At 61.4% G+C, this 56,009-nt stretch carries 54 protein-coding genes, 1 tRNA gene and 1 other RNA gene; 21 read left to right on the forward strand and 35 right to left on the reverse strand.

The features are described 5' to 3' along the window. Positions 1 to 512 precede the first annotated feature (512 nt). From C6W91_RS09500 to C6W91_RS09535, 8 genes are all read right to left on the reverse strand, one after another. Positions 513 to 2,948, reverse strand: coding sequence for a DUF3772 domain-containing protein (locus C6W91_RS09500; protein WP_274836928.1), 2,436 nt, complete (start codon positions 2,946 to 2,948; stop codon positions 513 to 515). Continuing rightward, on the reverse strand, positions 2,945 to 3,979 hold the full coding sequence (locus C6W91_RS09505; RefSeq protein ID WP_274867548.1) for a cysteine synthase A: 1,035 nt from the start codon (positions 3,977 to 3,979) through the stop codon (positions 2,945 to 2,947). The genes C6W91_RS09500 and C6W91_RS09505 overlap by 4 nt, the downstream gene beginning before the upstream one ends. An 81-nt stretch (positions 3,980 to 4,060) precedes the next feature. Beyond that, complete coding sequence (locus C6W91_RS09510; protein WP_274867549.1) at positions 4,061 to 5,185, reverse strand: NUDIX domain-containing protein; 1,125 nt, start codon at positions 5,183 to 5,185, stop codon at positions 4,061 to 4,063. Positions 5,186 to 5,218: 33 nt separating this feature from the next. Then, complete coding sequence (locus tag C6W91_RS09515) at positions 5,219 to 5,659, reverse strand: TrgA family protein (protein WP_065273832.1); 441 nt, start codon at positions 5,657 to 5,659, stop codon at positions 5,219 to 5,221. Positions 5,660 to 5,821: 162 nt separating this feature from the next. Beyond that, a complete protein-coding gene (locus C6W91_RS09520) occupies positions 5,822 to 7,258 on the reverse strand; it encodes a deoxyribodipyrimidine photo-lyase (protein WP_274867550.1) in 1,437 nt (478 codons plus the stop codon). A gap of 30 nt (positions 7,259 to 7,288) precedes the next feature. Continuing rightward, positions 7,289 to 8,512 (reverse strand): aminotransferase class V-fold PLP-dependent enzyme, encoded by a 1,224-nt coding sequence (locus tag C6W91_RS09525; RefSeq protein ID WP_274867551.1) that lies wholly within the window; start codon positions 8,510 to 8,512, stop codon positions 7,289 to 7,291. A gap of 177 nt (positions 8,513 to 8,689) precedes the next feature. Continuing rightward, complete coding sequence (acuI, locus tag C6W91_RS09530) at positions 8,690 to 9,682, reverse strand: acryloyl-CoA reductase (RefSeq protein WP_274867639.1); 993 nt, start codon at positions 9,680 to 9,682, stop codon at positions 8,690 to 8,692. Positions 9,683 to 9,698: 16 nt separating this feature from the next. Further along, entirely contained in the window at positions 9,699 to 10,802 is a 1,104-nt protein-coding gene (locus C6W91_RS09535) for a dimethylsulfoniopropionate demethylase (protein WP_274867552.1), read from the reverse strand. Positions 10,803 to 11,010: 208 nt separating this feature from the next. Here C6W91_RS09535 and C6W91_RS09540 point away from each other — a divergent pair, with 208 nt between their 5' ends. From C6W91_RS09540 to C6W91_RS09565, 6 genes are all read left to right on the forward strand, one after another. After that, positions 11,011 to 11,748 (forward strand): FadR/GntR family transcriptional regulator, encoded by a 738-nt coding sequence (locus tag C6W91_RS09540; RefSeq protein WP_065273400.1) that lies wholly within the window; start codon positions 11,011 to 11,013, stop codon positions 11,746 to 11,748. A gap of 53 nt (positions 11,749 to 11,801) precedes the next feature. Beyond that, positions 11,802 to 12,154: a transfer-messenger RNA gene (ssrA, locus tag C6W91_RS09545) on the forward strand. A gap of 88 nt (positions 12,155 to 12,242) precedes the next feature. Then, positions 12,243 to 12,707 carry an ester cyclase gene (locus C6W91_RS09550; protein WP_274833901.1) on the forward strand — a complete coding sequence of 155 codons (465 nt, stop codon included), beginning with the start codon at positions 12,243 to 12,245 and terminating at the stop codon, positions 12,705 to 12,707. 158 nt (positions 12,708 to 12,865) lie between these two features. Continuing rightward, positions 12,866 to 13,312 (forward strand): ester cyclase, encoded by a 447-nt coding sequence (locus C6W91_RS09555; protein ID WP_065273398.1) that lies wholly within the window; start codon positions 12,866 to 12,868, stop codon positions 13,310 to 13,312. An 89-nt stretch (positions 13,313 to 13,401) separates the two neighbouring features. Further along, positions 13,402 to 14,697 (forward strand): chromate efflux transporter, encoded by a 1,296-nt coding sequence (gene chrA / locus C6W91_RS09560; RefSeq protein WP_370570784.1) that lies wholly within the window; start codon positions 13,402 to 13,404, stop codon positions 14,695 to 14,697. Positions 14,698 to 14,820: 123 nt separating this feature from the next. Further along, positions 14,821 to 15,294 carry an SspB family protein gene (locus C6W91_RS09565; protein ID WP_274832119.1) on the forward strand — a complete coding sequence of 158 codons (474 nt, stop codon included), beginning with the start codon at positions 14,821 to 14,823 and terminating at the stop codon, positions 15,292 to 15,294. 141 nt (positions 15,295 to 15,435) lie between these two features. Here the strand turns inward: C6W91_RS09565 and C6W91_RS09570 are convergent, their stop codons facing one another. Continuing rightward, a complete protein-coding gene (locus C6W91_RS09570) occupies positions 15,436 to 16,059 on the reverse strand; it encodes a hypothetical protein (protein WP_274867554.1) in 624 nt (207 codons plus the stop codon). Positions 16,060 to 16,257: 198 nt separating this feature from the next. On the opposite strand from C6W91_RS09570, the gene fumC reads away from it, so the two are divergent. From fumC to C6W91_RS09585, 3 genes are read left to right on the forward strand one after another with little or no spacing between them, the layout of a single operon-like run. After that, on the forward strand, positions 16,258 to 17,652 hold the full coding sequence (gene fumC, locus C6W91_RS09575) for a class II fumarate hydratase (RefSeq protein WP_274827975.1): 1,395 nt from the start codon (positions 16,258 to 16,260) through the stop codon (positions 17,650 to 17,652). Further along, positions 17,652 to 17,828 carry a DUF4169 family protein gene (locus tag C6W91_RS09580; protein WP_065273394.1) on the forward strand — a complete coding sequence of 59 codons (177 nt, stop codon included), beginning with the start codon at positions 17,652 to 17,654 and terminating at the stop codon, positions 17,826 to 17,828. The genes fumC and C6W91_RS09580 overlap by 1 nt, the downstream gene beginning before the upstream one ends. Then, a complete protein-coding gene (locus C6W91_RS09585) occupies positions 17,825 to 18,055 on the forward strand; it encodes a ribbon-helix-helix domain-containing protein (RefSeq protein WP_065273393.1) in 231 nt (76 codons plus the stop codon). The genes C6W91_RS09580 and C6W91_RS09585 overlap by 4 nt, the downstream gene beginning before the upstream one ends. Here the strand turns inward: C6W91_RS09585 and C6W91_RS09590 are convergent. The 3 genes from C6W91_RS09590 to C6W91_RS09600 form a co-directional block, all read right to left on the reverse strand. After that, the gene (locus tag C6W91_RS09590) at positions 18,040 to 19,407 is read right to left on the reverse strand and encodes a cytochrome P450 (RefSeq protein WP_274867555.1); all 1,368 of its coding nucleotides are present in this window, start codon (positions 19,405 to 19,407) and stop codon (positions 18,040 to 18,042) included. The genes C6W91_RS09585 and C6W91_RS09590 overlap by 16 nt on opposite strands. Beyond that, positions 19,404 to 20,696, reverse strand: coding sequence for a hypothetical protein (locus C6W91_RS09595; protein WP_370570775.1), 1,293 nt, complete (start codon positions 20,694 to 20,696; stop codon positions 19,404 to 19,406). Before C6W91_RS09595 ends, C6W91_RS09590 begins: the two co-directional genes overlap by 4 nt. Positions 20,697 to 20,766: 70 nt before the next feature. Then, positions 20,767 to 21,519 carry a cytochrome c biogenesis CcdA family protein gene (locus C6W91_RS09600; protein ID WP_065273390.1) on the reverse strand — a complete coding sequence of 251 codons (753 nt, stop codon included), beginning with the start codon at positions 21,517 to 21,519 and terminating at the stop codon, positions 20,767 to 20,769. Between the two features lie 93 nt (positions 21,520 to 21,612). Here C6W91_RS09600 and C6W91_RS09605 point away from each other — a divergent pair, with 93 nt between their 5' ends. Beyond that, the gene (locus C6W91_RS09605; protein ID WP_274832114.1) at positions 21,613 to 21,846 is read left to right on the forward strand and encodes a sulfurtransferase TusA family protein; all 234 of its coding nucleotides are present in this window, start codon (positions 21,613 to 21,615) and stop codon (positions 21,844 to 21,846) included. A 48-nt stretch (positions 21,847 to 21,894) separates the two neighbouring features. On the opposite strand, the gene C6W91_RS09610 is transcribed toward C6W91_RS09605, so the two are convergent. The 7 genes from C6W91_RS09610 to purC form a co-directional block, all read right to left on the reverse strand. Then, positions 21,895 to 22,302, reverse strand: coding sequence for a nuclear transport factor 2 family protein (locus tag C6W91_RS09610; protein WP_274867557.1), 408 nt, complete (start codon positions 22,300 to 22,302; stop codon positions 21,895 to 21,897). 62 nt (positions 22,303 to 22,364) lie between these two features. Continuing rightward, positions 22,365 to 25,421: an Rne/Rng family ribonuclease gene (locus C6W91_RS09615; RefSeq protein WP_370570776.1), complete on the reverse strand. Its 3,057-nt coding sequence runs from the start codon at positions 25,419 to 25,421 to the stop codon at positions 22,365 to 22,367. 608 nt (positions 25,422 to 26,029) lie between these two features. Next, positions 26,030 to 27,367: a sigma-54 dependent transcriptional regulator gene (locus C6W91_RS09620; RefSeq protein ID WP_065273386.1), complete on the reverse strand. Its 1,338-nt coding sequence runs from the start codon at positions 27,365 to 27,367 to the stop codon at positions 26,030 to 26,032. 27 nt (positions 27,368 to 27,394) lie between these two features. Then, the gene (locus C6W91_RS09625) at positions 27,395 to 29,179 is read right to left on the reverse strand and encodes an ATP-binding protein (RefSeq protein ID WP_065273385.1); all 1,785 of its coding nucleotides are present in this window, start codon (positions 29,177 to 29,179) and stop codon (positions 27,395 to 27,397) included. Between the two features lie 36 nt (positions 29,180 to 29,215). Then, entirely contained in the window at positions 29,216 to 29,884 is a 669-nt protein-coding gene (gene purQ / locus C6W91_RS09630) for a phosphoribosylformylglycinamidine synthase subunit PurQ (RefSeq protein ID WP_274867559.1), read from the reverse strand. Positions 29,885 to 30,086: 202 nt separating this feature from the next. Then, positions 30,087 to 30,317, reverse strand: a complete 231-nt coding sequence (gene purS, locus C6W91_RS09635; protein WP_065273382.1) for a phosphoribosylformylglycinamidine synthase subunit PurS — start codon at positions 30,315 to 30,317, stop codon at positions 30,087 to 30,089. A gap of 115 nt (positions 30,318 to 30,432) precedes the next feature. Then, a complete protein-coding gene (purC, locus tag C6W91_RS09640; RefSeq protein WP_065273381.1) occupies positions 30,433 to 31,194 on the reverse strand; it encodes a phosphoribosylaminoimidazolesuccinocarboxamide synthase in 762 nt (253 codons plus the stop codon). 210 nt (positions 31,195 to 31,404) lie between these two features. Here purC and C6W91_RS09645 point away from each other — a divergent pair, with 210 nt between their 5' ends. From C6W91_RS09645 to bmt, 3 genes are all read left to right on the forward strand, one after another. Then, positions 31,405 to 31,722, forward strand: coding sequence for a DUF1476 domain-containing protein (locus C6W91_RS09645; RefSeq protein ID WP_274832110.1), 318 nt, complete (start codon positions 31,405 to 31,407; stop codon positions 31,720 to 31,722). A gap of 130 nt (positions 31,723 to 31,852) precedes the next feature. Beyond that, a complete protein-coding gene (locus tag C6W91_RS09650; protein ID WP_274867560.1) occupies positions 31,853 to 33,832 on the forward strand; it encodes a phosphatidylglycerol lysyltransferase domain-containing protein in 1,980 nt (659 codons plus the stop codon). A gap of 70 nt (positions 33,833 to 33,902) precedes the next feature. Continuing rightward, a complete protein-coding gene (gene bmt, locus C6W91_RS09655) occupies positions 33,903 to 34,925 on the forward strand; it encodes a betaine--homocysteine S-methyltransferase (RefSeq protein WP_274867561.1) in 1,023 nt (340 codons plus the stop codon). A gap of 105 nt (positions 34,926 to 35,030) precedes the next feature. On the opposite strand, the gene C6W91_RS09660 is transcribed toward bmt, so the two are convergent. Next, positions 35,031 to 35,249: a DUF6500 family protein gene (locus C6W91_RS09660; protein WP_274867562.1), complete on the reverse strand. Its 219-nt coding sequence runs from the start codon at positions 35,247 to 35,249 to the stop codon at positions 35,031 to 35,033. 43 nt (positions 35,250 to 35,292) lie between these two features. Continuing rightward, positions 35,293 to 36,372 (reverse strand): PA0069 family radical SAM protein, encoded by a 1,080-nt coding sequence (locus C6W91_RS09665; protein ID WP_274867563.1) that lies wholly within the window; start codon positions 36,370 to 36,372, stop codon positions 35,293 to 35,295. Between the two features lie 221 nt (positions 36,373 to 36,593). Between C6W91_RS09665 and C6W91_RS09670 the strand changes: the two genes are divergently transcribed. After that, positions 36,594 to 37,295 (forward strand): B12-binding domain-containing protein, encoded by a 702-nt coding sequence (locus tag C6W91_RS09670; RefSeq protein WP_065273377.1) that lies wholly within the window; start codon positions 36,594 to 36,596, stop codon positions 37,293 to 37,295. Between the two features lies 1 nt (position 37,296). Continuing rightward, positions 37,297 to 38,022, forward strand: coding sequence for a DUF1638 domain-containing protein (locus C6W91_RS09675; protein ID WP_274867564.1), 726 nt, complete (start codon positions 37,297 to 37,299; stop codon positions 38,020 to 38,022). Positions 38,023 to 38,052: 30 nt separating this feature from the next. On the opposite strand, the gene C6W91_RS09680 is transcribed toward C6W91_RS09675, so the two are convergent. After that, complete coding sequence (locus C6W91_RS09680; RefSeq protein ID WP_274867565.1) at positions 38,053 to 38,682, reverse strand: glutathione S-transferase family protein; 630 nt, start codon at positions 38,680 to 38,682, stop codon at positions 38,053 to 38,055. A 96-nt stretch (positions 38,683 to 38,778) separates the two neighbouring features. Between C6W91_RS09680 and C6W91_RS09685 the strand changes: the two genes are divergently transcribed. Next, positions 38,779 to 39,492, forward strand: a complete 714-nt coding sequence (locus tag C6W91_RS09685) for a YafY family protein (protein ID WP_274867566.1) — start codon at positions 38,779 to 38,781, stop codon at positions 39,490 to 39,492. A gap of 18 nt (positions 39,493 to 39,510) precedes the next feature. Here C6W91_RS09685 and C6W91_RS09690 read toward each other — a convergent pair whose 3' ends face one another. Then, positions 39,511 to 39,921, reverse strand: a complete 411-nt coding sequence (locus C6W91_RS09690) for a SufE family protein (protein WP_274833874.1) — start codon at positions 39,919 to 39,921, stop codon at positions 39,511 to 39,513. Between the two features lie 135 nt (positions 39,922 to 40,056). Between C6W91_RS09690 and C6W91_RS09695 the strand changes: the two genes are divergently transcribed. Beyond that, positions 40,057 to 40,566, forward strand: coding sequence for a hypothetical protein (locus C6W91_RS09695; protein WP_274827958.1), 510 nt, complete (start codon positions 40,057 to 40,059; stop codon positions 40,564 to 40,566). A gap of 113 nt (positions 40,567 to 40,679) precedes the next feature. On the opposite strand, the gene rnd is transcribed toward C6W91_RS09695, so the two are convergent. The 4 genes from rnd to C6W91_RS09715 all read right to left on the reverse strand — a co-directional run bounded on the left by rnd (position 40,680) and on the right by C6W91_RS09715 (position 44,655). Continuing rightward, complete coding sequence (gene rnd, locus C6W91_RS09700; protein WP_274832259.1) at positions 40,680 to 41,837, reverse strand: ribonuclease D; 1,158 nt, start codon at positions 41,835 to 41,837, stop codon at positions 40,680 to 40,682. 83 nt (positions 41,838 to 41,920) lie between these two features. Further along, on the reverse strand, positions 41,921 to 42,517 hold the full coding sequence (purN, locus tag C6W91_RS09705) for a phosphoribosylglycinamide formyltransferase (protein WP_065273372.1): 597 nt from the start codon (positions 42,515 to 42,517) through the stop codon (positions 41,921 to 41,923). Beyond that, entirely contained in the window at positions 42,514 to 43,560 is a 1,047-nt protein-coding gene (purM, locus tag C6W91_RS09710; protein WP_274867567.1) for a phosphoribosylformylglycinamidine cyclo-ligase, read from the reverse strand. The genes purN and purM overlap by 4 nt, the downstream gene beginning before the upstream one ends. Before the next feature lie 126 nt (positions 43,561 to 43,686). Beyond that, on the reverse strand, positions 43,687 to 44,655 hold the full coding sequence (locus tag C6W91_RS09715; protein WP_274867568.1) for an MBL fold metallo-hydrolase: 969 nt from the start codon (positions 44,653 to 44,655) through the stop codon (positions 43,687 to 43,689). A 119-nt stretch (positions 44,656 to 44,774) separates the two neighbouring features. Here C6W91_RS09715 and C6W91_RS09720 point away from each other — a divergent pair, with 119 nt between their 5' ends. Then, positions 44,775 to 45,704 carry a LysR family transcriptional regulator gene (locus C6W91_RS09720; RefSeq protein ID WP_274867569.1) on the forward strand — a complete coding sequence of 310 codons (930 nt, stop codon included), beginning with the start codon at positions 44,775 to 44,777 and terminating at the stop codon, positions 45,702 to 45,704. 37 nt (positions 45,705 to 45,741) lie between these two features. Beyond that, positions 45,742 to 45,817, forward strand: a tRNA-Ile gene (locus C6W91_RS09725). 151 nt (positions 45,818 to 45,968) lie between these two features. Here C6W91_RS09725 and C6W91_RS09730 read toward each other — a convergent pair. The 8 genes from C6W91_RS09730 to C6W91_RS09765 are packed head-to-tail and all read right to left on the reverse strand — an operon-like array spanning position 45,969 to position 54,240. Beyond that, entirely contained in the window at positions 45,969 to 46,694 is a 726-nt protein-coding gene (locus C6W91_RS09730) for an SDR family NAD(P)-dependent oxidoreductase (RefSeq protein ID WP_274867570.1), read from the reverse strand. Continuing rightward, complete coding sequence (locus C6W91_RS09735) at positions 46,691 to 47,464, reverse strand: cyclase family protein (protein WP_082996133.1); 774 nt, start codon at positions 47,462 to 47,464, stop codon at positions 46,691 to 46,693. The genes C6W91_RS09730 and C6W91_RS09735 overlap by 4 nt, the downstream gene beginning before the upstream one ends. Beyond that, positions 47,461 to 48,711, reverse strand: coding sequence for an SDR family NAD(P)-dependent oxidoreductase (locus tag C6W91_RS09740; RefSeq protein WP_274867571.1), 1,251 nt, complete (start codon positions 48,709 to 48,711; stop codon positions 47,461 to 47,463). The genes C6W91_RS09735 and C6W91_RS09740 overlap by 4 nt, the downstream gene beginning before the upstream one ends. Further along, entirely contained in the window at positions 48,708 to 49,877 is a 1,170-nt protein-coding gene (locus tag C6W91_RS09745; RefSeq protein ID WP_274867572.1) for a thiolase family protein, read from the reverse strand. Before C6W91_RS09745 ends, C6W91_RS09740 begins: the two co-directional genes overlap by 4 nt. After that, positions 49,874 to 51,478, reverse strand: coding sequence for an AMP-binding protein (locus C6W91_RS09750; RefSeq protein WP_274867573.1), 1,605 nt, complete (start codon positions 51,476 to 51,478; stop codon positions 49,874 to 49,876). The genes C6W91_RS09745 and C6W91_RS09750 overlap by 4 nt, the downstream gene beginning before the upstream one ends. Beyond that, positions 51,475 to 51,948 carry an aromatic-ring-hydroxylating dioxygenase subunit beta gene (locus C6W91_RS09755; protein ID WP_065273363.1) on the reverse strand — a complete coding sequence of 158 codons (474 nt, stop codon included), beginning with the start codon at positions 51,946 to 51,948 and terminating at the stop codon, positions 51,475 to 51,477. The genes C6W91_RS09750 and C6W91_RS09755 overlap by 4 nt, the downstream gene beginning before the upstream one ends. Then, positions 51,945 to 53,285, reverse strand: a complete 1,341-nt coding sequence (locus tag C6W91_RS09760; RefSeq protein ID WP_065273362.1) for an aromatic ring-hydroxylating dioxygenase subunit alpha — start codon at positions 53,283 to 53,285, stop codon at positions 51,945 to 51,947. The genes C6W91_RS09755 and C6W91_RS09760 overlap by 4 nt, the downstream gene beginning before the upstream one ends. Before the next feature lie 10 nt (positions 53,286 to 53,295). Continuing rightward, positions 53,296 to 54,240 carry a PDR/VanB family oxidoreductase gene (locus C6W91_RS09765; protein WP_274867574.1) on the reverse strand — a complete coding sequence of 315 codons (945 nt, stop codon included), beginning with the start codon at positions 54,238 to 54,240 and terminating at the stop codon, positions 53,296 to 53,298. A 90-nt stretch (positions 54,241 to 54,330) separates the two neighbouring features. Here C6W91_RS09765 and C6W91_RS09770 point away from each other — a divergent pair, with 90 nt between their 5' ends. Together C6W91_RS09770 and C6W91_RS09775 are read left to right on the forward strand one after the other, a co-directional pair. Further along, positions 54,331 to 54,804 carry a MarR family winged helix-turn-helix transcriptional regulator gene (locus C6W91_RS09770; RefSeq protein WP_274867575.1) on the forward strand — a complete coding sequence of 158 codons (474 nt, stop codon included), beginning with the start codon at positions 54,331 to 54,333 and terminating at the stop codon, positions 54,802 to 54,804. 117 nt (positions 54,805 to 54,921) lie between these two features. Continuing rightward, positions 54,922 to 55,944 (forward strand): TRAP transporter substrate-binding protein, encoded by a 1,023-nt coding sequence (locus C6W91_RS09775; RefSeq protein ID WP_274867576.1) that lies wholly within the window; start codon positions 54,922 to 54,924, stop codon positions 55,942 to 55,944. The last annotated feature ends 65 nt before the right edge of the window (positions 55,945 to 56,009 follow it).

The raw sequence follows: 56,009 nt of genomic DNA on the forward strand, positions 1-56,009 counted from the left end.
AAGGTGTTTCTCTCTGCCATCGCGCTCGCGGCTCTCGTCATCTTTTGGTTATGAATCCTGACCCTAGGCCCTGAAACCAACAAAGGAAAAAATCGAAAGAAAATTTAAACGATTTGTAGAAACTCAAAGAAACGCGCCGTCTTTGAGTTTGTAACGTTGAAAAACTGTTTCCAAGCTGGAGTATATCAACGACGGCAAGGGCTTAACTTGCAACGAGCATTCGAAACAATCCGGCACCTAACGCCCTTATTGTGTGCAAAATCCACTCAATACCCGGCCTTCTGTTTCTCTGCTCATTGCAATTTCTGCCTGTTTGAAGCGCCAAACATCCGAGCAGCCGTGCCGGGCAAATTTCTCGGATAATCACCCAGTTTGAGGCAATCACAAGAAACAAGCACCAATGTTGCTGCGTACGAAACAAACAGCCGCGGCAATCTTAACGAATCAACTATTCGCCGCGGCCCGCGACGCCGCATCGCGCAAGGTTTTACGGGCACGTCAGGCGCGCCCGCTCAATCCTCTCCGTCGGCTTGATCGGGGTCGAGATCCTGAAGATCGGGTTTAACCGGATCGTCGACCGCCGAACGAGGGGCAGCCGGACCGGAAGGCTGCGATGTCGCGAGAGCCTCGGGATTGCGGATCCAGATATCGCGCTGCGAGAACGGGATCTCGATGCCTTCCTCGTGGAACCGGCGAGCGATCTCGTAGTTCATCTCGGATTTAACTGAGAGCACCCAATTCACATCCCGCAGAATGGCGCGGATTTCAAAATCGAGACTGTCAGCACCAAAGCCCTGGAAAATCACACTGGGTGCCGGGTTCATCAGAACCAGCGGATTGGCCTTGGCAATCTCCATCAGGATACTCTCAACCTTGCGCAGGTCCGTGCCATAGGCCACCCCGACCGGCACGATCACGCGACCTACCGTGTTGCCGCGCGTATAGTTGGTCACAGTCCCGGTGATAAGATCAGAGTTCGGGATGATCACATCAGAGCGGTCAAAGGTCTCAATCCGGGTGGAGCGCACCGAGATATCCCGCACGTAGCCCATCAACCCGCCAACCTCGATCCAGTCGCCTTTGGAGATCGGGCGTTCGATCAGCAGGATGATGCCCGATACGAAATTCGACACGATGGTCTGAAGGCCGAAACCGATCCCGACAGACAGGGCACCGGCAACAATCGCCAGCGAAGACAGGTCCAGTCCGGCCAGGGAAATCGCCACCACAGCGGAAATGAATATCCCCGCATAGCCAAGCCCCGAAACAATGGCATTCTGGCCGCCCGGATCGATCTTGGTCTTTGGCAGCAGAGAATTGCGCAGGCTACCCTGCACCAGCCGGGTCAGCGCATACCCGGCGGCGAATACGATTGCAAAGCTAAGGAAAGCGGTCGGAGAAATCCGCGTATCGCCAATCGAAAAGCCCGCAAGGAACCGCGACCACAGCTCCGTCAGGTCGGCAACGCGGGCCCCCCAGACAATGGCCAAAATCGGCAGCGACAGCGTCACCAGCAGGAAGCCAGAGATCACCGTGAACAGCGAATCCTGCGCGGTCTGCCCCTTGCCGCTAAGCCAGCCGTAAACATCGCCAATGAAGCGTTGCAGCACCAGCATTGCCGCGAGGATCGCAAGCGTGGAGATTGCCGGATAAATCAGCGCCTCGGCCGCACTGGTATAGCCGACTGCAGCCACCAGCGGCGACACGATCCCCAAGGTATAGGCGCCACGTCGCACGACGGACCGTATCCGCCCGACATTTGAAACAGCTGGCGCTCCTGTGTCGTCGTCCTCGCTCTGCTGGGTCTCGGACGTCTCGGAGATGGCCGTTAGCCGCTGTACCCGCAACATCACAAGCGCGGCAAACACGATCAGCGGGAAGCCCAGCACCGCATGGGCCTCGACCGAGATCCTTTCGATCTGCTCAAGACGGATCAGCGCATCCTTCAGCACCAGCAACACCGCCAGAAGATCCAGCATCAACCGGGCCTGCTGGTGCCGGTTGTCTGCAACCGGGATCAGACTGCTGCCGTCGCGCGGCTTGAAGACCTGTTCGCCTAACCAATGGAAGGACAACAGCAAGAAGGCCCAAACCGGCACGTAATCCATCAGCAGCGAACCGCGCAGCCCGAGAAGACCGGACAGATCGATTGCAGCGGTCAGTAACAGGATGCCACCGAACGGCAGCAGAACTTCCAGCAAGGAGACCACGAAACTCCAAACGCCGGTGCCACCGCCGCCATATTGGCGCAAATGGCTGCCCGCAGCCCGTGCCCAGGGGCGTCCCCGCAAGAGCAGCAGCCCGGACAACAGCAGCAGCAGTAAAATCGCCGGCAGGTTGTTGCTGATCCGCTCCCGCGTGGTGTCATTGCCCAATTGGAAAGCGGTTTCATGCCACACCGCCATTCCGGCATCGGACAGATCGGCCGCTGCCTCGGGCCAGTATTGCGGGTTCAGAGGCGATGGCCCCCGTTCCAGCAACCGCTTGGTGCGCCGTTCACGAATGATTTTGTCGATCTCTGCAATCAAGCCGTCGGCGCGGCTGTAAGCCTCTTCAGAAACCACCCGTGGGACCCGCAAGGCATTCAGCTGATCTCGGAGGCTTGCCCGCAACTGGGCGATATCCTCAGCCTCGGTTTCGCCCTCTGCCGGGGGCGGGCCAAGCGCCTCCAGCTGCCCTTCCAGCGTGCGAATCCGGTCAGCGTTGTCGGTGCCTGAAGACAGAAAGGTCTGCCGGAATCTGGCCAATTCGCTTCGCAGCTGTTCCAGCGCGGCGTTGGAAGCCCGGTTGGCATCAATAACCTGTTCCGCACGCGTCGCGGTTTTCTGCCATTCGGCAGACATGGCCCGGATCTCTTCCGTGCTCTGTGCAGACAGCGGAAGGGCCAGGCCGATCAACAGGATCAGCCCAGCCCCCCAAATGCGCAGCAAGTCAGCTATGCGTTTCATACGTCCTCGAATACACCCGGGATGGAGGCAGGAGCGTGAGTCATCCAGTCCGGCACCGGCAGGCTTTTCTCACGCAGGAAATCGGGGTTGAACAGTTTCGACTGATAGCGCGTGCCATAATCACACAGCACCGTCACGATGGTTTTGCCCGGTCCCATTTCCTTGGCCATGCGTACGGCGCCCGCGATGTTGATCGCCGACGAACCGCCAAGCACCAGACCTTCGTTATGCAGAAGATCAAAGACAAACGGCAGCGCTTCTTCGTCCGGGACCTGATAGTTGAAATCCGGTGTGAAGCCTTCAAGGTTCTTGGTGATGCGTACCTGACCGATGCCTTCGGCAATGGAGGAGCCCTCCATCGCGATTTCACCGGTGGTGTAATAGCTGTAAAGCCCGGCGCCCATCGGATCGGCAAGACCGATCTTCACGCCCTTGGGCTGCAGCGCCTCGGCGACACCGGCCAGCGTACCACCCGAGCCGACAGCGCAGATGAAACCATCGACCTTGCCGTCGGTTTGCTGCCAGATTTCGGGGCCGGTGGTTTCCACATGGGCCTGACGGTTGGCAACATTGTCGAACTGATTGGCCCAGATCGCGCCATTGGGTTCGGTCTTGGCCAGTTCCTTGGCCAGACGCTCGGAATAGCGCACGAAGTTGTTCGGGTTGCGATAGGGCGCCGCCGGAACCTGCACCAGTTGCGCACCGGCAAGGCGCAACATGTCCTTTTTCTCTTCGGACTGGGTTTCGGGAATCACGATGACGGTCTTGAACCCCATCGAGGCCCCCACCAGCGCCAGACCGATCCCGGTGTTGCCCGCGGTGCCTTCAACAATGGTGCCGCCCGGCTTCAGCTCGCCGCGTGCGATGGCGTCGCGGATAATATAGAGCGCCGCACGGTCCTTGACCGACTGGCCGGGGTTCATGAACTCCGCCTTGCCCAGAATTTCACAGCCGGTTTCGTCGCTGATGCGGTTCAGCCGGATCAGTGGCGTATGGCCGATTGCATCGGCCAGATCACGTGCAATGCGCATAGTATCCCTTTCGATCTTTCCCTACAGACTTAGCCAACCGCCCCTCCGATCACAAGGCGCGAAGCCACAACTGTGCCCTGCTCAACCGATGTGCGCGCGAAGCCTGTCCCGGTGCCGGGCCAGCCACAGCGCTGCCGTCACCAAAGGCATGTCCTGATAGGTATTCCTGTCCACCGCATCGATAAATTCAGAGAACGAAATGACTTTACTGCGGATGTCCTCGTGTTCACTGGCCAGCCCGCCGCCACCTTCGACCGCATCAAGATCGGCAAGCCCCACAAAAATGTGAATGAATTCACCTGAAGCGCCGCTTGAGGGATAGACCTCGGCCACGCGCTCCAGCTGGGTGACGGCTACGCCCGCCTCTTCCTGTGCTTCGCGCCGAGCGGTTTCTTCCGGCGTTTCACCGGGGTCGATCAGACCCGCCACCGGCTCCCACATCCAGGGGCGTTTTTCCCCGGCAATATAGGTCGCGGCGCGGAACTGCTCGATCAGCAGCACCTGATCGCGGACCGGATCATAGGGCAGAACCACCGCCGCCCGTCCAACCAGCGCCACGCCCCGGTTCACCACCGGGCTGAAGCTGCCATCGTAGCGGCGGAACTGCAGATCCATTTCTTCCATGGCGAAAAAATTCACATAGGCACGTTTGTGGCCATGCACCCGCACATCCCGCGCCAGATCGTGGGCCGGATCCTCTGGCCGGGCCTGCGCCGCCAACCAGGACGCGGCGCGGCGTCGGATCGAGGGGAAGATCCGGGCGATCTCCTCCGCCGATTTGCAACCGCGCAGGTCCATGACCTCCTCGGCAGCGCGCAGTGACAGCGCGCCCCAGTCTGCAATCCAGCCGTCCAGATCCCAATGCTCAGTGGTATCCCACATACCGGGCGCGGGGAAATACACCTCTGCATGCGCAGGCTCTCCCCCCTCCAGGCGCACCTCCACCTGTTTCAGCGCATAATCGAAACCGCCTTCATAGAAATTGAGCGCGTCGAGATCCTGCTGCGTCACACCGCGCAGCAGCAGCCCCGGCGCAGAGGCGCCTTCGCAGGCCTCGATGGCGGGAAAGGGCTGGTCCCTGACCTGCCGCACTGCGTGATCGGCAAGCTGCGCCTGCCGCGCATCAAGACTTTCGGCGCTGCGTCCCAGAACGCATTCCAGCAGCGGCACATAGCGCAGCGTGCCGTATAAAAAGAGATCAGCCACAAGGCGCTCCCGTTATGAAGTGAAAATTGACAGTCAGCGCCAGCGGTTGTGAGCGTTCTCGGTGGCGAGGCCCGCCAGAACCCCGCCGATCACCAGCGCCAGCAGGACATGCGGCACCGCCATAACGAAGAAATAGTCCAGCGAAATGGTGAAGATCGCAGTCAGCGCCTCGAACGGCCCGTCAAACCGGTGCCGCATGGCCAGCCGGAACATCTCCCAGACGCCCTGCACGAACAGCCCCCAGAACACCATCACCGCCATGCCGGTGATACCGTTGTTGATGGCGGGCACCAGACCATGACCAGCCCGCCGCCCCATCAGGATCCAGCCACAGACAACCCCGATGGCCATGTTCACATAGGTGAAATAGCCAAAATCGGTACCCTCGGGCATCAGGGGCATGATCATGCCCGAAACAACAAAGGCAAGCAGCGCCATCGACAGGGCTGCTATCAGTCGTGCTCCGTTTGGCATCCCGGCGGGTTCCGTTCCTGTTGTGGCGGTCGCCCCCAAACAGCCACCGCATCCTGCATTGATCAGCAATTTCGCCGGTTCCCGCCTCGCAGACAAGGGTGCCGGGAACAAGTTCTGCCACCATGCGCAACTGGGCAACAAAGCTACCCTGCCCGGCGTCACTCAGCCTGCTTCCTGTCCGGCGCTACGGTGCTGCCCATAGGCCTCCAAAGCCCGCTCCCGCCCCGCTTTCAGATCGATCAGGGGCCGGGCGCGCATCTGGTCCGGGGACAGGCCCCAGCTGAGCGGCGCCGCATCAAAAAAGCTGCTGGCGCTTTGCGGCGGTGTGCGCTGACCTTCGGCGATCCATCGGCGGATATAACGGCGATCTGCATCGAACTTGTCGATCTGGCCTTCCGGATTGTAGATGCGGAAGAACGGCGCCGCATCCGGGCCAGAGCCCGCGGTCCATTGCCAGCCCATCGCATTGGCGGCCGGATCCCAGTCCACCAGACAATCCGCAAACCAGTCCATCCCGACCTTCCAATGCACCATCAGATGTTTGGTCAGGAAACTTGCCACGATCATGCGCGATCTGTTGTGCATCCTGCCGGTGACATACATTTCCCGCATGGCGGCATCGACAAAGTCATAACCGGTCTGCCCCCGTTGCCAGGCCTCCACATCCGGGGTGATCTCGCTGGACCAGCCAAAACCATCCCATTCTGGCCGCCAGTTTTCCGTCAGGATCTGCGGGCTGTGATACATCAGGTGGTAGGCAAACTCGCGCCAGACCACCTCTTTCAGGAAATGTTCCGCGCCTTTCCCGCTGCCTGCCATCGCGCGCTGGCCCAGATGCCACATCCGGTGCGGGCTGATCTCACCCCATGCGAGGTTTTCCGACAGGTTCGAGGTTGCATCCTCGGCTGGGTAATCACGGCGATCCTTGTAGCGGGCGATGGCCTCTTCGAGGAACCCGTCCAGACGGTCCAGTGCCGCTTGCTCTCCCACATTACAATGCGCCCGCACGATATCGGCGCCGCGCCGCATCGCCGCGCCCATCTGCCAATCCGCCACCGCATCGCTGTCCGGCCAGCTCTCCGGCGCGGACAGCTTGCACGGCTCGGGCAGCAAATCGGCGGGCTGGCGATCGCGAACGGCTTTCCAGAACGGGGTGTAGACCTTGAACATGCCCCCTGCCTTAGTCTCGACCGTCCAGGGTTCAAACAGCAGCCGCCCGCCTTGGGATTGTACAGCGATCCCGGAGGCCTTCAGATCTTCCTTGATCGCTGTATCCCGCGCGATGGCCTCGGGATCATAAAGCCGCGACCAGACGACGCTCCCTGCCCCGGTCTCATCAATCACTTGCCGCAGAACCTCTTGCGCATCGCCGCGACGGAAAATCAGCCGACTGCCGCGCGCGGACAGCGTTTCGGCGAGTTTCTCCAGCCCAAGGCCAAGACGGAATTTCGGAGCCGCGCCCAGCGCCTTGTCCTGCGCATCCAGAATATAAAGCGGGATGACAGGCGCGCCGCTGTTCACGGCCGCCGTCAGGGCCGGGTTATCCGCAAGGCGCAGATCGCGCCGGATCCACCAGATCACCGGGGCATTGCTGGTCATATGTCTGAAAGTCCTGTGCTGCCATTCTCGTTACAGCACGCGATCTAGGGCCTCGATCAGCTGCGTCACCTCATTTTCGTTGGTGTAATGGGTAAAACTCATCCGAAGGACGCCCTGTTCCGGGTCCACCCCCATCGCCGAGAGCGCGCGCACCGCGTAGAAATCCCCGCCGCCCGCCATGATACCATGCCCGGCCAGTTCCTCTGCCAGCCCAGCGCCAGACCGGTTGACGGCAACAGCCACGGTCGGCGCGCGCACGGCGGCGTCGCTTGGGCCGATGAGGCGCAGATCGTTGCGGTCCTTCAGCGCATCCAACAGCTGTTGCAGCAGTTTGACCTCGTGGTCACGCATCAGATCGTGCACGAACCCGGCGCGCGCTGCCGCGTCTTCGGTAGGGCCGCCGTGATGATCGCACAGGGCGTCGATATAATCCGCCATACCGGCGCTGGCCGCGACCTGTGCGTGATCTGGTCCCGCAGGGGTGAAGCGCTTGTAGAGAACGTCGCCGTTGAAATAATGCGCCTGGTTCGGAAGGATTTCGCCCAGCGCACGGCGGATGACCATGATCCCCTGATGCGGACCATAGGTCTTATAGGCCGAGAACAGGTAAATGTCCGGTCCCAGCTCCCCGACGTTGGGCAGCCCATGCGGCGCGTAGGACACCCCGTCGACGCAGACAAAGGCCCCCGCTGCATGGCAAAGCGCGGTTATCTCGGTCACCGGGTTGATCTCTCCCACCACGTTCGAGCAATGGGGAAAGCAGACAAGGCGCACGTTTTCATCCAGCAGCGTCTCCAGATCCGCCGGATCCAGATGACCAGTGGCAGGATCGATCTTCCACTCACGGACCTCGATGCCCTCTTCGGCCAGCCGCCGCCAGGGACCGGTATTGGCCTCGTGATCCTGGTTGGTGACGATGATCGCCTCCCCCGGGGACAGGAACTGCCGGAAGGCCTGCGCCAGAACATAGGTGTTCTGCGTGGTCGAGGGGCCAAAGCTGACCTCATCGGTATCCACTCCCAGGATTGCCGCAAGCCGTTGCCGGGCCTCATCCATCTCTGCCCCGGCCAGGGTCGAGGCCTCGTAAGGCGCATAGGGCTGCACCTTGCGCTGGGTGTAATAGCGCATCAGACGATCAATCACCGGCTTGCAGGTATAAGAGCCGCCTGCGTTTTCAAAGAAAGCCTGCCCTTGCAGCGTGGGTTCGGCAAAGGCCGGGAACTGCCCGCGTACAAAATCAATATCCAGCGCCATCTGTCATTCCCCTGCTTTTGTGTTCGCAAAAGGGATGCAGATCTTGCCGTGCAAGGTCAAGCGCCGGTACGCGGTGGAACCGTCCTGCCGCGTGAGGCGCCAGATGCGTCGCCAAAAGAAAGAGCGCGCAGTATCAACCCTGCGCGCTCCCTTCGTCTCAGAAAAACGGTGTTTCCGTTACCCGTTCACATCCACCACGACGCGGCCTTTGACCTGCCCTTTGAGGATGTCTGCGCCCAATTGCGGCAGATCCTGCAGAGTTGCGGGCTGGATCATCGCCTCCAGTTTGTCCATCGGTAGATCCGTTGCGATCCGCTCCCAGGCGCGCAGGCGGTTGTCATAGGGCTGCATGACGGAATCGATACCCAGCAGGTTCACCCCGCGCAAAAGGAAGGGCACCACAGTTGCGGGCAGGTTCGCCCCACCAGCAAGACCCACCGCCGCAACGGAGGCACCGTATTTCATCTGCCCCAGCACACGTGCCAGCATCGCCCCGCCGACCGCATCAACGCAGCCTGCCCAGGTTTCGCTTTCCAGCGGGCGTTTGACCGTCTCATTGATTTCTTCACGGGCCACGATCTGTGTCGCGCCAAGGCTGCGCAGGTAATCCGCGGTCTCTGGACGGCCGGTCACGGCCGCGACCTCATAGCCGAGATTAGCCAGAATCGCGGTTGCAACTGAGCCAACCCCTCCGGCGGCGCCTGTCACCAGAACCGGACCGTGGTCCTTTTGCAGCCCGTGATCCTCCAGCGCCATGACCGCCAGCATGGCGGTGAACCCAGCGGTTCCCACTGCCATGGCCTGACGCGTTGTCAGCCCTTCGGGCAGCGGTACCAGCCAATCGGCGCGCACGCGGGCCTTTTGGGAGTAACCGCCCCAATGGGCCTCTCCCACGCGCCAGCCGGTCAGGACCACCTTGTCCCCCGCCTTGTAACGCGCATCCGAAGACGCCTCGACCGTACCGGCAAAGTCAATGCCGGGAATATGCGGGTATTTGCGGACCAGACCGCCACCAGGGCCGATGCAGAGCCCGTCCTTGTAGTTCACGGTGGAATAGTCCACCGCCACCGTCACCTCGGCCTCGGGCAGGTCATCAAGGCTAAGCTCCTCGACCGCCGCGGATGTCTTTCCGGTGTCTTCGTCCTTATTCACGACCAATGCGTTGAACATCATGCTTCCCCTCGTTTCACATCCAGAATTTCTCGCGCACGGTGGCCGTGCGCATACCGTCGGGTGTTTCCACCTCAAGTCTTGAGCCCGCATCCCAATGAGTCATGCGGATCATGCCGATCGCCACATTGGTGCGAAAATCGGGCGACCAGGCCGCCGAGGAAATCCGCCCCGCCGGACGACCGCCAGCAAACACCGGCCAGAACTGAGTACAGGGTGGCACGGCATCGCCGTCGATGGCAATCGGGCGGATCTGCTGCACCGGCCCTTCCTTGGCCACCCGCAACAGCGCATCCCGGCCGATACAGCCAATCGCCGTATGGGTATTGCAGAACCGGCCCAGACCACATTCATGCGGCGTGTTGTCGTCGGTCATGTCGTTACCGTAGCTGAGCAATCCGCCCTCGATGCGTTCGATCAGGTTGGGACAGCCCGCGCGGACCTCAAGATCCTCCCCCGCCTCGAACAGCTTGCGCCACAGCGGCATGCCGAATTCGCTGCCTTCCACGTAGATCTCGAACCCGCCCTGTTTGGAGTAGCCCGAGCGCGCAATGACCAGATCATGGCCCTGAAACTGATAGACGCCAAATCGGAAGAAGCGGATATTGCGGATGCTTTCGCCAAAGACGCGCACCATCAGTTCCTCGGCCTTTGGTCCCTGCACCGCCAGTGGCGAGACATCGGGCTCATCCACCAGCACATCCAGCCGCCAGCCATTGGCGATCCCCTTCACCCAGTAAAGAAGGTCGCTATCCGCGATGGAGATCCACCAGCGGTCCTCGGCCAGCTTCACCGCGACGGGATCGTTCAGCATGCCGCCGGTTTCATCGACGATGGGCACGTAGAAACACTGGCCTGCCGTCATCCCGCGCAGATCACGCGGGGTCAGCATCTGCATCAGGCGCCCGGCATCAGGTCCACGCAGTTCAACCTGGCGTTCACAGGCCACATCCCAGACCTGAACATGGTTTTTCAGATGATGGTAATCCGCCTCGACGCTTTCGAAAACCGTGGGCAGCAGCATGTGGTTGTAAACGGTGTAGGCGCGCACTCCGGCCTCTTCCACACCTTGGGAAAACGGGGTGCGCCGCAGCCGACGCGACGGTGAAATCAGTGCCATTGCAAATCCTCCCTGGCAAGGCGCGTTGCCCAGTAGCCTGCGGTCCTCCTCATCCTCACCGGAACAGGGTTTTTACGCTTCACCCAAGGGTCCGAAACCGCGACTCAACGCTTGTTTCTCAAATGTCAGACTTTTAAATGTCTGACAAATGATTTTTACAGCCCCTCACGATATGGTAATGACGCCGGATATCGACAGGACAGTACCCATGAAAATCGACCCTTCCAGTTCCGACGACCTCTCTGTGCAAATCGCACAGGCAATCAAGGACGCGATTATTGGCGGTCAGCTGATCGTCGATGAACGACTTCCTTCCGAGGCCGAACTGGCCGACCATTTTCAGGTGTCCCGCCCGACCGTACGCGAAGCGTTGAAACGGCTTGCGGCGCAATCGCTGATCCGTACGCAGCGCGGCGCCACCGGCGGCGCCTTCGTCAACCGATTGAGTTTTGAGGATGCCTACCCCCAGCAGGTGACCACCTCGACCCTGCTGCTGTCGATGAATGCGGTCAGTTTCGACACAGCCTGCGAAGCGCGTTATGCGCTGGAGCGCGCCTGCGCGCCCTTGTCGGCCCAGCGGCGCACAGCCGATCAACTGGCCACGATGCGGACCGAGATGTTCCGCCAGTCCCAGCCCGGGCTCACCGATGAAGCCTTCTGCGCCTCGGATGTTGCCTTTCACCGGGCGCTCGTCGATGGCGCGGGCAATCCAGTACTGTCCTATCAGCTGGCTGGCGCAGTCGAGGCGATGCAGCCGCTGATGAACATGATCACCTTCACCGCAAGGGACCGTGCACGTATCGTGGATTTGCACGGACGCATCGCGGATGCCATCGAATCCGGTGACGGCACCGCTGCCAGCGAAGGCCTCAGTGATCTGGAAAAGGAAACGCGCAAGCTGGCCTCGGATGTCTTCGCCGCACGTGCTGCGGCGGTCTCTACCTGACGCCTGATCGCAGGTAATTCGGCCCAGAAAATTCGCACTGTCTATCCGATTTGCCCCTTTAACTCCGCCCGGTCAGCACCTATGTTCTCACTGTTCCCTCGTGGAACTATGGACATAAACGCGCTCGTAATAAGCGGATCGGACCCGGGGGCGGTACCCGGCGGCTCCACCATATATCCTTCGTTTGGGGATCATGGGGCCGAAACAGGATCGACGAACGTCTAAAGGGGTTAGCTTTGTCTCGGCTGTCTGCCACCGTTATCGGCGAAACTAGTACAATTGCAAACGACAATCGTGCTCCGGTTGCTCTGGCTGCGTAAGCAGTTCGAGTCGAACCGACTTTAAGTCCTAGCGCCTAGCCGCGTTAGGCGGGGTTCGCAGGTACCTGGCAACAGAAACCTGCACTTTTCCCCAGCTTTCTCAACGATCACAGGCACCCGTATAGGTTTTATTCAGACTCTGGGCGCATCCTATGCGCAAGACGGAGAACTGTGATGACCAACGCTCAACGCTTGCGAAACTGGTATACCGAGGTCTGGGAAAAAGGAAACCTGGACGCGATCACAGATTTCATTGCACCGGACACCATCGCCAAGGGAATCGTTCCTGAAATGCAGATGGGAATCGATGATTTCCGAGACCTTATCATGACCTTTCAGGCCCAGGTCGGGCGGTTTGAAGTGGACCTGCCCAAGGTGATCGCCGAAGGCGACTGGGTTTCAGCCTTTCTCGTCGTGCGCACCTCAAGAACCGATACGGGTGCCCCGCTTGAGGTTTCAGGGCAGGTCATGGCCCGGTTCGAAAACGGCAGAATCGCCGAAGCCTATAATCACGTCGATTATATCTGCCTGCTGGAGCAAATGGACCTGTTGCCGCCCGACACGATCCCGATCTGCATGACCGGGCAGCGGCTCGATTGGGTCAGACAGACACCCCACAGCCTCGCCACGGCGCATTAGACCGCCAGCCTCGCAAACAAGCTCAACCCTACTCTTTCTCACTAGAAAATATACACACGTAAAAGTGGTTGATTCGCAGCCACAAGCCCTCTCGACTTCACTGTTGGTAACAAGTACCGGATTGACACTTCAACTCTGACCAACCGAGACCCCAACGAATGACTCATCAGACAGGCAGCGTTCTTGAGACTGTAAAGCAATGGTTTCACGAGCTTTGGGAAGAGGCGGACACGGCCGCCATAAATGCCCTCTCTAATTCTGGCACCACGATGCAGGGAGCGATATCAGAGCTGGCTGCGCCACAGAACTATGGCGAAGTGGTCACCGCGTTGAATGACCTGCTAAAGAATATTCACTTCGAATACGCCTATCCTGTCGAGCAGGGGGAGTGGGTTGCAGTAAAGTTGATCGTGCAGGCGCAATCCGCCGCAACTGGGGATGACGTTCGCTTTACCGGGCAGATCATCGCCCGGGTCAAAGAAGCAATAGTGACAGAACTTATTGCAACCATAGACTACATGAAGATGTTCGAGCAGCTTGGCCAGCTGCCCGAGGATTCCCTCCCGATCTGCCTCACAGGCGAGCAATTGATCTGGGCTCAGTAATCCCTCCACAGCCTAAGCTAGTTTTTTCTGTCTCCGCGGGCGCGGCTGCCCTATAGGCATGCAAGACCCTGCCCCGATCAGCCGCGGAGATCGACTTGTCTGCCAGCTTCACGCCCGACCGCCCGGATTTTCGCGATCTGTTCCGCGTTTTCCTTCGTATCGGCCTGCTGAGCTTTGGCGGCCCGGCCGCCCAGATCGCACTGATGCATCGCGAACTGGTGGAGCAGCGCCCCTGGCTCAGCGAAGATGAATTCCTGCGCGGTCTCTCCTTCTGCATGCTGCTGCCCGGCCCCGAAGCGATGCAGCTGTGCACCTATACCGGCTGGCGCCTGCGCGGCACCTTTGGGGGGATTCTGGCCGGATTGCTCTTTGTGCTGCCCGGCGCCGCAGTTATCGCCGCATTGGTCTGGCTTTACGCTGCCTTTGGCACCGCGCCGGGGGTTCAGGCCGCCTTTGCCGGGATCAAGGCAGCGGTCATCATCGTGGTTCTGCAAGCCCTGTGGCGGCTCAGTAAGAAGGCCCTCAGCAAAGGCTCCGATTGGGCTCTCGCCGGTCTCGGCTTTGTCGGGTTGTTTTTCCTTGGCCTGCCCTTTCCCGTTGTCGTCCTGGGCGCAGGTCTGTTTGGTCTTGTGAAAGGCCAGGCAGCGGCACCGGCAGAAGTCACAAAGGGACACAGGTCACAATCGCCGCTGCGGGTCGCTGCCTTCTGGAGCACTCTCTGGCTGACGCCGCTGGCACTGCTGCATTTTTCCGGCTTCGGCTTTCTGGCAGACATTGGCTGGTTCTTTGCCAAACTCGCTGTGGTAACCTTTGGCGGCGCCTATGCGGTGCTCGCCTATATGAGCCAGACCGTGGTCGAGCAGCATGGCTGGGTCACCGCCGGGCAGATGATCGACGCGCTGGGTCTTGCAGAAACCACCCCCGGACCGCTGATCCTGGTCACCCAGTTCATTGCGATGCTGGCCGGGCTGACGACCGGCGGGATGCCCGTGTTCCTGGCTGCCGGGGCGGTGGCCCTCTGGGCGACCTTCGTGCCCTGCTTCCTGTGGATCTTTACGGCCGCCCCCTATGTGGAGCGCCTCTCGCGGCATCCCCGCCTTGGCAGCGCGCTAAAGGCGATCACCGCTGCGGTGACCGGTGTCATACTCAACCTGTCGGTCTGGTTCCTGCTGCACGTCCTGTTCCGCGACCTGCCGCAGACACAGGTCGGGCCGCTGTCCTTTGTGGTGCCGGACTGGAGCAGCCTTGACGCCGAGGCGCTGTTTCTCACAGCAGTGGCAGCGGGCGCGACCATCGCGCTGCGCGGGCGGCTGCTCTGGCTTCTGGCGCTTATGGTTGTGGCGGGGCTCGCAGTTGCGGCTGCACCCGATCTGCTGCTCCCGTAATCCCTGTGCCAGAGCGGAAAACGCCCCCTTCGTTCCGCTGTTTTTTTGACAAATCGGTTCCGGTAACTATTTCGTTTCCCGGAGAATCCCCTATGCTGGGGGAAAAGAAAAAGGGGTCTCAGCGTGTCCCGAGAAATCGACTACGGTAACCTGATGCATTCCGCCATGCGCGGCCTGATCCGCACCGTCCTGCAGGATGTGGCGGACAACGGTCTGCCCGGCAATCATCACTTCTTCATCACCTTTGACACCCGTCATCCCGATGCCCAGCTCGCCGACTGGCTGCGCGAACGCTACCCGGAAGAAATGACCGTGGTGATGCAGCACTGGTATGACAATCTTGCCGTCGATCAGGATGGCTTTGCCGTAACGCTCAATTTCGGTGAAACGCCAGAGCCGCTCTATATTCCTTACGACGCGATCAAAACCTTCGTGGACCCCTCCGTCGAATTCGGCCTGCGGTTCGAAACCGCCGAGGACGACGTCGAGGACGAACAGCCCGAAGACACCACAGCGCCCGAGGAAGAGACGACCACGGACGAGACGGCGGAGAAAACCGACGCCGAGGTGGTATCGCTGGACAGCTTCCGCAAGTAACCGCCGGTCGCGGCCCGCCGGATCACCAAAAACCCAGATCGCGAAATACGGCTAAACCTTTTGCGCGTCGCGGGTGGCGTTTTTTTCAGACACCCCAAATAAGGCCTTTGTCCGTTTAAACGATCAGCCGTCGGCGCGGCGTTAGTCCTGACGTTTCAGAAAGGTCGAAACCATCCGGGTCGGCTCACCATTGCGATGGACCACATACTTCAGATCCAGCCCCCCTTTGACCAGGGTGCGGTCGTATTGCTGCATCTCGTAATCGCCGTTCGGCGCGATGAACATTGAAAACACCGTAAAGGTATCTCCGGCAATCCGGCTCCAGACGTAGGGATCGCCTTTCATCGGATCCATTTGGACGGCATGGCCAAAGACGTTCTGCTCCATCGCAGCGGCAAAAATCCCCGAACGATCGCTGTCCACGAAACTGATCTCATAGGTTTTTGCCTTGCGGTTGCCGCCCCCTTTGATGGTGACGGTGCTCCATTTGACGGTAAATCCCTTCTTGGCCTCAGCAATCGTCACGCTCATGTCCCGCAGCTCGCTCTCACCGTTGGCATGGGTGACGATCACCGACCCGGTGTAGGCCCCAACAAACGGCGCGATATCCGCAATAGCCGCCTGCGCAAGCAGCAGAACTGCGGCACAAAACATCGCAGCCTGAAGCATGACCCAGCGGAGCCATGCTACACCGTCACGTACGGCCGGAAACGTCCTGACGCGGGCAACGGCTGATGGACTGGAGGGGGCAGAGTAATCGGGCACTGGCGTTCCTTGTCTACAGATGAGCGAAAGTATCTTCCGGTGACTTTAGCTTATTTCAGGGCGCAGGCAATCCGGCGCGCCCATTTGTCCCTATACCCGCGCGCGCGTTTCCCTATGATGCGCGCAACTGGCCGATTGCGCCTGACCCGGGCGTCGGCTAAACGGCATGCAACGGCATACGAGACGGAGAGAGACAAGATGTCCGATACCCGCACCGAAACAGACAGCTTTGGTCCGCTGGAAGTTCCTTCCGACAAATACTGGGGCGCACAGACGCAGCGTTCGATCATGAACTTCCCCATTGGCTGGGAAAAACAGCCCGTCGCCATCGTGCGCGCGCTGGGCGTGATCAAGAAAGCCTGCGCCATGGCCAACAAGGCCTCTGGCAAAATGGACGCCAAGATCGCCGATGCGGTGATCCAGGCCGCCGGTGAGGTGATCGAAGGCAAGTTCGACGACAACTTCCCTCTGGTTGTCTGGCAGACCGGCTCCGGCACCCAGTCGAACATGAACTCGAACGAGGTGATCGCCAACCGCGCGATCGAGATCCTCGGCGGCGTCATCGGCTCCAAGGATCCGGTGCACCCCAACGATCACTGCAACATGGGGCAGTCTTCGAACGATACCTTCCCCACCGCGATGCATATCGCCACCGCCATGTCCGTGCGCGACGTGCTGGTGCCGGGCCTGACCAAACTGGCCGAGGGGCTGGAGAAGAAGTCCGAAGAGTTCAAGGACATCATCAAAATCGGTCGCACCCACACCCAGGACGCGACCCCGCTGACATTGGGCCAGGAATTCTCTGGCTACGCGCATCAGATCCGTCAGGGTCTGGCACGGGTCGAGGCCGCGATGCCCGGTATCTATGAGCTGGCACAGGGCGGAACCGCCGTCGGCACCGGGCTCAATACCCAGAACGGCTGGGGCGAGACTGTAGCGGCCAACATGGCCGAGATCACCGGCCTGCCTTTTGTCACCGCACCGAACAAGTTCGAGGCACTGGCCGCGCATGACGCCATGGTGTTCCTGTCCGGCGCCCTCGCGACCATCGCAGGCAGCTGCTACAAGATCGCCAACGACATCCGCTTCCTGGGCTCTGGTCCGCGTTCGGGTCTGGGTGAGCTGATCCTGCCGGAAAACGAGCCCGGTTCCTCGATCATGCCGGGCAAGGTGAACCCGACCCAGGCAGAAGCACTGACACAGGTCGCCGCTCACGTCATGGGCAACGACGCCGCGATCAAATTCGCGGGCAGCCAGGGCCATTTCGAACTGAACGTCTACAATCCGATGATGTCCTACAACCTGCTGCAGTCGATCCAGCTGCTGGGTGATGCGGCGGACAGCTTTACCGAGCGGATGCTTATGGGCATTCAGGCGAACGAGCCCCGCATCGAAAAGCTGATGAAAGAGTCGCTGATGCTGGTCACCGCACTGGCGCCGACCATCGGCTATGACAACGCCACCAAGGTCGCCAAGACCGCGCATAAGAACGGCACCACCCTCAAGGAAGAAGCCATCGCGCTTGGTTTTGTGGATGAAGCCACCTTTGACGCCGTGGTGCGCCCCGAAGACATGATCGGGCCCAAGGCCTGATGGCGGAACCGGTCAATCTGAACCGGTTCAGGAAACAAAAGGCGCGGGCCGAGAAAAAGGCCCGCGCTGATGCCAACGCTGTGAAATTCGGCCGCAGCAAGGCCGAGAAACAGCTGGACCGCAGTCGGCGTGACAAAAGCGACCGCCAACTTGACGGTCACAAGTCCGAAGAATGAGCAACCGTCCCAAGAAACACTCCCTGACCCTGCGCGGGCACCGCACCTCGGTCTCTCTGGAGGATGAATTCTGGACTGCCTTCCGCGCCATAGCCGCCAAGGAAGGCCGTGCAATCAACGACTTGGCTGCCGACATTGATGAAGAACGCGGAACAGAATGCGGGCTGGCCTCGGCCATCCGCCTGTACGTTCTGCGCCACCTGCAGGCGCATCAGACCGGGGACTGATCCCGCCGCTCCAGCCGCAGCCAGATCCCATTCTTTGCCCGCACCGTCAGATGGGCAACCGGAACGGGCTCCTTGCCTGCCACCGGCGCCACCCGGAAATGGCGCAGCAGCATCGACAGGATCAACGGCCCTTCGACCATAGCAAAGCCAGCACCGGTACAGACACGAGGACCAGCCGAGAACGGCATATAGGCTTCGCGTTGACACTTTTTGCCATTCTCGGTTTGCCATCGCTCCGGATCAAAGCCATCCGGGTTGTCCCACAGCCGTTCGTGGCGATGCAGGTGCCAGGGGCTGAGCACCAGTTGCGACCCTTTCGGCACTTCGCGGTCGCGGAAGCGTTCGGGGCAGGTCGCCTCGCGTACCATCATCGGCACCGGCGGATAGAGCCGCAGCGCCTCGCGGAACACATCGCGGCTGATGCGCAGGCGGGATACAGCGGCGAAACTGTCGTCCTCAACGGCCGCGGCTTCCTCGGCCACCTTCTCCTGCCACTCCGGGTAGATCGCCATCAGATAAAGCGTCCAGGCCAACGCCGAAGCACTGGTTTCATGCCCGGCCAGAAAGAAGATCGCCACCTGATCGACCATCTCATCGGTTTTGAACACCTGCCCGGTTTCCGGGTCCGCCGTTGTCATGATCTTGGTCGCAAGGTCCTGCGGCGCGGTTCCCGTTGCAATGGCCGCGGCACGCTCTTCGGTCAGCCGCGTGATCAGCGCCCGGATCCGATTTGCATTGGCCCGCGTGCCGCGGCGAAAAAACCGGGGAACCCAGCGCGGCACCGGCACGAAGGCGGCGAGATTCAGGATTGGCTGGCTGCGCTGGTAGTCCCGGAAGCGGGAAAACACCTCGGCGGCAACCTCGTGCTCGATGGGGATGGAAAATAGCGTGCGAAAAATCACATCCGCCGCCACATGCGAAGTGACTGCTTCGATCTCCACCTCCCCCTCCTGCCCCTTGAGGCGCGCGGCAGCGGCTTCGGCAGCGGCACGCATCGCTGGGAAGGTCTCTTTCAGACGCCCGCCTTCGAATGCCGGGTCGATAATCCGGCGCTGGCGCTTCCAGACTTCGCCGTTGGTCAGGAACACCGAATTACCCAGCAGCGGCTTCAGCCCCTCGCTGATCCGGTCCGATTTCGGGAAATCGTCCGGGCGGTCCTTCAGCACGGTTTTCACCAGATCCGGCTGATTCAGCAGGAAGGACCGGAAGAAGGGCGTGCGGAACTCCGCCATCCAGGCCCGGTAAAGCCGCGCGGGCTGCGCCGACAGGATGTCCTTGCGAAACAGCCTCACATAGCGCCAGAGCGATACTTTGTCGGGACGAGAGGCGGGTTTGGGTGGCAGGGGCGTCATGGCGATTGCACCGAGGTATAGCCCGAGGTCGGCGCCTCGATCCGGGATTTCGACGCAGGTCGCCCCTCGTAACGCTCTGCCAGCGAGATGGGGCCTGCGGTGATCTGAAAGTAGTCATAGTCACCAGGCCGGTCAAACGCACAAAGATACTGAAAATGCAGCCGGAAGAACCGCCAACGCAGCTCTTTCCAGCGCTCAGGGCTCAGCGTTTGTGTAAAGGCTGCCGAAACGACCAGTGGCCAGCGTTTTTCATCTGGTGCAACGCCGCTGACGCAGACCGGATCGCACAAGGCAAAGGCGCAGCCATCCCCCGGCGCACTGACATCCACCCAAGAAAGTTCCGGACTGGCCGACAGATACCGCAGATCGCCGCGGAGCCGATCGGCCTTTGGCAGGAAGGACACCATCGGCACCACCTGACCAAGGCTGAGAAACCCCAACGCCGGGCGCGCCGCGGGCAACCCTTCGCGCAACAGATCCGCAAGCACCGAAACACCGACATGGGCGCCGGAGGAGTGGCCAACGACCAGAACCTCATCCACTCTGTTCTCTTCGATGGCGCGGCGGATCAGCTGCCGGAACTCTGCTATGCGCGCCTCCAGCTCGGGCGGGTTGGCCCCGCGCGAGGCTGCGGAATAGGCGTAATCATGCATCAGGTAATAGGCAAAGAGCTTACCATCGCGCGCCTTGAACCAGCGCAGCAGTGCAATCGCAGTTAAAATCAGCGCCGCAATGAATGCCACCGCGCCGACGACCGCCGCTGTCTGAGGTCCGGCCACTGAGTTGAGCGCCCATTGTGCGAGCCAGTCGATTGCACTGCCGACAACAGCCCCCAACGCCAGCGCCAGCAGCAATTGCAGCAGCAGCATGCCCACCGGATAAAGCGCTGCAATCACCGGCCCCTTGCGCAGACGCATCAGGCGAAAAAGCGCGCCAGTCGAGATATAGGTCCAGGCGGTGCGCGCCAGTTGCAGATAGGTCGCCGGGATGGAGGCCGCCATGCTGCCCCGCACGATGTCAGACCAGACCAGAACCTCTACATCGGCCGCCACCTCGGTCCCGTCGATCTCGGCCTCTACGTGCCAGCCATAGGGGCCGTCAGCCTGTTTGGGGCGCTGCGAGATCTGGTAGCCGGAGATCGCCGCCTGGGCGGTGCTTTCGCTGCGGTAAAGCTCACGATAGCGGCGGGGGTGGATGGGATCGTAACCGGGGATGTAAAAAACCTGTCGGCGGCGCACTGTTGCACCGCCGATGGATTGATCGCAGTCCTGCCTTGCCGTTCTGCCCATTCCGGCCTCATTCGATTTTACTCGAGATTAGCGGCGGATCTGGGCAAGAGTAAGACCCCGGCGGCGGCTCTTAGCCAAGTGTTGCAAGCGCGGGGAATGTTTCCAGCAGCCACCAGGAGAAGGTGGAGAACAGACCGGTCACCAGCATGATCCCAACCACCAGCAGCAGGCCGCCCATGACCTTTTCGATGAGCCCCATGTGGCGCTTCATCCGGTTCATCAGTGCCATTGAGCGGTTAAGGAAAATCGCCGCCAGCAGGAAGGGAACGCCCAGTCCCAGCGCATAGACGCCGAGCAACAGCGTTCCGCGGCTGACCGAGGCCTCAGAGGCCGCCAGCGACAGGATCGCGCCCAGCTGCGGGCCGATGCAGGGCGTCCAGCCAAAGGCAAAGGCGAGACCAAGCACATAGGCCCCGATGGCGGACCCACCGGATTGCCCCGCTTCCATCCGTGCTTCGCGGTCGAGGATCGGAATGCGGAAGACCGACAGGAAGTGCAGGCCAAAGACGATCACGACAACGCCGGAGACCTTGGCGAACAGCTCCTGATTTTGCAGGACGAAGGCGCCAAAGGCCGAGGCGGTGAACCCCAGCAGCAGGAACACCGTCGACAGCCCCAGCACAAAGAACAGTGCCGAGACGATCACCTTGCGCCGGGCGGTTGCCGTGCCTTGCATCTCTCCGATGGTGACGCCGCTCATATAGGCCAGATAGGGCGGCACGATCGGCAACACACAGGGCGACAGAAAGCTGATAAGACCAGCCGTCAGCGCCACGAACATGGCAGGAATCAGTCCTGCGTCGATGATTTCAATTCCAAACATAGCTCTCACTTAATCCAGTGCAGACCAAAGGTCACTGGTACCTGCGGTCACATCCTTGTGGACAGGCTGTGAGAGGCACCTTATCTGCAGGATATGACTGACGAAAACACCACTCTTGATGCCATCGGGTTGCTTTGCCCCCTGCCCGTTCTGAAGGCCCGCAAACGGCTGAAGGCTCTGGCCCCGGGCGATACTTTGACCATGCTGGCCGATGATCCTGCGGCCATTATCGATGTACCACATTTCTGCGCCGAGGCCGGGCATGAGTTCCTTGGCCAAAGCGACGGGGCCGGTCACCAGATCTACCGCATCCGAAAAGGCGGCTGAGATCCCTATTCGCATGGGGCGAAAGCCAGGTCCACGCACCTGAACAGGTCAGTTTGTCTCTCTATCGAGACCAAGCGCCGGGGTGTCCTGGCTGAAGGTATTGACCCAGCCTGCATCAGTGCGCTGCCAGATGGAACTGACGTACATCACCTCTTCCACCTCCTTACCGCAGCGGCTGTAGAGTGCGCGGTAAGACAGCAGTCCGTGATCCGGACCCATTGCCCTGACTTTTGCATCCGTGATCTCGTAGCGGTCAATCGACGCACCAGCGCTGATCTGCGCCACGTGATCCTCCCGGCCCGCAAAGCCGTCCGGGTAAACCCCCAGAAAATCCGCACTGAGCAAGGCGGCGTCTGCTGCACTGTCGCCGGTCTGCAGCGCCTGCCAAACCCGCGCCTCACACTCCAGCAGTGCGTTCAGTAGGTCTGTGTCGCTGTGCGGCCGCGTCTTTGCCATGGCGATCCCCTCAGTAATGAATGAAAAAGGGGCGGACCCTGTGGCCCGCCCCGATATCAGTCTCAGCTTCCCAGTGACCACCAGCCGCGGCGCTTGGGCTTGGGCGGGGCTTCCGGTTCTGGCGCGGGCGCAGGTTCTGCCGCTGCCACGGCCACCTCGGGCTCCTTGGTTTCCGGTTCTGCTGTCTCAGGGGCCGTAGCTTCCGGCTCAGCGGGTTTCTCGGCCTCTTCAGGCGCAGCGGTCTCCGCCTCGGCAGGTGCAGTTTCGGCGGCCGCCTCTTCTGCCACCGGTTCCACCTCAGGCGCGGCCTCCGGCTCAGCAGCAGCAGTTGCCTCGGCGGGTTCTACCGCCTCGGGCTCTTCCGCAGGCGCAGCCTCAGCGGCATCGGGTACAGCTTCCGCTTCGGCAGCTGCTTCCGCAGGTGCTTCGGCAGCAACAGCTTCTTCTGGCTGCGACGCGGGGCTTTCGGTTTGGTCGGGCTCCGCGGGTTTCTCTTCGGTCACCGCATCTGCAGTCTCGGCCTCTGCAGCCTCTGCCGGTTTATCGGAAGATTTTTTGCGGCTGCGGCTCTGGCTGGTGCGGGTGCGACGGGTGCGTTTGGCAGGCTTCTTCTCTTCCTGCTCAGCGCCCTCTTCCGCGCCCTCCGCCTTGGCCTCGGCTGCGTCAGCGGGCTGATCAGACTTGGCGTCCTGCGCCGAACCGTCTTCCGTAGACTTGTCACCCTCCGCAACTCCAGCAGACTGGTCTTTATCACCTTCGGACTGATCGCCGTTGTTCTCGCCATTGTCCTGATCCGAGGATCCGGACTTGCGCCGCCGCCGACGACGACGCTTACGCTTGGGTTTGTTCTCACCATCGCCTTCGGCCTCGGGCTGGGTCTTGTTGCCCTCGTCGACAGAGGTTGTCTCCTCTGCTTCCGCAGCCTCACTTTCGTCGGCATCGATCTGATCCATGATCGAAGTATCAACAGAGACCACGGGCGATGCGGCCACCGGAACAGTGCGCGATGCGGTTTTGAACTTCTCCAGCTCGAAATCAGGGCTGACCAGATGCGGGTGGCCCTCGATGCGCACGGAGAGACCGTAGCGCGCTTCGATCTGCGCAATATGTTCGCGTTTCTGGTTCATCAGATAATTGGCGATGGCCACCGGGCATTTCACCAGAACCTCACGCGAGCGGCGGCGGGTGCCTTCTTCCTCGATCTGACGCAGGATCGACAGAGCCAGCGAGTCATCCGAGCGGATAAGGCCGGTGCCATGGCAATGCGGGCACGGCGCCGTGGTCGCCTCGATCATGCCGGGGCGCAGACGCTGACGCGACATTTCCATCAGACCAAAGCCGGAAATGCGGCCCACTTGAATGCGGGCACGGTCGGTTTTCAGCTTGTCCTTCATACGCTTTTCGACGGCGGCGTTGTTCTTGCGCTCGTCCATGTCGATGAAGTCGATGACGATGAGCCCCGCAAGGTCACGCAGACGCAGCTGTCGCGCCACCTCTTCGGCGGCCTCCAGGTTGGTCTTGAGCGCGGTTTCCTCGATCGAGGCTTCCTTGGTCGCCCGGCCGGAGTTCACGTCGATGGCTACCAGGGCCTCGGTCACACCGATCACGATATAGCCGCCGGATTTCAGCTGCACCGTCGGGTTGAACATGCCCGCCAGGTAGCTTTCCACCTGGTAACGCGCAAAGAGCGGCAGCGTCTCGTTGTAGTTCTTCACGTTCTTGGCATGGGACGGCATGATCATCTTCATGAAGTCCTTGGCGATGCGGTAGCCGCGCTCGCCCTCTACCAGAACCTCGTCGATCTCGCGGTTGTAAAGATCACGGATCGAGCGTTTGATCAGGTCGCCCTCTTCATAGATCTTGGCTGGTGCGATGGATTTCAGCGTCAGCTCGCGGATCTGTTCCCAGAGGCGCTGCAGGTATTCATAGTCGCGCTTGATCTCGGCCTTGGTCCGTTTGGCACCAGCGGTGCGCACGATGAGGCCCGCGCCCTGCGGCACGTCGAGTTCGGTTGCGATATCCTTCAGTTTCTTGCGGTCGGCGGCATTGGTGATCTTGCGGCTGATGCCACCGCCACGGGCGGTGTTGGGCATCAGCACGCAGTAACGGCCTGCCAGCGACAGGTAGGTGGTCAGCGCAGCACCCTTGTTACCGCGCTCTTCCTTGACGACCTGCACCAAAAGAACCTGACGGACCTTGATGACTTCCTGAATCTTGTAGCGACGCGGACGCGGCTTGCGCGGCGGACGGATGTCCTCGCTGTCATCCTCGTCGGCGACGGATTCGATGGTCTCATCTTTCGAGGTCGCGTCGGACTTCGCGGTGTCTTCTTTGTCGTCCTCGTCCTTGTCGTCAGCTACGTCTTGTTCGGCAGACTCAGCCTTGTCGGCGACATCACCGTTGTCCGCACCGGCATCCTCGGCTGTCTCAGCATCGGCGGCCGCGTCATCGCCAGCCGCTTCTTCGGTGCTGGTAGCCTCTGCACCGTTCTGATCGTCGCCATCCGGCTCTTCAACCGGGGTTTCCGCAACGGTCTCCATCGGCGAGGTGCCCTCGGGGACCTCGGCAAGCTTGTCATCTGCAACGCCGTCTTCGGCGTCCAGATCGATGGTTTCCATACCCGCGATTTCAGCCTTTTTCGGGCTGTCTTTTTCCGGGGCCTGGGTGGACGCCTCATCACCATTGTCCTGCGGCGTAACCTCTTTGGTCTCCACCGCATCACCGGCGTTCGCCTTGGCAGCTTTGGTGCGCGAAGACTTGCGGCTGCGCGAGCGCGAGCCACGGGACGGTTTGCTTTCTTCTTCCTCGTCGCGGGCGCGCATCGCCTCGGCGTAGGCGCGCTCTTCTTCCATCAGCGCCTCACGATCGGCGACGGGGATCTGGTAATAGTCCGGATGGATTTCCGAAAACGCGAGGAACCCGTGGCGGTTTCCACCGTAATCGACAAAGGCCGCCTGAAGCGAAGGTTCGACCCGAGTTACTTTTGCGAGATAGATATTGCCGGCAAGCTGGCGTTTGTTTTCGGATTCAAAGTCGAACTCCTCGACCTTGTTTCCATCAACCACCACGACGCGGGTCTCTTCCGCGTGGGTGGCATCGATAAGCATCTTCTTGGCCATGTTTCCTTGGTGCACCTGCCCAGTGCAAACAAAGCCCCTCCTCTTCCGGGGGGCTGCGCGTGTTTTGGGTGGTGTCTTGTCAGGGCGATTTCAGACTGCGCGCCGCAGGTCAGGGTCCCGAAACATGCGTCCGGCCCTTTGTCCTGTATGCTCTTCGCTCTCGCGCGCGTCATCGCGGTTCTTCTCCGACAGGTGGGATATCCCGAACCCTGCCATGTTATTCCTTCCCGGTCGTGCCGGAAGAGGTGCTAGGCTGCCCCTTCACAAGGGGCAAATCGGTCTGCCTCAGCTTTCTCGGTTCTTTCCGGACAAAAGCATGAGACAGCGAATCTCATAAGGCTGGATGCGAAAGAGGCATCCTTTTCCTGTATTTTCAGCATAAGGCCTGAAACCGGGAAATGACAATGGCCATTCGGCACGGGCATTGCTGAAAGTGTAAACTATTCTTCCTTAGACGGTATTGGTTAACAAATCCCCGAAAAACTGCGGTGTTTTTCCGCAAAAAAGCGACCTGAATGGAAAACGGCGCCGGTGCATCCCGGCGCCGCATCAATGTCGATCAAAGCCAAAACCTGCCTCAGCCAGGTTGCAGTCCAAGCCTGCAGCTGTCAGCTCAGGTATTCTGAGCGCTGCAATCCGTATTTGGCCATCTTCTCATTCAGAGTCCGGCGCGGCAGGCACAGCTCCTCCATCACCGAGGCGATGGAGCCCTTGTGGCGGCGCATGGTGTTGTCGATCAACATGCGTTCAAAGGCTTCGACGTATTCCTTCAGGGGCTTACCTTCGGTGGTCATCACCGGCTGCATTTCCTCGTGATCGGACATCAGCAGCGATGCGATGGTCCCCGATCCACGTCGGGATTGCAGAACCGCTCGTTCGGCCACATTGATCAGCTGGCGCACGTTGCCCGGCCAGGGGGCCTGCAACAGCTGTGCAGCCTCCTGCGCGGTGACCTGCGGTGCCTCGCAGCCGTATTCTTCAGAGAATTGCTCGCTGAAGCGGGTGAACAGAGTCAGGATATCCTCGCCGCGCTGGCGCAGGGGCGGCACGGTGATCCGCAATGCCGCAAGGCGGTAGAACAGATCCGGGCGCAGCGCGTCCTCGCAGGTCTTGCCCGCCTCCTGTAGGTTCGAAATGGCGATGATACGGGTTTCGCCCGGCATGCCCTGTTCGTTGATCACGCTCAGGAGCTTGGCCTGCAGCGCTTCGCTCAGCGCCTCCACGTCCTCCAGCACCAATGTGCCGCCGCGGGCCTCTTCAATGGCGGGCAACAGGCTGTCCTCGGGCTGCATCGGACCAAACAGACGCTTGGATAGGGCCTCTTCCTCCAGTGCGGCGCAGGAGACCAGAACGAATTTCTTGCCCGCCCGGCTGCCGACGGCGTGCAGCGCATGGGCCACCAGCGTCTTGCCGGTGCCGGTTTCGCCATCGATCAGCACGTGCCCGTCGGCTTGGCCCAGATCCAGAATATCCTCGCGCAGGCGTTCCATCACCGGGCTCATCCCGATCAGTTTCTTCATGATCTGGCCGCCATCGGACAATTCGCGGCGCAGCGCCCGGTTGTCGAGCGTCAGGCGGCGGGAGTTGGTGGCCCGCTTCGCCAGTTCCGACATCCGGTCCGGATTAAAGGGTTTTTCGAGGAAATCGAAGGCCCCGACGCGCATCGCCTCAACCGCCATGGGCACATCGCCATGACCCGTGATCATGATCACCGGAAGGGCGCTATCGCTGCCCATCAGTTTCTTCAGGAACTGCATTCCATCCATGCCAGGCATCTTGATGTCGGAGATCACGATCCCCGGATAATCCGAGCCAAGAACCTTCAGCGCATCCTCGGCACTGGCAAATGTTTCAGTGTCATAGCCCGACAGGGCCAGCCACTGGCTGATCGACTGGCGCATATCCTGTTCATCATCAACGATCGCGATTTTCATAGCCTGTGCCATGCGCGGCCTCTCCATCTTTAACGCCGCTTATTCAGCGGCTTCGATACCGTCCACAAGGATCGGCAACTGTATTTCAAACACGGCGCCGCCGTTTTGCCCGTTGCGGGCAATCAGCCGCCCCCCGAGGTCGTTCACGATCCCCGAGGAGATGGCAAGCCCCAGTCCGACCCCATCGCCGGGCTGTTTGGTGGTGTAGAAGGGTTCGAACAGATTGTCGAAATCCTTGATCCCGTTGCCATTGTCGCGCACCGACAGGGTTGCTGTCTCGCCTGCGGCCAGCAGGATCTCCACCTCGGGGTCCTCTACAGATTTGGTGGCATCCAGTGCATTGCGCAAGAGGTTGACCATCACCTGCTCCAGCCGCAACCGGTCGCCCATAACGTAAACCGGCTGATCGGGCAGCATTCGGGTGATCTTGACTTGCCGCTGGCGCAGTTGCGGTTCCATCATCGACAGGGACGACGCCAGCGCATCGCCCATGTTTACAGGGGCAAAGGCATCGCCTGCCTTGCGGGCGTAAGATTTCAGCTGCCGGGTAATGGCCCCCATGCGCTCGATCAGATCATCAATGCGCCCAAAGGAGGCAAGTGCCTCTTCGGGGCGGTTGCGGTTGAGCAGCAGCCGCGCCCCGGCCAGATAGGTTTTCATCGCCGCCAGCGGCTGATTGAGCTCGTGACTAACCGCCGCTGACATCTCCCCCAGCGCCGCGAGTTTCGAGCTTTGCGCCAGGCTTTGTTCGGCCACGGCAAGGGTTTCCTGCACCCGTTCCCGTTCGGCGATTTCCCGCTGCAGCCGTGCGTTCAATACGCGAAGCTCCGCCGACTCGCGCTGGAACAGCGCCATGCGCAGCGCCGTCTTGCGGCTGAGCGCATAGAATGCCAGCGCCAGCAGAATCGCGAATCCCATGATTTCAAGCGCCAGAACCGCGTTCACCCGCTCGCGGATCGAGGCATAGGTGGTGAAGGAGGTCAGCCTCCAGCCCTGAAACGGCACCCGCGTTTCCAGCCGCATCACCGCCTCGCCTTGCAGATAGGCATCGGCTGGCAGGACGGTCCAATCCGCGGTTGCCCGGATCGCGCGCTGAATGGCGCCCTCCGGTGTTTGCAGGCGCAGTGCGTCGCGCTCTTCCTTGCCGCGCCAGCGCGCTTCGGTCGCCAGAACGATACGGCCGGTGCTATCGCTGACCATCACCGCGTCTGAAATCCCCGCCCAGGCCCGTTCGAATTTCTGCAGATCGACCTCGATCACGATCACGCCGAGCGTCCCGGTGGTGTCAACAATGCGCCGCGAATAGGTAAAACGATAGCCGCCCACCTCGCGTTCAATGACGGAGAACACGGTAGATTTGGCCCGCACCGCATCGACGAAATAGGGCGCGTTGCGGTGGGTTTCGCCCAGACGGTTGCGATTGGTCGCCGCCACGGTACGCCCATCGCTGGCTAGCAACATGATTGAGGCAGCGCCGATTTCCTCAACAAAAGAAATCAGCCGGTGGGTGGATAGCGAAAAATCCTGACTTTGCAGTGCTGATATCAGCGCCTGGTCACGCGCCAGCAGCTGCGGCACGATGGCATGGCGGCGCAGCTCACTGACCAGGTTTCCGGAGTAAAGCGCTAGGCGCAGTTCGGCCCGGTTGCGGGTACTTTCGGTGAACCGGTGCGTCAGCATTCGGTTGGTCACCCAGACCGTCGTTGCCGCCACCGCCATGAACAGGACCAAGGCCAGCCGTGCCCGCCAGGAGATCGTACGCGATCTTGCGGCGGACCCGGATTTGGCCACGGGGAGTTCTGTGCGATCAGGCGGGGTGCTCATAGGGTTAACCTATTGCGGCTGCCCGCCTGTCTCAAGTCACGCTGTAGCGACGATCCCGGTCAATGCGCGGAAGACTGCCGTCCCGTCGGTGCCGCCATGACCTTCGTCCGCCGCGCGTTCGGGGTGCGGCATCATGCCCAGAACCCGGCGGTTCTCGGACAGGATCCCGGCAATATCAGAAACCGATCCGTTGGGATTGTCGACATAGGAGAAGGCCACCCGGTCCTGATCCTTCAGCGCCGCGACAGTGTCGGCGTCTGCATAGTAGTTGCCGTCGTGGTGGGCGATTGGGATGCCGATGACGTCGCCTGCCGAATAGCCTTCGGTAAAGACACTGTTGCTGGTCTCGACCTTCAGCTCCACCGTGCGGCAGATGTATTTCAGCCCCGCGTTGCGCAACAGGGCGCCGGGCAGGATGCCGGTCTCGGTCAGGATCTGGAACCCGTTGCAGACACCAAGCGCGTAACCGCCCCGGTTAGCGTGCTCCACAACCGCCTGGCAGATCGGCGATTGCGCCGCGATAGCGCCGCAGCGCAGGTAATCGCCGTAGGAGAACCCGCCGGGCACGCCGACAATGTCGATGCCTTCGGGCAGCTTGCTGTCCTTGTGCCAGACCATGGAGACATCAAATCCGGCCTGTTCAAAGGCCACGGCAAGATCCCTGTCGCAGTTGGATCCGGGGAAAACGACAACGGCAGCACGCATCAGGGGTTCCTTCCTAGCTTGCGAAATCGGTAATGACCGCCCCAACCCGAAGGCGCCGGGCGGTCAAACGCGGCCAGATCGCACTGGCCTTTAAAAGAGAGATGGCGCGGGTCAGCACTTTGCCCGGCGCGGGCGACGGATCCGGCAGGGTTACCAGCTCCAGCGGCTGGCGAAAGCCGATAAGCCGCGCCGCCCGCATCGGTCAGGCCAGCTCGATCTCGTAGGATTCGATCACGGTATTGGCGAGCAGCTTCTCGCACATGTCCCGCACATCCGCCTCGGTGGCGTCGTCGCTCAGCTCCAGATCGATGACCTTGCCCTGACGGACGCCTTCGACCTTGTCAAAGCCCATGGCGCCAAGCGCGTGGCGGACCGCCTCGCCCTGGGGATCCAGAACTCCGTTCTTCAGCATCACATGCACCCGTGCCTTCATCGCGTCTTTCCTCAGCTTTCGGTCACAAAGCCCGCCACGGGCTTGTTGTTGTCAGATCTATGCCCTGCATGCCATCTTCACGGGACCACAGCCCCGGATAGGCGGGACGGGTCGGTCAGTTGACCAGAGTCGGCTTTCCCGCTGCAGGCGGGTTGTTCGGCATCACGCCCAGACGGCGTGCCACTTCGGTATAGGCGTCGGTCAGACTACCCAGATCGCGGCGGAACACGTCCTTGTCCAGCTTCTGGCCGGTTTCGATGTCCCACAGGCGGCAGCTGTCCGGGCTGATCTCATCAGCGACAACCAGACGCTGGAAATCACCGTCGTAGACCCGGCCGATCTCGATCTTGAAGTCGACCAGGCGAATGCCCACGGCCAGCATCACGCCGGACAGGAAATCGTTGACCCGCAACGCCAGGCTCAGGATATCGTCCATGTCCTGCTGGCTGGCCCAGCCGAAGGCAGCGATATGTTCCTCTGTAACCAGCGGGTCACCCAGCGCGTCGTCCTTGTAGCAATACTCGACGATGGGGCGTGGCAATTGCGTGCCCTCGTCGATACCCAGACGTTTGGACATGCTGCCGGCCGCGTAGTTGCGCACGATCACCTCAAGCGGGATAATCTCGCAGCTGCGCACCAGCTGTTCGCGCATGTTGAGCCGCTTCAGAAAATGCGTCGGCACGCCGATCTGGCCTAGCCCCTGCATGAAGAATTCGCTCAAGAGGTTGTTCAGAACCCCCTTGCCCTCGATCACGTCCCGCTTTTCAGCGTTGAACGCGGTTGCGTCGTCCTTGAAATACTGCACGATGGTTCCGGGCTCGGGACCTTCATACAATGTCTTGGCTTTGCCTTCGTAGATCTTCTTGCGACGTGCCATGAGGAACCTTTCGGGGGTCAGGGGCGGGAATCCGTCCCGGTTTCTTGCCGCTCTCTTAGTGCAAGCGACATTGCGCCGCAAGCGCGGCGCGCGGTCACAGGCTTGCTGTGAAGGGATATTTGGTTCCGCAGGCCGCTCTTGGCGCTATTGCAGTGCGCCCGGGGCAGGCGCATAGTCATTTCATGCCATAGTGCGGAACAGGAGGAAATGATGAGTACTTTTGACAGTCGCGAGCAGGCTTTCGAGGCCAAATTTGCCCATGATGAGGAAATGCAGTTCAAAGCGCAGGCCCGCTGCAACAAGCTGCTCGGTCTCTGGGCGGCCGAAATGCTGGGAAAGTCCGGCGATGCAGCCGAGGCCTACGCTAAAACGGTGGTTACCGCCGATTTTCAGGAACCGGGGCACGAGGACGTTGTCCGCAAGCTGGCGGAGGATCTGACCGGCCGGGTGAGCGCCGATGACATCCGCGAGAAGATGACCGACACGCTGGCCCTTGCCAAGGAACAGATTCTGTCCGAAATCAGCTGAGGCATGCATCTCCCGCCCAGCTTGGTCGGGAGGGGCATTAACTGAAATCATCGATATTAACTGAAGAAGAACGCCTTCTTTGGTATTCTCCTGCGCGAGCCGCTGGTGCGGCGATTACGCAGGGATGCTGATGACAATCCACACTCTCCCTCTTTCCGGTGCAGGCCGCGGCCGCCTCTGGACGAGCCTGAAGGACGGTTTTGGCGCCGGTTTCCGGTGGGCCGCGCCTGTGGCCATGACGGTCCTGTGTCTCTGGGCCTTCGAGGCAAAACTTGGCCTTCCCTCCCTTGCCGAACTTGGTCACACACTGGCCACCTTGCCCGCATGGGGCTGGCTGGGGGCCTCTATCGCCACTGCAATTAGTTTCTGGGCTTTGGGGCGCTACGACTCTGTGGCACACCGCCATCTGCAAACCGGCCTTGATGGCGCCGCGGCCCGCCGCGCCGGAATGGCCGCCATCGCGTTCTCACAGACAGCTGGCTTTGGGCTCATCACCGGCACCTATGCCCGCTGGCGCCTGCTGCCGGGTCTTACCGCGCTGCAGGCCGCCAAGATCACTGCCCTTGTCGGGTTCACCTTCATGGCCACGCTGGCCGCTATCGCCGGGGTTGCCCTCGTGCTCTTCCCGCCAATACAGGGGTTTGGCTGGATTGGCGGGCTGTTGCTGGCCGGTTTCATCTGTGCGGTTGCGGCCAGCTTCTGGTTTCCGTCCCTGAGGATCGGCAAGCTCAGACTGCGCTGGCCTTCACTGATTGCCCTGACGGCGCTGATGGGCTGGACCCTGATCGATGTGGTGGCGGCGGGAACTGCTCTTTGGATGCTGCTGCCGGATACGGTCCAGATTACCTGGTCAACGCTGGTGCCTGTCTATCTAATCGCCCTTGGCGCTGCGATCCTATCCTCGGCCCCCGGTGGCGCCGGTCCACTGGAGCTGACGGTCTGCGCCCTGCTGCCAACTGCGGATACGGGCGCCCTCCTCGGCGCCCTCGTCGCCTTTCGCCTTGTATACTATGTGCTGCCTGCCGCGCTGGCTTGCGGCGTGCTGTTCCTGCCGGGTATGGGCCGCGCGAAATCCAGCGCCCCGACCGATGCTGACCTGTTGGGCGCCCGTCGCACCCCTGCCGCAGATCTGCCCGCAAGCCGCGCCTGCGCCGAAACGGCAATCATCCGGCAGAACGGAGGCCACGTGCAGGCCCTGGGTTTCAACCAGCTTGCGGTGCTTGACAGCCCGCAATGCACGGTAGCCTTCTTTGATCCCCTGTCGGGCCACACGCCCGAGGTCTTTGCCCCGCTTGCCGCTTATGCCCGGCAGCGGAATGGCTCTGCCTGTTTCTACAAATGCGGCGCCCGCACCGGGACGCTGGCCCGCAATGCCGGATGGAAGATCCTACGCATCGCGCAAGAGGCCGTGGTCCGGCCCACCACCTTCAGCGACAGCGGCTCCTCCCACCGGCAGCTGCGCCGCAAGCTCCGCCATGCGGAAAAGGCGGGCCTCAAGGTCATGCAGGCCCCCGCCTCTCTGCCGATCGACCAGATGGGCGCCATCGACGCCGCCTGGCAGTCCACGCATGGACACGCCCACGGTACCACCATGGGCCGGTTCGAACCGGGATACCTGGCCGAGCAGCGCGTGTTCCTTGCCTGGAAGGACGGACGGCTTGAGGGATTTGTCAGCCTGCACGCCACGCCCGGAGAGTGGTGCCTGGACCTGATCCGCATCGTGCCTGACGCGCCGGATGGCACAGGCCACGCGCTGGTGCGCACCGCGATTGCCGCCGCCGCGCTGGAAAACGTGCCGCGCCTGTCGCTGGCGGCTGTGCCCGACCACCGCTGGGCAGCCCGCACCGATCCGGGGTTGCGTCGGTTCAAATCCTGTTTCGCGCCGCGCTGGGAACCACGCTATCTGGCGTCGCCCAGCTGGCCGCAGATGGCTGTCTCCCTGATTGAGCTTCTGCGTCTTGTGCACCGCCCGGGTCCCGTGCAGCCAGTCCTGCAGACCAGTAGCGATGATGCAGGCCAGACTTCGGACGCAGAGAAAAATCTCTTCGACCGCTATCCGGCTCATAATGAACTTGAGCAAAATGAAATTGCCCTGCGCGCCGCGCCGTGACAGGAGGGGCCACTCCGCACTGGCCCGCCAGTGCGCCCCAGTGCCAACCCTTTGACGGGACCGATCAGCGATGACCAACACCTTTATTCAGCTCCTGCAAGACAAAGACGTGCTGCTGGCCGACGGCGCCACTGGCACCAACCTGTTCAACATGGGCCTGCAATCGGGCGATGCGCCCGAGTTGTGGAACACCGACGAGCCGAAAAAGATCATGGCGCTTTATCAGGGTTCGGTCGATGCGGGCAGTGATCTGTTCCTGACCAACAGCTTTGGCGGCACCGCTGCCCGCCTGAAACTGCACGACGCCCAGGGCCGCGTGCGCGAGCTGAACCGCGCCGCTGCGGAACTGGGTCGCGAGGTCGCCGACAAGGCCGGGCGCAAGATCGCAGTCGCGGGCTCGGTCGGCCCCACCGGTGAAATCATGCAGCCGATCGGAGAACTGTCGCACGCGCTGGCGGTGGAAATGTTCCACGAACAGGCCGAAGCCCTGAAAGAAGGCGGCGTCGACGTGCTCTGGCTGGAAACCATTTCGGCCCCTGAAGAATTCCGCGCCGCGGCCGAGGCGTTCAAACTCGCGGATATGCCCTGGTGTGGCACCATGAGCTTTGACACCGCCGGGCGCACCATGATGGGCGTCACTTCCGAAGCGCTGGCGCAGCTGGTCGAGGAGTTCGACAATCCGCCGCTCGCCTTTGGCGCCAACTGCGGCACCGGCGCCTCAGACATCCTGCGCACCGTGCTCGGCTTTTCGGCGCAGGGCACCGAGCGGCCGATCATCTCCAAGGGCAACGCCGGTATTCCGAAATACGTCGATGGCCACATCCATTATGACGGCACGCCCGAACTGATGGGTGAATACGCGGTGATGGCGCGCGATTGCGGCGCTAAGATCATCGGCGGCTGCTGTGGCACCATGCCCGAGCATCTGCGCCACATGCGCGCCGCGCTGGACAGCCGCCCGCGCGGTGACCGCCCCACGCTGGAGCAGATCGTCGAAGTGCTTGGCCCCTTCTCCTCGGCCAGCGATGGCACCGGTGAAGATGCCGCTGCTGCCGGTGAGCGCCGCAGCCGCCGGGGTCGCCGCCGCGGCTAAGTTTCCCCCCTCTTTATTCTATGAAACGGCAGTCCGATCCCGGGCTGCCGTTTTTCGTTTCTCCTATTGCAACCCTGTTCAGCGGGTTCCGTGCCCCGCAAGCGCCTAAAGCCCCTCCGCCACCATGGCTCGAACCTTCACTGCCTTTTCGAAATGATCCAGCTGGTGCGTCTCGATCCACCAGGTAGCCGCCTCCATCAACAGCGCGGGATCATCATTGCGATTGGCGAAAAAGGCATAAAAGGACAGGCCGACACCGGCCCCCTTCTGAGCAATTTTACGGTCGCACACCGTAAGGATCTTCTGACGCAGCTCGGCGCGCATAGCTCACTCCCATTCCCACATTCCAGTGCCCAGACCGGCCTGGTCAAAATAGCGCCAGCTGATCCCCGGCCTGCGCCGGGCGCGCAAAGAGATCGCAGCGCTGCGGTTCAGACCTCTCGGTCAGGCCCAGACGCTTGCAGGCGGCGCGAAACCGACGCCCGATCATTCCGGCATATTCGCCAGTGCCCCGCATCCGCTCACCCCAGCGCGGATCATATTCCCGCCCGCCGTGCATCTCCCGCAGGCGGGCCATAACCTTGGCCGCGCGGCCCGGCGCGTGCATGGACAGCCATTCCTGCCAGAGTTCGGACACTTCGCGCGGCAGGCGCAGCATGATCCAGCTGGCAGCATCGGCGCCCGCCTCGGCCCCGGCAGCAAGCAGCGCCTCAATCTCGTGATCGGTCAATCCCGGCACGATGGGCGACGTCATGACCCGCACCGGGATCCCCGCCTCCGACAGGCGGCGGATCGTGGCCAGCCGCCGGGCGGGTGATGGCGCCCGTGGCTCCATCCGGCGGGATAGGTCCGGATCCAGCGTCGTGACCGAAATGCCAACCCGTACCAGCCCCAGCGCGGCCATCTCTGACAGAATGTCGATATCCCGCTCGACCAGCGCTCCCTTGGTGACGATGGCCACGGGGTGCCGGAAATCCCGCAGCACCTTCAGGCAGCTGCGGGTGATCTCCAGATCCCGTTCACAGGGCTGGTAGGGATCGGTGTTGGTGCCCATGGCGATCGGCGCCACCTTGTATCGCTTCGCGCAGAGCTCCTTGCGCAGCAGCTCGGCGGCATTGGGCCGTGCGATCAGCTGGGTTTCGAAATCCAGCCCCGGCGACAGGCCCAGATAGGCATGCGTGGGCCGCGCAAAACAATAGATACAACCATGTTCGCAGCCCCGATACGGATTGATAGAGCGATCGAAGGGAAGATCCGGCGAGCGGTTGTAGCTGATGATGGATTTGGCCGTTTCCTGCCGGATTTCGGTGGGAATCACCTCCGGCGGTGCCTCTTGCTCCCAGCCGTCATCGACCGCGATTCTCGGCAGATCGAACCGGCCTGTCGCATTGCTGACACTGGCGCGCCCTTTGCGGCGCATGTGGGGTTGGTCGCTTTCGATACTCATGCGCCAAGGATGACAGAGCGGCAAGAACAAATAAAGAACAAATAAGCAAACGCGAAGATTTCCTTGCGAAATCTTCATTATCATTCGGCATCTTTTCCGCCTATAGGTCGGTTCGGATAAAGGCAGTGTCGCAAATAATGCAGTTTCGCTGCGTCATTCTGGCCCATTAGTCGGTGAATAAGGCCAAGCCGGGGATACCCCGCCAGTCAAGGAACAAGCCCATGTCGGAAGAAGAAGACGAAATCATCCTGGCGGAACTGGATGACGAGGAACTCGTTCAGCAGATGTTCGACGACCTCTACGATGGAATGAAAGAAGAGATCGAAGAAGGTGTGAATATCCTTCTGGAACGCGGCTGGGCGCCCTACAAGATCCTGACCGAAGCGCTGGTCGGCGGCATGACCATCGTCGGCGCCGACTTCCGCGATGGCATCCTGTTCGTGCCCGAAGTGCTGCTGGCCGCAAACGCGATGAAGGGCGGCATGTCCATCCTGAAGCCGCTGCTGGCAGAAACCGGCGCGCCGCGCATGGGGTCGATGGTGATCGGAACGGTCAAGGGCGACATCCACGACATCGGCAAGAACCTTGTGTCGATGATGATGGAAGGCGCAGGCTTTGAAGTGGTGGATCTGGGCATCAACAACCCGGTTGAAAACTACCTGGAAGCTCTGGAAGAGCACCAGCCCGACATCCTCGGCATGTCGGCTCTGCTGACCACCACCATGCCCTATATGAAAGTGGTCATCGACACGATGGTCGAACAGGGCAAGCGGGACGATTACATCGTTCTGGTTGGCGGCGCCCCGCTGAACGAAGAGTTCGGCAAGGCCATCGGCGCAGACGCCTATTGCCGCGATGCGGCTGTTGCGGTGGAAACCGCCAAGGACTTCGTCGCGCGCAAGCACAACCAGATGAGCGCCTGATTTGGCACGCAAAGGACGCGCAGCCCGCCTGAATGAGCGGGCTGCCTTCCGCCCCCCAACCGGGCGCAGTCTCGACACCGCCTCCCTTGCGGAACAGGGGCTGGCTGCACCAGAGAAAAAGACCGGGCGCATCCTGCTGATCGGATGTGGCGCCCTGGCCCGGGAAATCCTTGATATCAAGGAAAAGAACGGTCTGGATCACATGGATCTGACCTGCCTGCCCGCGAAACTGCATATCTATCCCGACAAGATCACCGAAGCCGTCGAAGAGGCCGTGCTGAAACACCAGCAGGTCTACGACCAGATCTATGTGGTCTATGCCGATTGCGGCACTGGCGGTACGCTCGAAAAGCGCTGCGCGGAACTGGGCGTGGAACTGGTGCCCGGCCCGCATTGCTATGCCTTTTTCGAGGGAAACGAAGCCTTTGCTCAAAAGGCTGACGAGGGCGAAATCACCGCCTTTTACCTCACCGACTTTCTGGTCAAACAGTTCGACGCCTTTGTCTGGCGTCCCATGGGTCTGGATAAGCACCCCGAGCTGCGCGACATGGTGTTCGGCAATTATACCAAGCTGGTCTATCAATCCCAGACCAGCGATCCCGCGCTGGTGGAAAAGGCCCGCGCCTGCGCAGATCGCATGGGGCTGGAATTTGAACACCGCCACACGGGCTATGGCGATCTGGAAACCGCGATCCGGCGCTGGGGCGCTAGGGACACGCAGGACTGACCTACGCGCCCCCAATTTGGCCCCTCTCGCTCAGGCGCTTTGCAACGCACCGAGCTCCGCCACCGCGTTACCCTCGTAGGCTGCCAGCGCCGAACCATCCATGGCATCGCCAACCCGTTTGACCCAGGCCTTGATCGCAGGACTGTCTGGCATCAGATGGGGCGCCCATTGAAAGGGTGAAGCCAGAAGGATGTCTGCAATACTAATGTCCTCTCCCAGCAGGAACGGCCGATCCTTCAAGCCCGCCTCCAGTGCGGAGCAAACCTCTGCCATCCCGCGAAAATTCCCGGTGATCGCCGGATGGTCAATGCCGGAGAAGGCGGACACGATGACGGGTTCCATGACGCCGCCATAATAGCTCATCCAGCTTAGGAAGCTCCCACGCATAGGGGTGCCGATCTTAGGGCTTAGCGGCTGACCGAAGAGCTCATCCAGGTACATCATGATCGCGGCGCTTTCGCGGACCTCTTGCCCGTCATCGGTGATCAGATAGGGCACCTTGCCTTCGGGATGGACATTGCGCGGGTCGTGACGCCCGGTGCCATCACCGCGTGCGACATCTACGATGACGACATCGACCGCCTCCAGCTTGCCGATCAGCATGAGCTGGGCAATCACGCGAGAGGAGCGGCTGTTAGGGGAATGAAAGAGAGTGGGCATATCCATGACCTTCGTGTTGATGGGTTGTTGATGACGCAGCTATGCCGTTACCCTCTTGTCAATTTCTGTCAGGATGTTTCTGGGTATATCTCCCCCATGGCCAAAAGCGACCGACTGTTCCGACTGCTGCACCTGATCCGGGGTCTGCGCCCGCCGGTGACGGCTGCGCGGCTTGCTGCTGCAATGGAGGTCTCCGAGCGCACGATCTATCGCGACATCGACAGCCTGCGCGCAGCTGGCGCCCGGATCGAAGGCGAGGCAGGTCTCGGCTACACCATGACCGAGGACCCTTCCCTGCCACCGCAGACCTTTAGCCAGATCGAACTGGAGGCACTGATGCTGGGGCTGGCCGATGTGAACCAGCGGGGTGATGCGGATCTGGCGCAAGCGGCAAATGATGCATTGGTCAAGATTCTGGCCACCCTGCCCGAACGCCAGCAGCGCCAAGCGATGCATGCGGTCAATCTGGTACACCGGTTCAATGCGCCGCCGCAGGCGACGATCGGCATGACCCTTCTGCGCGAGGCGATGTGGGCCGAGGAGGCGCTGGATATTGGCTATCGCGATCTGCAGGACGCGCGCACTCAGCGGCGGATCTATCCGCTGGCCCTGTCGTACAATGATCGCACTGTGATGCTGCTCGCCTGGTGTTGCAAACGGCGGGATTTCCGTTTCTTTCACGCCACCCGCATCGAAGGCTACGAGCAAACCGGCGAAAGCTTTCGTCCGCGCAGGGTTGCACTGCTCAGGGAGTTTATCGACCAGCTAAAGGCGCGCTGTGCACCATCCCAGACAGGGTCCCCTTCATAGGCGCAGATCAGGGGCGGATCAGGACGCGGCGGCGGCGGTCTCGCGGATCCGCTCGATCATGGCGCGCAGACCGTTGGAGCGCTGCGCCGAAAGGTGATCGTTCAGCCCCAAGCGGCCCAGTTCAGCCTTGGCATCCACCGCCAGAACCTCGGCCAGCGTCAACCCGTTATAAAGCGACCGCAGAACCGAAATCAGACCACGCACGATCATCGCGTCGCTGTCGCCGTCAAAATGGAACCGGCCGCCTTCGATCACCGGATGCAGCCAGACCTGACTGGCGCAGCCTTCGACCTTGGTTGCGGGGACCTTCAGCGCATCATCCAGCGGGGTCATTTCCTTGCCCTGATCGATGACATGGCGATAGCGGTCTTCCCAGTCTTCCAGGAATTCGAAGTCCTCGACGATCTCTTCAAATGCGGCGCTGGCCATGAAAGGACAATCCCCTGTTGGTTACGGTGCGAGCAGATCAGCAGTTATGCGGCTGGCCCGGTCTTTTCAACCGCTTTTCAACGCAGCAGCAATCGGGTAACCACAATCAGGGAGAACTCAAACGGGCAGGACATCATGCGCAAACCCCTTTCACTACTCTTGGCCAGTGCAATTGTTCTGGCGGGCTGCGGCGGCTGGCGTGACTCCCGCATCAACCCGAGCAACTGGTTCGGCAGCTCAAGTGTGGCTGAGGCCCCGGTAGACGGCGACGTGAACCCGCTGATCCCCGAAAAGGTCGGCAATGGCCTGCTCGACAAACCCGAGGCCGAGGACCGCAGCGTTCTGATCGCCGAGGTCAGTGAATTGCGCATTGAAAAGACCCCCACCGGCGCCATCGTCTATGCCACTGGTGTTGCCTCGCGGCTGGGCGCCTTTGATGTCGAGATGCGCCCGGTGCCGAATGACGATCCTGCCGTTCTCGAATATGATTTCCGGGTGGTCTATCCCGAAGACGCAACCGCCGTGGGCAGTGCCTTCAGCCGCACCCTGCGCGCTGCGGTCAGCCTCGGAAGGCAGGATCTGGCGGGCATTCGCACGATCCGCGTCAACGGATCCGGCAACGCCCGCGAAAGCCGCCGTCGCTGATCAGGCGCCGTACGCGAACAGGCTGCTGCCCTTTGTACCTGGGCTTAGACCCTGACGACCACCAAAGGTTCGTCAGGGCAATGTGAAAGATTTTTCGCAGGAACGGGTGCCGCTTAGAGGGAAACAACCTTCACGGATTGCCCCTGCGCCGCCAGCGCGATTTCCCCGTCACACAGACGCAGCGCATCGGCACCAAAGACTTCGCGGCGCCAGCCCGTCAGGGCCGCCACATCGCGCTGCCCGGCGGCGATAGCATCCAGATCAGCGCTAGGCGCGATCAGCTTGGCCGCGACGCCTGAACTTTCGGTCTTTGCCTTCAGTAGTACCCGCAACAGGTCCGCAAGCGCCGGATTGACCTGTAGTTTTTCACGGCTGCGGTCGGGCTTGGGCTGTTTTTCCGGCGGGCAGTTCACACCGCGGCCAACTGCCTCCAAAATACCTTCGGCGATGGCGCCCTTGCGGGCCTCACGCAGCAGCAGGCGCGAGCCACCCAGATCCGATCCGGTGCGCGGTTTGGTCGAGGCCAGCTCGACCAGTGCGTCGTCCTTGAACACACGGTTGCGCGGCACGTTGTTGCGCTGTGCGTAATCTTCGCGGAAGGCCGCCAGTTCGCGCACCACGGCCAGGAATTTACCCGAGGTGGTGCGTGTCTTGATCCGGCGCCAGGCCTCTTGCGGGCGAATGTCATAAGTAGCTGGGTCGGTCAGAACCTGCAGTTCCTCGGCCACCCAATGGCTGCGACCGCTGCGGTCCAGCTCAGCGGCGAGGTATTCATAGATCCGGCGCAGGTGGGTCACATCCGCCAACGCATAGGTTTTCTGCGCATCACTCAGTGGGCGGCGCGACCAGTCGGTAAACCGCGAGGTCTTGTCGAGCCCCTGTTTCACGATCTTGCGCACCAGAGTTTCATAGCCCACCTGTTCGCCAAATCCGCAGACCATGGCGGCCACCTGCGTGTCGAACAGCGGTTTCGGGAAAACGCCCGCATCGACCCAGAAAATCTCCAGATCCTGCCGCGCGGCATGGAACACCTTCACCACGCTTTCATCGCGGAACAGCGTGTAAAGCGGCTCCAGCGACAGACCGTCGGCCAGCGGATCGACCAGCACCGCGTCCGTTTCACCATCGCCGGAAAACGCCAGCTGGATCAGGCACAGCTTGGAATAATAGGTTCGCTCGCGCAGGAACTCGGTATCCACCGTCACATAATCATGCTTGGCAGCCTCCTGACAGAAGGCAGTCAACTCTTCGGTGGTGGTGAGTGTTTTCATCGGTCGCGGCTTTTCTTTATATTTCATGCGTATCACCCGGTGATACGCCCTTGGTTCCTGCATTGCAAACGGCGCGGGAAAGATCAGTCGATCAGAACCGGTGTTCGGTCCCCGGCTGCGTAACGACGCAGCACTGCCGGATACAGCAGGTGTTCCTTGACCAGAACTCGCTGGGCCAGATCCTCGGGCGTGTCCCCCGGTAGGATCGGAACCCGCGCCTGCCCCAGAACCGGGCCATCATCCAGCGCGGGCGTCACCTCGTGCACGGTGCAGCCGTGTTCCTTGTCGCCCGCCTCAAGCGCGCGTGCGTGGGTGTGCAGTCCCTTGTATTTGGGCAGCAGCGACGGGTGGATATTCAGCATCCGGCCCTGAAACTGCGACACGAAACCAGCGGTCAGAACCCGCATGAACCCGGCAAGGCAGACGATATCGGCGCCCGCCTCCAGAATGGGTTTGACCAGTTCCGCCTCAAACGCCTCGCGGTCGCCCTTGAACGGGCGGTGGTCCACCACGGCGGTGGCGACACCAGCAGCGGCGGCCTTCTTCAGCCCGCCCGCATCGGCATTGTTGGACAGCACCAGACAGGGGCGCGCCGGATGGTCTCCGGTCATGCTTTCCAGCAGCGACACCATATTGGAGCCGCCGCCCGAAATCAGAATGGCAACCTTCTTGTGGCTCACAGCAGCTTGCCCGAGTAACGCATACCCTCGCCCGGGGTCACGGAGCCAAGGCGGCTGACGGTCTCGCCTTCGCCTTCCAGAACCTCGGTCAGCACATCTGCGCGATCGGCAGAGACCGACAGGATCATGCCAATGCCGCAGTTGAAGGTCTTCAGCATCTCAGCCTCGGCGATGCCGCCGGTTTCCGCCATCCATTTGAACACCGGCGGCAGCGCCCAGGCGTTCAGATCGATATCGGCGCCCAACCCTTCGGGCAGCACGCGCGGCAGGTTCTCGGTCAGACCGCCGCCGGTGATATGGGCCAGCGCATGCACGCCCCCTGCCCGTACCGCCGCCAGCGATTGTTTCACGTAAAGCCGGGTCGGAGTCAGCAGCGCCTCACCAAGTGTACCCTCGGCAAAGGGACAATCGGCATCCCAGCCGAGTCCCGACACTTCAACCAGCTTGCGCACCAGCGAATAGCCATTGGAATGCACCCCATCCGAGGCCAGCCCCAACAGGACATCACCCTCTTCCACGCCTTCGGGCAGCGCGGTGCCGCGCTCCATCGCGCCGACGGCAAAGCCCGCAAGGTCGAAATCACCCTCGGGATACATGCCCGGCATTTCCGCCGTCTCACCACCGATCAGCGCGCAGCCAGAGCGCACACAGCCCTCGGCGATACCTTCGATGATGCGGGCGGCGGTTTCTGTTTCCAGCTTGCCGGTGGCGAAATAGTCCAGGAAGAACAACGGCTCGGCAGCTTGACAGACCAGATCGTTGACGCACATGGCCACCAGATCGATGCCGACGCCATCCACAACACCGGTATCAATGGCAATGCGCAGCTTGGTGCCCACGCCATCGGTGGCACCCACCAGGATCGGATCATTGTACCCGGCGGCTTTCAGATCAAACAGCGCTCCAAAACCGCCCAAACCGCTCATCACGCCAGAGCGATTGGTGCGTTTCGCGGCCGGCTTGATCCGGTCCACCAATGCATTTCCTGCATCAATGTCCACACCTGCATCCGCATAGGTCAAACCGTTCTTGCCGCTGGTCATCGCTTGGCTCCTTTAGAAACGTTGCGCAGCCTTTAACGCAAGGCGCTTCGGAAGGGAACAAGGGAATCTGCCGCGCCGCAAGAGGCAGCACGGCAAACCTGTCAAACTGCGTCTCTCACGCCCGGATTACAGGCCGAATTGCCAAGGTGCCTGATGAAACCGGAAGTCTTCACCTGAACGCTTCACCTTGCCGAGCCCCGGGAAGTCCAAATGCATCCCGACAACCAGCAGATCATCCGCCGCAGCCCGGTCGAACATCTGCCGTCGTGTCTGCGCCGCCAGCGCCTGATCGACGTCAAAGGGAATGGTCCAGTCCGGCTCGGCGAATTGCAGGGCGGCGCTGTGAACAACATCGCCCCAGAACAACAGCGCCTCGCTGCCCGCATCAAGCATGAATCCGGTGTGTCCCGGTGTGTGGCCGGGCAGCGGCACCGCGCTGAGTCCACTTGCGGCCTCGGCCTCTCCCCTCAACAGTTTCAGACGGTCCACATAAGGCGCGACGCTGTTGCGCGCCGTCTGGAAGAAGCCGCGGCTTTCCTCAGGCACAGCAGCCAGAACCGCCTCATCGTGCCAGTAATCCCACTCCGCCGCAGCCACCGCCAGTTCCGCATTGGCAAAGGCGGCACGGCCATCCGGCGTCAGCAATCCACCGCAATGGTCAGGGTGGATATGGGTCAGCAGCACGGTCGCAATCTGCTCAGGCGTGACACCCGCCGCCGCCAGGGCCGCAGGCAGCGCACCCAAATCCGGCCCCATCAGCTGCGCCGACCCGGTATCGATCAGGGTGTATTCACCGCCCTGCTCCACCAGATAGCCATTGACCGGGATTTCCAGACCTTTCGCATTTTCGCGATAAAGCGAGCCTGCCAGCGCCGCCTCTGCCTTGGCGGCGTCATAGCCGGTGAAAAACTCCGGCTTGATCGCCAGATGCCCATCCAGCAGCGCGGTGATCCGCGCATCGCCCAGTGTGAACTGATTTAGCACTGGCGTCGGCCCCTGCGGCGCCGCAGCAGCTGGAGTGATCAATGCAGGTGCTGCAGCCGCCGCTGGGGCGACCGCAGCGGCTTTCAAAAGGGTTCTTCGGGTGATAGTCATAAGGCGCTCCAATATCTGATTGGCGGATTTTCTCCGCACCCTGCAGATAAGGCGCACATATCTTAGGTATCAGTCACAGAAGTCAGATACCCGTTATAAGCATTGCTAATAGGCGCATCATGGACAGGCTTTCACTTCTGGAAACATTTGTCGTGGCACTGGATGAAGGCAGCCTGAACCGCGCAGCGCAGCGCCGGGGTATGACCCAATCCGCCGTCAGCCAGCAGATCAAGCAACTGGAGAGCCTGCTGGGCCAGCAACTGCTGCACCGCAGTGCTCGCGGGGTGCAGGCCACCCGCGCCGGGGATCTGGTCTTTACCCACGCGCAGGGGCTGCTGGGTGGCTATGACCGACTAACAGCCGAGCTGGACAGCCTGAACGCCAGCGTCTCCGGTACCTTTCGCATCAGCACCAGTACCTTCCTTGGCCGCAGCGTGGTCGGACCGCTTCTGCTGGAGCTGGACCGGCAATACCCCGATCTAGACATCGTCATGCGGCTGGAGGACCGGCTGGTCGATGTGGTGCGCGAGAATTACGATCTTGCCATCCGAAGCGGCAAGCTGGGCAGCACCGATGGCGTGGGCCGCAAGATCGCGGAGTTGGAAACCGTGCTCTTTGCTTCACCAGCCTATCTTGATGCCGTGGGGCGACCGCAGCAGCCTGAAGACTTGATAAGGCTTAAGTTCATCCAGTTGCACGAAGACCAGACCGAAGGTTTCTTTCCGCTGCACCGTGATGGCCAGGAAGTCCTGGCGCCGATCCGGGTTGGTTTCACGGCAGACGATCCCGAACTCATCATTCAGGCGGTGACCAACGGCTCTGGTTACACCCGCGCCCCGCGTCCTTTTGTCGAGGACCAGCTGCGCGATGGCATCTTCGAACAGGTGCTGCCGGAGTACAACGCCCCGGACAAGGACGTCTTTGCGGTCTTTCCCTCGCGCCACAGTATCGACCGGCGGCGGGAACTGGTGATCGATGGAGTGACCGAGCGCCTGACCCAGATACACCGCCGAGCGGCGCAGCCGAGACCCGCGACAATCACCGCTTGACCTTACCCGCGCCATTTCCTAACCACTTGCTTACGGCGGGCCTGTAGCTCAACGGTTAGAGCAGAGCGCTCATAACGCTTTGGTTGCAGGTTCGAATCCTGCCGGGCCTACCACACCACCAATGACTTGCCTCAATGCCGCAGTACACCTGCGCACCCATCGGTTTTTCTTGCGGCGCAGCACCGCTGTTGCACAAGCCGACAGCGGCCGTACTTTTGCTTTAGAATTGCAGTGCATTTTTCAAGCGCTACGGAGCAGCCCCGGTCAAAGCGACATCGCCCCGACGCTGCCGCCACCGCAAACATACAGGGTCTGACCGGTGACAAACCCGTTCTCCGGATCGCAAAAGAACAGAAAGGCGTTCGAGATATCGCGCACCGTGCCGAGACGCCCCACCGGAATGCGCTTCGCCAGCTCTGCCTCACGGTCGCTGCCCTTGGGAATGATCCCCCAGAAGTTATCGGTCTGCACGGGGCCGGGAGAGACCACATTCACCGTGATGCCATGCCCGGCCAGTTCCAGCGCCCAGGTGCGGGCCATGCCGATGATCCCCGCCTTGGTGGCGGAATAGGCCGTACGTGTCGGCACGCCAAGCGCAGCGCGCGAACCGTTGAAAAGAACCCTTCCAAAGCCCTTCGCCTTCATCGCAGGCAAGAAGGCCTGCAACAGCGTCAGCGGGGCCGCAAGGTGCAGCTGCGTCAGCCCGGCCAGATCTTCGGGCGTCGCCTCTTCCAGCAGATTGGGCCAGATCATCCCGGCATTGTTCACCAGATGTGTCACATCATGATTGGCTGCGATTTCTGCTGCGGCCTGCGCCGTGGCGCTTGCGTCCAGCAGGTCGACCTCCAGGTGGTGCAGGCCCGGATCCGACCACTCAGGCGCGCCGCGTGACAGGGAGACAACCGTGTATCCCCTAGCAATCAGGCGCTGCCCCAGATCGGCGCCAATGCCCTTGCTGCCGCCCGTGATCACGGCTGTATACTTGCTCATGTCGTCACCATTGCCAGCACGCGCAGGGGGCTGCCCGTACCGCCTTTAATCTTGAGGGGGGGGGCGATCAGCAGCGCGCCCGTGGGGGGCAGCTGATCCAGGTTGCGCAGGCATTGCAGCCCGAATTTGCCTGCCCCATGAAGCAAGTAATGCGCCGGATAGGGTGGCACGTAATGAGATCCCTGACCGGCATCGGTGCCAACGGTTTCCGTCCCGAACCCGCGAATGTCCCGCTTCAGCAGCAGCTCGATCGCTGCCGGGGTCGGCCCCGGTGAATGCGGCCCGTCCTCTGCCATGTTGAGATAGGCTGCCCCGCTGCGCTTGGACCAGTCGGTGCGCATCAAGACCCAGCTATCGGCAGGGATTTCTCCGTGTTCGGCTTCCCAGGCTTCGATGATCTCTGGTGTCAGCTCGAAATCGTCGTCCTTGGCCGCGCCTTCGGAACAGTCGATCACCACGACCGGTCCGACAAAGACGCCCGGGTCGATCTCATCCACTGCGCCATTGGGTACATCCTTGCCCGACACCCAGTGGATAGGAGCGTCAAAATGAGTGCCCGTGTGTTCATTGAGGGTCAGGTTGTGCCACTTCCACGCGGGTCCGCGATGATCATAGGCGCTGACCTCTTCCATGCGGAAGCGGGCGCATTGGCCAAATTCCGGCGGCAGGATGATCACCGGGAAATCCGGGTCCAGCGTATGGGTCAGGTCCACGATACGCGCCGCACCGCTGCCCAGCGCCACCGCCACATCTGCAATAAGATCGCTCATGATCCGCCTCCGGTCATTTCCCGCTCCAGCAGCAGCGCATCCGCCTGCCAGCGCGCATAGTGATCACGCGCGATGTCGCCGCAGGTGACCTCTTCCAGCCCATCAACCAACCCGCCCACGACCGAGCGCGCCACGGCGCTTGGCGTCACCTTGGGCGGTGGCAGGGGCTGGAACCAGGCATCGCCCTCGATGGGGCCGATATAGACATTCATCACACGAAGGCCGCTCTGGCGGAATTCGGCGCGCAGACTTTGCGAAATCGACCGCGCCGCTGCCTGGGACGCGCCAAATGAGCCATAGCCCGGATCCGGCACCAGCGCCTGAACCGAGAGGATATTCACGAAGGCCGCCGCCGAGTTGGTGCCATCCTGCACCCGCGCCGCCATGCCGGGGCCGAACCCCTGCGCCAGGCGCATCAGGCCCAAGGTGTTCACCTCGAAACTGTCGCGGGCAAAACCCGTGTCATTGCCCATGATCCCGCCGGGGCGCACGAAACTGGCCGTGTTGATCAGGATATCGACCTTGCCGCCGATCTCGGCCGCCAGTTTTTCGATCGACCTCACATCCGTCACGTCCAGCGGCAGCAGCGAGACGTTTTCCATCGCTTCAAAGGCCGCGCGTTCCGGCCAGCTGCGCCAGGCTTCCGGCTCTCCCAGGAACACATGGGTGGCACCAGCCTTGAGCAGCGCCTGCGTCAGGGCCAGGGCCACCGGCGCGCGCGCATCACTGATCAGGACGCGGCGGTATTTGGGATCGGACGACATCGCCCGCAGCACGGGATCATCTTGCATCGCGGCACTTCCTTTCTGCGGCAGCGCAACCAATACGCCCTGCCCGGCCCTGTCCAGTTTCAACGCCATGCGCACCGCATCACCGCGGGTAACCTCACCATGCAGATGGCAATTGAGCATCGGCCCAGCCTCCAGTTTCACAGCTCCCATGCGCCAGGGCATGCGTTCGCGGAAATAGGGTTCGGGCGACACACGGATCTTGGTTTCAGCCATGACAGCGCCGGATGGATCCACATCCTGCCAAGGCAGATCAACGGACAGGCATTTGTGGCAGGCATCACGCGGTGGATATTGCACCGCCTGGCAGTCTGCACAGACCTGCAAGCCAAAGCGCCCCTGCGCGGCCATCACACCCAGACCAAGTGCGGCCCGGCTGCGCGTGGCGGGGGGCAGCACCGGTACGGTCGTGCGCCTTTGCGGGTCCTTCTTTTTCGGCGGGACCAGTGGTTCACTCATGACGCCCCTCCTTCAATCACGGCGGCAGAGGAACACAGGCCTCGGTCATAGTTGATCACGCCAAAGCCCGACACGGCCGCGCGGCGGGCGCCCTCGACCTGGGTTGGTCCCGCTGTGCCCGTTACCTGTCGCAGTGCTTCAACCAGTCCAAGATAGCCGCCTGCGGCTCCGGCTTGCCCGACGGACAGCTGCCCGCCCGAGGTGTTATGCGGGAAATCGCCGCCTATGGTCAGATCATGGCGGCGCACAAACTCCGCGCCCTCGCCCTTGGCGCAGAACCCCAGGTCTTCGAACTGCATCATGCAGATCACCGGGTAATCATCATAGGTTTGCAAGACGTCGATCTCGTCAGGGCCATGGCCCGCCATCTGCCACAGCTCGTCCACGTCCACAGCCCAGCCGCCGCGTAGCTGCATGGGATCCTCGGGAAAGGCGTTGGTGCGCTCGATGGTGGCGCTGATGCGGGCAAAGGGCAGCCCCTTGGCCACGGCCATCTCTTCGCGCATGACCACAAAGGCCTCAGCACCCGCACAGGGCATCACACAATCAAACAGGCCGATCGGGTCCGAGATCATGCGCCCCTCAAGGTACTGATCAAGGCTCAGCGGCTTTTTCATCAGCGCCTGCGGGTTCTTCAGGGCATTGGCCCGCTGCGCCACCGCGATGCGGCCAAAATCCTCACGCGTGGCGCCAAATTGTTGCATATATGCGTCCTGCAACAGGGCGAAGCTCGCGTTGGGGCCGCCAAACCCATAGGGAAAGGTCGCATCCATCGAGAACCGCGAAAAGGCGGACAGAAGGGTGCGGAAACTATCGATCCGGTTGGTATCCCCCGACACGCAGGCGATGACATCGGCATCGCCGCATTGCACCGCGCGCGCCGCCCGGCGCAGGGCGGCAACACCGCAGGCCCCGCCCATCGGAACGGTATCGAGCCACCGGGGCGAAAGGCCCAGATGCTGCGTCAGGCCAACAGGCGTGTCGGGCGCCAGGGTAAAGCTGGAGACCGAAAGCCCGTCCAGCTGCTGCGGCGTCATGCCGATCACGTTCAGCGCCTCGCGCAGGGCGCGGGCGATCCACCAATGGGCGGTTTCATTGGTGTAGCGCACATAGGGCACCGACACCGGCGCGGTCAGCACAACCCCGTCATAGGGCAGACGGTTCATGCCGCGCTCCGCTTTTTCAGATGGCGGGTGTCGATGGTCTGGGGATCCTTCAGCATCTCAGCCGCGCGCGTCTTCAACACCGCCCGTTGCAGTTTCTGGGTCGCGGTGACGGGCAGGTCTTCGACAAAGGCGATGTAGCCCGGCGCCTTGTAATAGGCCAACTGCGTCAGGCACCATGTGGTAATCTCTTCTGCAAGCTGCGGACTGGCGGCATCCTTGGGAACAATGCAGGCAAAGACCTCGTCTCCCCTGATCTCATCGGGGACAGCGGCGACCGCGACCCCGGCAATGGCCGGATGGCGAGCCAGGATGGATTCCACCTCGACCGCCGCGATGTTTTCCCCGGATCTGCGGATCACGTTCTTCTTGCGGTCGACGAAATACATCGTCCCGTCCGCCGCGCGCCGCACGATATCGCCGGTGTGAAACCAGCCGCCTTCCCAGGCCTCATCCGTGGCGTCCGGGTTCTTGAAGTAACCTGCAAAGAAGCCCTTGCGCGGATCCGGCCCGGCGTGACGTACCAGCAATTCGCCCTGATCGGCATCGGCGCCGCTGTCATCCACCAGCCGCGCCTCGACCGTGTCCTGCGGCCAGCCGATGCAGGAGGTGCCCACATTGCGTGGCTCACGATTGGCGCAGATGGTGGCGCCCGCGCCGGTTTCCGTCATCGCCCAGGCCTCGGTCAGGGCAAAGCCGAAGCGTTCCTCGAAGGGGGCGTGGAGTTTCGGATCAATCCCTGCACCAAACCCGAAGCGTACCGAATGATTGCGATCCTCCGCGCTAGGCTCCGCCCCCATCAGCATCGAGGGCATCACGCCCAGATAATGCAGGCAGGTTGCCCGGCTGCGGCGCACCGAGTCCCACCAGCTGCGTGGATGGAAACGATCCAGCGCCGTCAGGCAGCCGCCCACGGCAACCATCGCCATGAAGGAAAAGGCCATGGCGTTCATGTGAAAGATCGGCAGCGGCGTGATCATCCGCTCGCCGTCGGTGTTCAGTGCGCAAACGCCGGTTGCGGTGCTGTACCAGCGGCCCGCCTCGGTGAAATATTCATCGGTCAGGATACAGCCCTTGGGCTGCCCGGTGGTGCCGGAGGTATAGAGCAGCGCCGCCTCTGCATCGCCGGTCCTTGCGGCAATCGCCTCGGTCGTGACGGCCCGTGGCAGAGGGTCACCGAGTGTCACCACAGGCATCTGGACCTTGGCCGCCTCAGCGGCGCTGCGCAGCTCGTCCGCGCGGCTGGCCAGCGACAAGGCCAGAACAGGTTCGCCGTGCCCGATCATATATTCCATCTCTGCAGCGCGCAGATCGGGGTTCACGGGAACGACGGAGATCCCCAGCGCATTGAAGGCCAGCCACCACAGGAAATAGCTGGGCCGGTTTTCCAGCAGGACCATGACGCGCTGGCCCTTGACGTATCCGGCGGCCTCAATCTCTGCGACATGGTCCTGCACCGTCTTCAGGGCCTCGGCGTAGGTGATCTCACCTGTGTCGATCCCGTAGATCTCTGCCGTCTCAGGCAGCACATTCAGGAACGGGCGGTCGGGCCAGCGGGCGGCGCTCTCTGCAAATGCGCCAAAAACGGTCTGTGCGGTGATCATGGCAGCAACTGGATATTGCGGAAGGCCGCGTCGCAATTGAGGAGATCAACCCGCTTGCCCGCGATCCGAAGCGCCCCGTCCACCAGGGCGAGATCATGCCGCACGGTCAAGGCCAGCAACTGCTGCTCGTCCAGGCGCGTCTCCACGTAGTGCATCGAGGTATTGGTCACGAAACGGTCTTCGCCCATCTCGTCCACGAATGGGCGCTGAATGACATGATGACAGCGGCTTTTAGGCTTTTGGCTGAAGGTGCGCGCGCCGTTCAGACGCTCGACCCGCAGTTTCAGCATGAACATGTCCTCGTATAGAAGCGAGGTCTGATTGATCGGATCGGTCTGCTTGTAATCAAGCGGCATCCAGTAGATCCCGTCGGGCAGCCAGAGTGACAGCCACTCGTCATAGCGCCCCTCGTCCAGCATCCGCACCTCGTCATAGATGAAATCGATCAGCTGATCCCGTGTGACACTCATTCCGCCACCTCCTGTTCCGGGGCATCATAGGTCATGAACTTGGCCCAGGCGTTGAACTGGTTGCGCATCTGGCGTTCGGTGGTGCCATTGTGGACGGCTTCCTCGCTGAAATCCTCGTCGTCTTCGAGAAGACGCTGGACATTGACCCATTCCATACCGTCGGCGTGCAATCCTTCCTGCGCGCGCTCGTACATCTCAAGGTCGTCATGCCCCACAATCGAGGTGGGCGCATTGATCATGCGGTTGTACATCGCCGTACGGGCGGTCAGCGCATCCGGCGCCCCAACCAGACGATAGATATAGCTTTCCACGATGGTCTTGTCGGCCGCGAGCGGGATGAAGACCCGCAACTGCTGGATCGGCCCCTTGATCATGATATTGGGGAAATAGACGGTGTTGTGCCGGTTGTCGTCTAGGATGGCCTTTGCCCGCTCCTCTCCGTAGCTTTCCGTCAGGGCCTCAAAATATCCGGGAATAGCGGAGTAGTCCGAATGGATCGAATGGCTCACACCGGTGTGCCCGTGCCCATTGGGCCAGGTGCGGATGCCCATGCCCTCGAAGAACTCATAGGGGGACATGAAGGGCGCGATGATCTCCATCGCGGGGGGCTTGGGCGTGCCTTCCGGCAGGTCCAGCTCTTCATATAGCTTTACTGCGGTTCCGGCGCTGCTTTCATGCGCGACCATGGGATGGCAGGTGTCGGTCTGGTTTTCGACCAGCATTTTCCAATTGCAGTGATGCAGATAGCGTAGCGGCGGGCCGACCACCTCAAGCCGACCTTCGGGCGAGCGGTCCACCATATTGTCGAGCGAGCTGAGACTGTCGCCAAAGAACTCTTCGAAACTGATGCCCTCTTCGGCCAGCCGCGCAAAGATGAAGCCGCGGTAGTTCTTGACGGCGCCGACCGCCTTCATGCCCTTGCCGCTTTCGGTGTCTTCAAGGCCGGTGCCCTCGTACCCCTTTTTGAGTGGGATCGCGAGCAGGCAGCCGTCGGTCTTGAACGACCACGCGTGATAGGGGCAGCGGAAGAATTTGCCGGTATTGCCCTGCCGGTCGATGACGATCTTGGTGCCCTTGTGCGGGCAGCGATTATAAAGGACGTGAATGTCATCCGCCTTGTGACGCACCTGGATGACTGGCTGATCCCCGATCTGGGTGGCGAAGTAATCGCCCTTGGCCGGGGTCTGGCTTTCGTGGCCGACAAATACCCAGGAATTGGCAAAGACATGCTTCATCTCAAGCTTGAAGATGTCCTCGTTGATATAGACATCCCGGTGCACCTGATGGGGCTGCACAAGGGACGCCGCCGCAGTTGGGTTTCCTGAATAGCTGACCATGTCCGTTCCCCTATATATCCAGCACCAGCCGCGCGGATTTCGCCCGACTCACGCATATCTGCATCACATCACCGGCGGCGCGTTCCGCTTCGCTGAGCACAACATCGCGGTGATCCGGCACGCCCTCGATCACATCGCATTGGCAGATGCCGCAATCGCCGCGCTGGCAATCGTAAAGGACATCGACGTCATGCTCCTCCAGCACCTCTACGATGGTTTTGTCCGCAGGGATGGTGAAGACCCTGCCATCGTTGATCTGCACCTCAAAGGCGCTGTCACCGTCCTGCGCCTCGGCTGCGGTGAAGAGTTCGAAATGCACATGATCCGCCGGAATACCGGCATCATCGGCCTTGGCGCGCACCGCATCCAGCAACCCGCGCGGACCACAGACGTATAGATGCGCATCCCCCAGCCCACTTATGAGAGCATCCAGATCCAACGCGCTCGAGTCATCATCGCAATGCAGGTGAAACGCCTCGCCCAAGGTGTCCGCCAGCCTCTGGTAATAGGCCATGGCGGCACCCGAACGGCCCGCATAGTGGAACGCGAATCTTTGGCCTGCCGCCTGCAAGGCCGCCGCCATCGAAATCATTGGCGTGACGCCGATACCGCCTGCCAATAGAACAGCCGGGGCGTCCAGCTTCACCGGGAAATCATTCTTGGGCGCTGCAAAAGTAACAGGATCTCCCACCGTCAGCGCATGCATCGCCTTGGAGCCGCCCTGCCCCTCATCTTCGCGCTGAACGGTGATGCGGTATTCCTTCGGCGCGGACATCAGGTCAGCATCAAACGCCACCAGTGAATAGGCGCGGGTTCCGCCCGGCACGTCGAACTCGACATGCGCGCCGGCCTCCCATTCGGGCAACACGCGACGATCTGTTGCAGCCACTGTCAGGCTGCTGATACGGTCGGTCAGCGGTGTAACCTCCAGTACGACACCATCAATTTTGCTCACGGGAGTCCTCCTTTTGAAAGAATATGAAATTTCATATAACTCAGGTCAAGACATTTCTGGGCGTCGCCTTGGCGCATGCTGGGTGGACCTATGACAACGCCAGTCAGCCCGGATGGCACACCGGGGTTTGTGAGCAACTACCTGCTTTATCTGCTTGCTGCCGCCAGCGAAGGGGCCAGTGCCCAGTTTCACGCCCAAGTCCGCAGCTCGGGCCTGCGCGTGCCGGAATGGCGGGTGCTGGCCTGCCTGCACGACTGCGAAGGCGCAATGATCACGCAGTTGGCCCGGATCGCGCTGGTTGAGCAATCCCGCCTGACCCGCATCATCGCACAGATGGAGAAGCGCGGACTACTGATCCGCCAAAGCGATCCCGAAGATGGCAGACGGGTCCGCGTCTTTTTGACGCCGGAGGGGCGCGCGTTGACCAACAGGCTGGTTCCACAGGCACAAGCCCATGAAAAGGCCTTGCTAGAACGCCTGACAGAGCACGGCGGACACCACCTGAAGCCCATACTGCATGCATTGCTGAACACCCTGGAAGAGGACGCGCCAGAGAAGCTTTAAGCAGAAAATAGTTTTCAAGACGGCAAAAATGGAGTTACATGAAAACGCATATACCTTCCGAATTGGGGCGCTAGACCCTGAAAATGGTATGAATCCAACATTCTGGGAGACACTCCAATGACCAAGCTAACCAAGATTCTGGCCAGCGCCGCCGTTGCGATCAGCATGGGAACCAGTGCGTTTTCTGCCGAAACGATCACCATTTCCACATGGCTGCCGCCCACCCACCCGGTGAACACTGAAATGTTCGCTCAACTGGGCGAGATGATGTCAGAGGCGACAGACGGTGCCGTTGCAACCGAGCTGAAGAGCGGCCTTGCCTCGCCGCCTGCGCAGATGGATCTGGTCCTTGATGGCATCGCGGATGTGGCAATCCTGTTTCACGGTTACACGCCCGGACGGTTCGTCGGCACCAAGCTGGTCGAGATCCCCGGCTACGAGGGCAACGCCGAAGCCTCCTCGGTCGCTCATTGGCGGGTGCACGAAGCCATTCTCAAGGACCTGAACGAGCATCGCGGCGTCAAGGTCATCGCGCTGACGACCCACGGCCCGGGGCAGATCCACTCGAACAAAGAGGTCAACACCCTGGCCGATCTGTCTGGCCTCAAGACACGTTTGGGCGGTGGTGTCTCCGCAGACGTAGGCGCGAAACTGGGCCTTGTCGGCATCCAGGTGCCTGCCCCCAAGGTCTACGAGACGCTTGATTCTGGCGCTGCAGATGCCGTTGCCATGAACCTTGGCGAACGGATCAGCTTCAAACTGAACGAAGTGGCCAAGAACGTGTACGAAATGCCCGGTGGTTTCTATCGTGGCTCCTTCTCGGTCATCATGAGCCAGGAGAAATTCGACAGCCTGCCCGCCGATGTGCAGGAGGCCCTCGACAGCAAGGTCTTCGGCGAACCCGCATCGCGGATGATGGGCGCGGTCTGGGACAAAAGCGACGCGACCGCACGCAAGCTGACCCTAGACACCGCGGACAATAAGATCGTTGAGGCCAGCGCGGAAGATCAGGCAGCCTTTGCCGTCATGGCCGCAGAGGTCCGCGACAAGATCATCGCAGAGGTGACAGACGCAGGCGTCGACGGGCAAGCCGCCTATGACATGATGGTCAAGGAAATGGCCGCCGCGTCTGGCAAGTAAACGATCCGGAAAACGGGACCGGCGCACAGATGGGCGCCGGTCCTTTCGTATCCTACTGCGCTCAA

The organism is Phaeobacter sp. SYSU ZJ3003, from assembly GCF_041300735.1.
Lineage (GTDB): Bacteria > Pseudomonadota > Alphaproteobacteria > Rhodobacterales > Rhodobacteraceae > Phycobacter > Phycobacter gallaeciensis_A.

Bases quoted from the DNA above. Each gene is read 5' to 3' on its own strand.
- C6W91_RS09760 (WP_065273362.1), bottom strand. From the start codon at position 53,285: ATGGTCAGCTATTCAGGAAACCCAACTGCGGCGGCGTCCCTTGTGCAG.
- fumC (WP_274827975.1), top strand. From the start codon at position 16,258: ATGTCCGATACCCGCACCGAAACAGACAGCTTTGGTCCGCTGGAAGTT.
- C6W91_RS09625 (WP_065273385.1), bottom strand. From the start codon at position 29,179: ATGAGCACCCCGCCTGATCGCACAGAACTCCCCGTGGCCAAATCCGGG.
- C6W91_RS09620 (WP_065273386.1), bottom strand. From the start codon at position 27,367: ATGGCACAGGCTATGAAAATCGCGATCGTTGATGATGAACAGGATATG.
- C6W91_RS09740 (WP_274867571.1), bottom strand. From the start codon at position 48,711: ATGAGTGAACCACTGGTCCCGCCGAAAAAGAAGGACCCGCAAAGGCGC.
- rnd (WP_274832259.1), bottom strand. From the start codon at position 41,837: ATGAAAACACTCACCACCACCGAAGAGTTGACTGCCTTCTGTCAGGAG.
- C6W91_RS09515 (WP_065273832.1), bottom strand. From the start codon at position 5,659: ATGCCAAACGGAGCACGACTGATAGCAGCCCTGTCGATGGCGCTGCTT.
- C6W91_RS09660 (WP_274867562.1), bottom strand. From the start codon at position 35,249: ATGCGCGCCGAGCTGCGTCAGAAGATCCTTACGGTGTGCGACCGTAAA.
- C6W91_RS09770 (WP_274867575.1), top strand. From the start codon at position 54,331: ATGACAACGCCAGTCAGCCCGGATGGCACACCGGGGTTTGTGAGCAAC.
- bmt (WP_274867561.1), top strand. From the start codon at position 33,903: ATGACCAACACCTTTATTCAGCTCCTGCAAGACAAAGACGTGCTGCTG.
- purQ (WP_274867559.1), bottom strand. From the start codon at position 29,884: ATGCGTGCTGCCGTTGTCGTTTTCCCCGGATCCAACTGCGACAGGGAT.
- C6W91_RS09600 (WP_065273390.1), bottom strand. From the start codon at position 21,519: ATGTTTGGAATTGAAATCATCGACGCAGGACTGATTCCTGCCATGTTC.
- C6W91_RS09775 (WP_274867576.1), top strand. From the start codon at position 54,922: ATGACCAAGCTAACCAAGATTCTGGCCAGCGCCGCCGTTGCGATCAGC.
- C6W91_RS09520 (WP_274867550.1), bottom strand. From the start codon at position 7,258: ATGACCAGCAATGCCCCGGTGATCTGGTGGATCCGGCGCGATCTGCGC.
- C6W91_RS09605 (WP_274832114.1), top strand. From the start codon at position 21,613: ATGACTGACGAAAACACCACTCTTGATGCCATCGGGTTGCTTTGCCCC.
- C6W91_RS09615 (WP_370570776.1), bottom strand. From the start codon at position 25,421: ATGGCCAAGAAGATGCTTATCGATGCCACCCACGCGGAAGAGACCCGC.
- C6W91_RS09535 (WP_274867552.1), bottom strand. From the start codon at position 10,802: ATGGCACTGATTTCACCGTCGCGTCGGCTGCGGCGCACCCCGTTTTCC.
- C6W91_RS09555 (WP_065273398.1), top strand. From the start codon at position 12,866: ATGACTCATCAGACAGGCAGCGTTCTTGAGACTGTAAAGCAATGGTTT.
- purC (WP_065273381.1), bottom strand. From the start codon at position 31,194: ATGGCACGTCGCAAGAAGATCTACGAAGGCAAAGCCAAGACATTGTAT.
- C6W91_RS09505 (WP_274867548.1), bottom strand. From the start codon at position 3,979: ATGCGCATTGCACGTGATCTGGCCGATGCAATCGGCCATACGCCACTG.
- C6W91_RS09680 (WP_274867565.1), bottom strand. From the start codon at position 38,682: ATGCCCACTCTCTTTCATTCCCCTAACAGCCGCTCCTCTCGCGTGATT.
- C6W91_RS09595 (WP_370570775.1), bottom strand. From the start codon at position 20,696: ATGGGCAGAACGGCAAGGCAGGACTGCGATCAATCCATCGGCGGTGCA.
- C6W91_RS09585 (WP_065273393.1), top strand. From the start codon at position 17,825: ATGAGCAACCGTCCCAAGAAACACTCCCTGACCCTGCGCGGGCACCGC.
- C6W91_RS09735 (WP_082996133.1), bottom strand. From the start codon at position 47,464: ATGAGCGATCTTATTGCAGATGTGGCGGTGGCGCTGGGCAGCGGTGCG.
- C6W91_RS09590 (WP_274867555.1), bottom strand. From the start codon at position 19,407: ATGACGCCCCTGCCACCCAAACCCGCCTCTCGTCCCGACAAAGTATCG.
- acuI (WP_274867639.1), bottom strand. From the start codon at position 9,682: ATGTTCAACGCATTGGTCGTGAATAAGGACGAAGACACCGGAAAGACA.
- C6W91_RS09645 (WP_274832110.1), top strand. From the start codon at position 31,405: ATGAGTACTTTTGACAGTCGCGAGCAGGCTTTCGAGGCCAAATTTGCC.
- C6W91_RS09755 (WP_065273363.1), bottom strand. From the start codon at position 51,948: ATGAGTGTCACACGGGATCAGCTGATCGATTTCATCTATGACGAGGTG.
- C6W91_RS09720 (WP_274867569.1), top strand. From the start codon at position 44,775: ATGGACAGGCTTTCACTTCTGGAAACATTTGTCGTGGCACTGGATGAA.
- C6W91_RS09750 (WP_274867573.1), bottom strand. From the start codon at position 51,478: ATGATCACCGCACAGACCGTTTTTGGCGCATTTGCAGAGAGCGCCGCC.
- C6W91_RS09610 (WP_274867557.1), bottom strand. From the start codon at position 22,302: ATGGCAAAGACGCGGCCGCACAGCGACACAGACCTACTGAACGCACTG.
- C6W91_RS09715 (WP_274867568.1), bottom strand. From the start codon at position 44,655: ATGACTATCACCCGAAGAACCCTTTTGAAAGCCGCTGCGGTCGCCCCA.
- C6W91_RS09670 (WP_065273377.1), top strand. From the start codon at position 36,594: ATGTCGGAAGAAGAAGACGAAATCATCCTGGCGGAACTGGATGACGAG.
- C6W91_RS09695 (WP_274827958.1), top strand. From the start codon at position 40,057: ATGCGCAAACCCCTTTCACTACTCTTGGCCAGTGCAATTGTTCTGGCG.
- C6W91_RS09685 (WP_274867566.1), top strand. From the start codon at position 38,779: ATGGCCAAAAGCGACCGACTGTTCCGACTGCTGCACCTGATCCGGGGT.
- C6W91_RS09540 (WP_065273400.1), top strand. From the start codon at position 11,011: ATGAAAATCGACCCTTCCAGTTCCGACGACCTCTCTGTGCAAATCGCA.
- C6W91_RS09730 (WP_274867570.1), bottom strand. From the start codon at position 46,694: ATGAGCAAGTATACAGCCGTGATCACGGGCGGCAGCAAGGGCATTGGC.
- C6W91_RS09665 (WP_274867563.1), bottom strand. From the start codon at position 36,372: ATGAGTATCGAAAGCGACCAACCCCACATGCGCCGCAAAGGGCGCGCC.
- purM (WP_274867567.1), bottom strand. From the start codon at position 43,560: ATGACCAGCGGCAAGAACGGTTTGACCTATGCGGATGCAGGTGTGGAC.
- C6W91_RS09745 (WP_274867572.1), bottom strand. From the start codon at position 49,877: ATGAACCGTCTGCCCTATGACGGGGTTGTGCTGACCGCGCCGGTGTCG.
- C6W91_RS09525 (WP_274867551.1), bottom strand. From the start codon at position 8,512: ATGGCGCTGGATATTGATTTTGTACGCGGGCAGTTCCCGGCCTTTGCC.
- C6W91_RS09690 (WP_274833874.1), bottom strand. From the start codon at position 39,921: ATGGCCAGCGCCGCATTTGAAGAGATCGTCGAGGACTTCGAATTCCTG.
- purS (WP_065273382.1), bottom strand. From the start codon at position 30,317: ATGAAGGCACGGGTGCATGTGATGCTGAAGAACGGAGTTCTGGATCCC.
- C6W91_RS09550 (WP_274833901.1), top strand. From the start codon at position 12,243: ATGACCAACGCTCAACGCTTGCGAAACTGGTATACCGAGGTCTGGGAA.
- C6W91_RS09580 (WP_065273394.1), top strand. From the start codon at position 17,652: ATGGCGGAACCGGTCAATCTGAACCGGTTCAGGAAACAAAAGGCGCGG.
- C6W91_RS09500 (WP_274836928.1), bottom strand. From the start codon at position 2,948: ATGAAACGCATAGCTGACTTGCTGCGCATTTGGGGGGCTGGGCTGATC.
- C6W91_RS09650 (WP_274867560.1), top strand. From the start codon at position 31,853: ATGACAATCCACACTCTCCCTCTTTCCGGTGCAGGCCGCGGCCGCCTC.